Origin of the sequence: Edaphobacter sp., from assembly GCF_035763405.1 — a bacterium.
Classification (GTDB): domain Bacteria; phylum Acidobacteriota; class Terriglobia; order Terriglobales; family Acidobacteriaceae; genus Edaphobacter.
On sequence record NZ_DASUBE010000084.1, the window covers coordinates 1 to 42,160 of the forward strand.

30 protein-coding genes, 2 tRNA genes and 1 pseudogene are annotated in these 42,160 nt (G+C 60.7%); 15 read left to right on the plus strand and 18 right to left on the minus strand.

Annotated elements, in window-relative coordinates; translation table 11 throughout:
- From VFU66_RS08555 to VFU66_RS08565, 3 genes are all read left to right on the plus strand, one after another.
- Positions 1–3,139 (plus strand): outer membrane beta-barrel protein (locus VFU66_RS08555; RefSeq protein ID WP_326445823.1); only part of this gene is annotated, 3,139 nt, incomplete at its 5' end.
- A gap of 101 nt (positions 3,140–3,240) precedes the next feature.
- Positions 3,241–5,109 (plus strand): right-handed parallel beta-helix repeat-containing protein, encoded by a 1,869-nt coding sequence (locus VFU66_RS08560; protein WP_326445824.1) that lies wholly within the window; start codon positions 3,241–3,243, stop codon positions 5,107–5,109.
- Positions 5,110–5,156: 47 nt separating this feature from the next.
- The gene (locus tag VFU66_RS08565) at positions 5,157–7,025 is read left to right on the plus strand and encodes a heparinase II/III family protein (RefSeq protein WP_326445825.1); all 1,869 of its coding nucleotides are present in this window, start codon (positions 5,157–5,159) and stop codon (positions 7,023–7,025) included.
- A 12-nt stretch (positions 7,026–7,037) separates the two neighbouring features.
- Here the strand turns inward: VFU66_RS08565 and VFU66_RS08570 are convergent, their stop codons facing one another.
- The 6 genes from VFU66_RS08570 to VFU66_RS08595 form a co-directional block, all read right to left on the minus strand.
- Positions 7,038–8,072 carry a UDP-glucose--hexose-1-phosphate uridylyltransferase gene (locus VFU66_RS08570; RefSeq protein ID WP_326445826.1) on the minus strand — a complete coding sequence of 345 codons (1,035 nt, stop codon included), beginning with the start codon at positions 8,070–8,072 and terminating at the stop codon, positions 7,038–7,040.
- The gene (galK, locus tag VFU66_RS08575) at positions 8,069–9,238 is read right to left on the minus strand and encodes a galactokinase (RefSeq protein ID WP_326445827.1); all 1,170 of its coding nucleotides are present in this window, start codon (positions 9,236–9,238) and stop codon (positions 8,069–8,071) included. Before galK ends, VFU66_RS08570 begins: the two co-directional genes overlap by 4 nt.
- Before the next feature lie 43 nt (positions 9,239–9,281).
- Entirely contained in the window at positions 9,282–10,499 is a 1,218-nt protein-coding gene (locus VFU66_RS08580) for a glycoside hydrolase family 88/105 protein (RefSeq protein WP_326445828.1), read from the minus strand.
- 94 nt (positions 10,500–10,593) lie between these two features.
- Positions 10,594–14,505 (minus strand): outer membrane beta-barrel protein, encoded by a 3,912-nt coding sequence (locus tag VFU66_RS08585; RefSeq protein WP_326445829.1) that lies wholly within the window; start codon positions 14,503–14,505, stop codon positions 10,594–10,596.
- 283 nt (positions 14,506–14,788) lie between these two features.
- Entirely contained in the window at positions 14,789–17,371 is a 2,583-nt protein-coding gene (locus tag VFU66_RS08590; protein ID WP_326445830.1) for an ABC transporter permease, read from the minus strand.
- Between the two features lie 12 nt (positions 17,372–17,383).
- Positions 17,384–18,097, minus strand: coding sequence for an ABC transporter ATP-binding protein (locus VFU66_RS08595; RefSeq protein ID WP_326445852.1), 714 nt, complete (start codon positions 18,095–18,097; stop codon positions 17,384–17,386).
- 80 nt (positions 18,098–18,177) lie between these two features.
- Between VFU66_RS08595 and VFU66_RS08600 the strand changes: the two genes are divergently transcribed.
- Positions 18,178–18,936, plus strand: coding sequence for an arylesterase (locus VFU66_RS08600; protein ID WP_326445831.1), 759 nt, complete (start codon positions 18,178–18,180; stop codon positions 18,934–18,936).
- A gap of 170 nt (positions 18,937–19,106) precedes the next feature.
- Here the strand turns inward: VFU66_RS08600 and truB are convergent, their stop codons facing one another.
- The 5 genes from truB to VFU66_RS08625 all read right to left on the minus strand — a co-directional run bounded on the left by truB (position 19,107) and on the right by VFU66_RS08625 (position 22,845).
- A complete protein-coding gene (gene truB, locus VFU66_RS08605; protein WP_326445832.1) occupies positions 19,107–19,982 on the minus strand; it encodes a tRNA pseudouridine(55) synthase TruB in 876 nt (291 codons plus the stop codon).
- A 303-nt stretch (positions 19,983–20,285) separates the two neighbouring features.
- On the minus strand, positions 20,286–20,894 hold the full coding sequence (folE, locus tag VFU66_RS08610) for a GTP cyclohydrolase I FolE (RefSeq protein ID WP_326445833.1): 609 nt from the start codon (positions 20,892–20,894) through the stop codon (positions 20,286–20,288).
- A gap of 12 nt (positions 20,895–20,906) precedes the next feature.
- Positions 20,907–21,329 carry a 6-carboxytetrahydropterin synthase gene (locus VFU66_RS08615; RefSeq protein WP_326445834.1) on the minus strand — a complete coding sequence of 141 codons (423 nt, stop codon included), beginning with the start codon at positions 21,327–21,329 and terminating at the stop codon, positions 20,907–20,909.
- Positions 21,326–21,736 carry a 6-pyruvoyl trahydropterin synthase family protein gene (locus VFU66_RS08620; RefSeq protein WP_326445835.1) on the minus strand — a complete coding sequence of 137 codons (411 nt, stop codon included), beginning with the start codon at positions 21,734–21,736 and terminating at the stop codon, positions 21,326–21,328. The genes VFU66_RS08615 and VFU66_RS08620 overlap by 4 nt, the downstream gene beginning before the upstream one ends.
- Positions 21,737–21,792: 56 nt before the next feature.
- Positions 21,793–22,845: a glycosyltransferase family 2 protein gene (locus VFU66_RS08625; RefSeq protein ID WP_326445836.1), complete on the minus strand. Its 1,053-nt coding sequence runs from the start codon at positions 22,843–22,845 to the stop codon at positions 21,793–21,795.
- Positions 22,846–22,897: 52 nt separating this feature from the next.
- On the opposite strand from VFU66_RS08625, the gene VFU66_RS08630 reads away from it, so the two are divergent.
- Positions 22,898–23,389 carry a TlpA family protein disulfide reductase gene (locus VFU66_RS08630; protein ID WP_326445837.1) on the plus strand — a complete coding sequence of 164 codons (492 nt, stop codon included), beginning with the start codon at positions 22,898–22,900 and terminating at the stop codon, positions 23,387–23,389.
- A 234-nt stretch (positions 23,390–23,623) separates the two neighbouring features.
- Here VFU66_RS08630 and VFU66_RS08635 read toward each other — a convergent pair whose 3' ends face one another.
- The gene (locus tag VFU66_RS08635; RefSeq protein WP_326445838.1) at positions 23,624–24,223 is read right to left on the minus strand and encodes an HAD family hydrolase; all 600 of its coding nucleotides are present in this window, start codon (positions 24,221–24,223) and stop codon (positions 23,624–23,626) included.
- A gap of 55 nt (positions 24,224–24,278) precedes the next feature.
- On the opposite strand from VFU66_RS08635, the gene VFU66_RS08640 reads away from it, so the two are divergent.
- The 4 genes from VFU66_RS08640 (at position 24,279) to VFU66_RS08655 (ending at position 26,831) form a co-directional block, all read left to right on the plus strand.
- Positions 24,279–24,539, plus strand: coding sequence for a hypothetical protein (locus VFU66_RS08640; RefSeq protein ID WP_326445839.1), 261 nt, complete (start codon positions 24,279–24,281; stop codon positions 24,537–24,539).
- 410 nt (positions 24,540–24,949) lie between these two features.
- A tRNA-Arg gene (locus VFU66_RS08645) sits at positions 24,950–25,026 on the plus strand.
- Between the two features lie 37 nt (positions 25,027–25,063).
- Positions 25,064–26,674: a phytoene desaturase family protein gene (locus VFU66_RS08650; protein ID WP_326445840.1), complete on the plus strand. Its 1,611-nt coding sequence runs from the start codon at positions 25,064–25,066 to the stop codon at positions 26,672–26,674.
- Positions 26,675–26,754: 80 nt separating this feature from the next.
- Positions 26,755–26,831 (plus strand) — tRNA-Arg (locus tag VFU66_RS08655).
- 23 nt (positions 26,832–26,854) lie between these two features.
- Here VFU66_RS08655 and VFU66_RS08660 read toward each other — a convergent pair.
- From VFU66_RS08660 to VFU66_RS08680, 5 genes are all read right to left on the minus strand, one after another.
- Entirely contained in the window at positions 26,855–27,520 is a 666-nt protein-coding gene (locus VFU66_RS08660; protein WP_326445841.1) for a hypothetical protein, read from the minus strand.
- 548 nt (positions 27,521–28,068) lie between these two features.
- Positions 28,069–29,373, minus strand: a complete 1,305-nt coding sequence (locus tag VFU66_RS08665; RefSeq protein WP_326445842.1) for a TolC family protein — start codon at positions 29,371–29,373, stop codon at positions 28,069–28,071.
- A gap of 9 nt (positions 29,374–29,382) precedes the next feature.
- Positions 29,383–32,523, minus strand: a complete 3,141-nt coding sequence (locus VFU66_RS08670; RefSeq protein WP_326445843.1) for an efflux RND transporter permease subunit — start codon at positions 32,521–32,523, stop codon at positions 29,383–29,385.
- The gene (locus VFU66_RS08675; protein WP_326445844.1) at positions 32,524–33,771 is read right to left on the minus strand and encodes an efflux RND transporter periplasmic adaptor subunit; all 1,248 of its coding nucleotides are present in this window, start codon (positions 33,769–33,771) and stop codon (positions 32,524–32,526) included.
- A 91-nt stretch (positions 33,772–33,862) separates the two neighbouring features.
- Positions 33,863–34,198 (minus strand): hypothetical protein, encoded by a 336-nt coding sequence (locus tag VFU66_RS08680; protein WP_326445845.1) that lies wholly within the window; start codon positions 34,196–34,198, stop codon positions 33,863–33,865.
- 705 nt (positions 34,199–34,903) lie between these two features.
- Between VFU66_RS08680 and VFU66_RS08685 the strand changes: the two genes are divergently transcribed.
- Genes VFU66_RS08685 through VFU66_RS08700 form a run of 4 tightly spaced genes read left to right on the plus strand, consistent with a single transcriptional unit; the run spans position 34,904 to position 39,361 of the window.
- Positions 34,904–36,175, plus strand: a complete 1,272-nt coding sequence (locus tag VFU66_RS08685; RefSeq protein WP_326445846.1) for a Fe-S-containing protein — start codon at positions 34,904–34,906, stop codon at positions 36,173–36,175.
- A gap of 1 nt (position 36,176) precedes the next feature.
- Positions 36,177–37,469, plus strand: a complete 1,293-nt coding sequence (locus VFU66_RS08690; RefSeq protein WP_326445847.1) for an ABC transporter permease — start codon at positions 36,177–36,179, stop codon at positions 37,467–37,469.
- Positions 37,469–38,572, plus strand: a complete 1,104-nt coding sequence (locus VFU66_RS08695; protein ID WP_326445848.1) for an ABC transporter permease — start codon at positions 37,469–37,471, stop codon at positions 38,570–38,572. The genes VFU66_RS08690 and VFU66_RS08695 overlap by 1 nt, the downstream gene beginning before the upstream one ends.
- 12 nt (positions 38,573–38,584) lie before the next feature.
- Positions 38,585–39,361, plus strand: coding sequence for an ABC transporter ATP-binding protein (locus VFU66_RS08700; protein WP_326445849.1), 777 nt, complete (start codon positions 38,585–38,587; stop codon positions 39,359–39,361).
- 13 nt (positions 39,362–39,374) lie between these two features.
- Here VFU66_RS08700 and VFU66_RS08705 read toward each other — a convergent pair whose 3' ends face one another.
- The gene (locus VFU66_RS08705) at positions 39,375–40,232 is read right to left on the minus strand and encodes an NAD(+)/NADH kinase (RefSeq protein ID WP_326445850.1); all 858 of its coding nucleotides are present in this window, start codon (positions 40,230–40,232) and stop codon (positions 39,375–39,377) included.
- Positions 40,233–40,487: 255 nt separating this feature from the next.
- On the opposite strand from VFU66_RS08705, the gene VFU66_RS08710 reads away from it, so the two are divergent.
- Both VFU66_RS08710 and VFU66_RS08715 read left to right on the plus strand, forming a co-directional pair.
- Entirely contained in the window at positions 40,488–40,694 is a 207-nt protein-coding gene (locus tag VFU66_RS08710) for a hypothetical protein (RefSeq protein ID WP_326445851.1), read from the plus strand.
- 138 nt (positions 40,695–40,832) lie between these two features.
- Positions 40,833–42,160 (plus strand): annotated as a pseudogene (locus VFU66_RS08715) (alpha-L-rhamnosidase C-terminal domain-containing protein); the annotation flags it as partial.

Here is a 42,160-nt window from a genome sequence, read left to right on the forward strand (position 1 = left end):
CTTCGGCGGCGCCACCAACAAGATGCCCGACCCGGACTCCGTTCAGGAAGTGAAGGTCGAAACCTCGAACTCCTCGGCAAAATACAACCGCCCGGCCACGGCCATCCTCACCACCAAGGCGGGCACCAACGCATTTCACGGCTCGCTCTTCGAGACCATGCGCAACAACAGCCTTGGCGGCATTGCGCGCAAGCGGGAAGACCCCGTCGGCGTGCGCGCCCCCAAGCTCATCCGCAACGAGTTCGGCGGCAGCTTCGGCGGCCCCATCGTCCTGCCCTACTTCAACGGCCACCCGGCGATCTACAACGGCCGCAACAAATCCTTCTTCTTCGTCGCCTACGAGGGTCTCGAACTGCGCCAGGGCATCACCAGCCACTATTCCGTGCCCACCGACGCGATGCGCGGCGGCGACTTCAGCGGCCTGACCAACAGCAACGGCGTTCCCATCACGCTGTACGATCCCCTGACCACGGCGAACGACGCAACCGCCTCGCGGCAGCCATTCGCCAACAACCAGATTCCGATCAGCCGCATCTCGCCGCTCGCGCAGAAGCTCTACGCGCTTATGCCGCACGCCACGTTGCCCAACGTCAACCCTTCAAGCGGCAGCAACTGGTACGGCCCGGTCCCCAATAACAGCAGCGAGAAGAGCCTGACCGCCCGGCTGGACCACCACTTCAGCGACAACGACAACGCCTACATCCGTTACACGCACGGAAAAATCTATAAATACTATCTCGGTAGCGGCAGCTTCGGGCCTCCGGCAGCAGGCAATATCGCCAACGTCACCTTCACGCCGGTCTACACGGATAGCGGCTCACTTTCCTGGACACACGTCTTCTCGCCGACGTTCTTCAGCGAGACCGTGCTCTCGCACAACTACGAGAGCGACCTGGTCTACACCGGTCCCAATCCCAACATCGATTACGCCGATCAGTTCGGCCTGCCCAACAACTTCGGCAAGACCGGCTTCCCCAACATCTCTGGCATCGGCTTCTTGCCCTACGGCTTCGGACAGGCCGACACCGCTCGTAAAAACTCCCAGAACATCAGCAACCTCGATGAGAACCTGACACTCATTCGCGGTCGCCACACCCTCCAGTTCGGCGGACGCTACCGCCACGAACGCACCTGGATCATGCCCGACCAGAACCCCCCGGCCACCAGCGTCAGCTTCAGCGCGCTCGCCACAGGAGAGCTCGACCCCAGTAGCGGAAACGCCGAGAGCGCGCAGCCGCTCAAAGGACACAACGCGGCGGACTTCTTCCTGGGTTACGCCTCCGCCTACACCGCCACCAAGAGCCAGCAGTGGTATCGCTTCCGAAATCAGGAGATCGCCTTCTACTTCCAGGACGACTTCAAGGCAACCGACAGGCTCACGCTCAACCTTGGCGTCCGCTGGGAGATGCACCCTGCTCTACACGAGAAGTACGGCCTCTTCGGCGGCTACGACTTCAAGACCGGCGCCATGGTGATCGGCAAACCGCTCGACTATCTCTATCAGATCGGCGAGACCACACCAGCCATCGTCAACAACTTCACCAGTCTTGGCGCGGCCTTCGAGACGCCCGAGCAAGCCGGTCTTCCTCCGAGCCTCGTCTACGGCAACTATCACGACATCGGACCGCGACTCGGCATCGCCTACGTACTCCGCAACGGTGCGCTCCAGACCGTGCTCCGCGGCGGCTACGGCACCTATATCTACGCTCCGCCCACCCGCAACTTCTACGCCGAAACGCGCTTCAACCCTCCCTACACGGCGGGCTTCCCGAAGAGCTACACCTCCGCCGCACAGAGCCCTGACGGCAAAGCCAACTACCTGCTCCGCTCCGTACCCACGGTCATCGCAGGAAAAGACAGCGCCAACGTCGTCGATGTCAACAGCCCCGCACTGGTCAACCCAGGCGCATTTGGGCCGTCCGCGCTCGACCCGCACTATCCCTCAACCTTCGTGCAGCAGTGGAACTTCACCATCGAGCAGGCGTTGCCGAAGAACACGGTCTTCCGTGCCAGCTACATCGGCAACCATGGCTCCAACCTTGAACAGTATTGGGAATACGACGACGCGCCCAACAACTACGTCTGGTACATCCGCACCGGCCAGCCGCTACCCACGGGCAAGTACGCCAACGTGCTCACACGTCCTTATCCCAATCTTCCCTATGGACAGATTGAGGTCCAGCGAAAGACCGGCTACTCCAACGACAACTCCATCCAGCTTGAGTTCCAGCGCCTCCACAAAAACGGCTACGGCTTCCAGGTCTTCTATGTGCTCTCCAACGCCTTCCGCATGGGCGGCAACGGCTGGCGCGACGAGATCTACGAGCCTGCCAGCTACTTCGCCCCCGGCGCCGTCCCGGGTGATACAAACGCCTCCAACCGCTACCAGAACTACGCCCGCGACACAGCCATTCCACAGCATCAGATTCGCTGGAACTGGCTCGTCGATCTGCCCTTCGGCAAAGGCAAGACCTTCCTCGGCAACTCCAACAGCTTCCTCAATGCGCTCGTAGGCGGCTGGCAGTTGGTCAGCACCGGCGAGCTGCACAGCCAGTTCTGGCAGCCCACCACCAGCTACTATCAACCCACCACGCTGCACATCTACAAAAAGAAGTACAAGGAGATGGACTGCCGCAGCGGCCAGTGCCGTCCCGGCTACCTCTGGTACAACGGTTACATTCCAGCAAACAAGATTAACGTGGCCAACGGAGTCGAGGGCGTCCCCGCCGGTTACACGCCTTACAACACGCCGCTGATCACAACACCGGCCAATGGTGGGACCAAATGCACCAGTGCAGGCATTCCCGCAGGCTGCGACCCGAACTATCCGTACTACGACACCAACAGCGTTCTGCTTACGCTCGCCAACGGATCGACAGTACGCACCACCTACAATCCCGGCATCAATCCGCTCCTCCACCGGTATCAGCTCGGCCCATTCAACTGGACCATGGATGCCTCTGTCTTCAAGTCCATCAAGCTCACCGAACGGACGGCGCTCCAGTTCAACGCGGACTTCTTCAACGTCCTCAACGAGCCCGGCCTCAACAATCCCAACACAACTACCGGTATCCTCGACGCCGGTTACTCCTACAACACTCCGCGCCAGATGCAACTCTCACTCAGGGCACTGTTCTAGTAGCGGAACAAACGAAGCAGCCTCCCTTCCAACCTCCTGTCGAAGCTCCAGATGCGAGCTCCGACAGGAGACTTTTTTCAGCCGCTAAGAGTTCCTTCCGAATGCTGACAACCGCGCGACCCATCCTCTGCCTCACACTCCTCGCCGCAACACTCCAGGCGCACGCAGCAGCACAATCGACGCAGGTCTTCGCCGCGCCCAACGGACACGGCTCCATCTGCACCCAGCGCAAACCCTGCGCTCTACAATCGGCGCAACAGCGTGTCCGCGCGCTTGCACCGTCCATGCAGTCCGACATCGACGTTTCACTCAAGCCGGGAGATTATCGCCTCACGTCCCCACTCGCACTCGATGCACGCGACTCAGGCCGCAACGGCCACACCATCATCTGGCGCGCAGATCAGAAGCATCCCGTCATCCTCGACGGAGCTATCCGCATCCGCAAGTGGAAGCTGATTGACCGCGAGATGAATCTCTGGAGCGCGCCCGTCCCACCCCGCACAAAATCTCTGCAACTGTTCGTCAATGGTCAACGCGCCGTTCGCGCGCGCGGCAACGGCTGCAAAAGCCCTGCGCAATGCAAATACACTCCCGCAGGGCTCGCCATCACAGACCCCGCCCTCGCACAGCGGCTCAGCTCTCTTCGTCATCCAGAAGACCTCGTCGCCGTCTTCTCCGTTCGCTGGCGCGACTTTCATTGCTCCGTTGCCTCCGTCTCCGCGACGGCCATCACCATGGCAAGCCCCTGCTGGCACAACACGGTCATCGATTCGAAAAACGGATGGCGCAACGCCAGCCCCATGGGCCGTCCCTTCACCGGAATTGAATGGTTCGAAAACGCCTACGAGTTTCTCGGAACTCCGGGCCAGTTCTATCTCGACACCAACGCCAGCCGTATCTACTACGTGCCTCGCCCCGGCGAGCATCTTGCAAGTGCAGACGTCGAGCTGCCCATCGCGCCATCGCTCCTCACCCTCACAGCCATGCCTGCTGCGCCCATTCACGACATACGCATCGAAGGCATCCAGTTCATCCACACCACCTGGGCCGCACCCGATACTCCGGAAGGCTACGTTCCGCTCCAGGCTGGCTATCTCGTCACCGGAAACCGAGACCACCTGCCCGACAATGGAGAAGGCATGACGCGCATTCCCACCGCTGTAACTGTTCTCGGCGGTGCGGACATCATCTTCTTGCACGACACCTTCAACGCACTCGGCACGGCTGGCATCGCACTCGCAGGCGGCACACGCGACAGTGCAATCGCACGGAGCACCTTCACCGACATCTCCGGCGGAGCCATCTTTATCGGCGACACCATCGCGCATCCAGACGCGCCTCTCGCGAAATCCGCGCACAACACAGTCGAACGCAACACCATCTCCCGCATCGCACGCGAGTACCGCGATAACGTCGCCATCATGGGCGGATTCAACGACGGCCTCATCATCGACCGCAACACCATCGAAGACACCCCCTATACGGGCATCTCCGTCGGCTGGGGCTGGGACTACGAAGGCGAAGCGGATGCTCAACGCGACATACGTATTACGCGCAACCGCCTCCACGACTTCATGCTCGATCTCTACGACGGCGGCGCGATCTACACCCAGGCGCAGTCTCCCGGCTCAGTCGTCTGCGCCAACTTTATTGACTTCTCCGGAACTCACCACGCCAACGGCATCTATCTCGATGAGCGCAGCCGTGATTACAGCGTCCACAACAACGTCGTCTGGAACGTCACCCAAGGCGACAACTGGCTCTCCGCCTGGGCCTCGTGGAGCGGCAACCTCACCATGACCCACAACTGGACCGACGACACGCACCTGAAGCCGCACAATCCTGGCCCCACCAAAATTTTCGGCCCCAACTTTCTCGCACTCAAAACACTTCCACCTGGGGCCAGCGCCATCATCGCCAACTCTGGAGCCGATGCGCCCGACAATTCTTCCGACCCATGCGCCTATTAATCCATGCTTCGTAGTAAAACGTCAGTGGAGCAGTTCACGGAGATTTCATGACCCGAATATTCAAGACTCTCGCCGTATGCATCCTCGCCAGCGCAGGCATTACAACGGCATCCGCGCAGTATGCCGCGCTCTCTTCGGCCCGCATTCAGCAGATCGCAGCCATGCTTCCTGCCGCTCCCACCGGCGTCGGCGTTCCCTGCTCCGACCGCGCGGCGTGGGCTCCGCTTGCCGGTCAATTCAAAGCCGAGATCACGCGCGCCGAAACAATTCTCAAAACTCCCTTCCCCGCGTGGAGCGATGACGCCTATCTCACCTACACACGCACCGGCTCGCGCAAGGAAGGCGAGAAGATGCTACACGACCGACAGGATGAGCTTGAGCCGCTCGTGCTTGCCGAATGCGCCGAAGGACAAGGCCGCTTCATTGCACGCATCTCCACCGTCCTCGACGGTCTGGCTGAACAAAGATCCTGGACACTGCCCGCGCACGATCCCCGCCTCACCAGCTACAACGGCACGCGCTACTTCGTCGAGCTCAACTCTGCTGACCTCGCCCACACCATCGCCGAGACGCTCTACCTGCTCGGAGACAAGCTCCCCGAATCCACGCGTACGCATGCCATGGCCGCGCTCGATCAACGCATCTTTGCGCCCATGCGCGCGACCTATGTTACCGACAAGGGCCAGACATGGCTCCACAACACTGCCAACTGGAACGCAGTCTGCCTCAAGGGTGTTACCGGCGCGGCGCTCGCTGTGCTGCCCGGCCGCGAAGATCGCGCCCTCTTCGTTGCAGGTGCGGAGCACTACATCGGCTACTACCGCCAGGGATTCAACAACGACGGCTATGGCGCCGAAGGGCTCGGCTACTGGAACTACGGCTTCTCGCACTACGCCGAGCTACGCGAAATTCTCTGGCAGGCCACCGGCGGCAAACTTGATCTCTTCTCTTACCCGAAGATGCAGAAGGTCGCACTCTTCGGTGCACAGTTCGCCATGTTCCCCGGAAACTCGGCCGACTTCGGCGACGCGCACTACATGGTCCAGCCCGACGCAAACCTGATGGCCTACATCAACCGCATCTTCGGCCTCAGTCTCACCGGCATTCGGCCACCCGCAGCGCACGCACGTGGCTCGCTGACTTTAGCCGTCGAAGACGCCTTCCCCAACCCCGCCTCTGAGTTACACAAAGACAGTGCACTATCCGGCGCATCGCTCATAGGCCTCCGCACCTACTATCCCGACGAGGGCGTTCTAGTCTCACGCCCCGCGCCCAACGGACATCTTGCCGTCACCATCAAGACCAGCGGAAACACAGGCCACAGCCACAACGATGTCGGCTCGTTCGTCATCGGACTCGACGCAACCCAGCCCGTCGGAGACCCGGGCGGCCCATCGTACTACACCGCCGAGACCTTCTCATCGAAGCGCCTCACATCCAGGCTCATCAACTCCTACGGACACCCGGTACCCGTCATCGGCGGCCAGCAACAACTCGACGCAACCCATGTTCACGCATCTGTCCTCAAGACCGATTTCACGCCCGGGCAGGACACCATCACCATCGACATGACCCCGGCCTACCGCGTCCCCACACTGCGCCGCTTCGAGCGCACCATGCGCTACAGCCGTAAAGACACAGGCTCCGTCGAAATCGAAGACAGCTTCGATCTCTCAGCGCCAACCGACGTCGAAGAATCGCTTCCTACACACGGAACCTGGCAACAGCTTGATCCGCACACGCTTCTCTTCACCGCAGGCAGCGAGCGCCTGCGCGTTGCCATCAACGCCCCATCCTCGCTCACGGTCAGCCAGGAGAAAATCGACGACTACGCAAACCCCTTCACACGAGTCGCCGTTCGCCTGCACCTCCAAGGCTCCGGCAAAGTGACGATGCGCTTCACTCCTGAGAAGTAGGTATCGAAGAAGCTATCGCAACGCAGCCTGCCGCAGCGTCTCCGCAGCCGATTCCGCCGTAATGTCGCGCTGCGGACCGCCCAGCAGCTCAAACCCCACCATGAACTTGCGCACTGTTGCCGAACGCAGCAGCGGCGGATAGAAGTGCACATGGAAGTGCCACTCCGCATGGTCCTCCCCGTCGTAAGGACGAGGATGCAACCCCATCGAATACGGAAACGGCGTATCGAAGACCTTGTCGTAGGTTCGCGTCACGCCCTGAAGAATCGCGGCAAATCCTTCACGCTCCGCATCCGTCATCTCTTCCAAAGCAGCGATGTGGCGCGTAGAGAGAATCATCACCTCAAACGGCCAAACAGCCCAGAATGGCACCACCGCAACAAAGTGCTCGTTCGACGCAACCACGCGCTCCCCAAGACGGGACTCCATCTCGCGGTATGCGCACAGCAGACAGCATCCATGCTCCTTCAAATACTGCCGCTGCCCGGCAACCTCAGTCACAACTTCATTCGGCACAGAACGGCTCGCCCATATCTGCCCATGCGGATGCGGATTGCTCGCGCCCATCATCGCGCCGCGATTTTCAAACACCTGAACATAAGCAATATCGTCCCGCGCGCCCAGCTCCTCGTACTGCTCAGCCCAGACGTCCACGACCTTGCGAATGTCTTCAACCGCCATCTGCGCCAGCGTCAGGTCGTGCCGCGGCGAAAAGCAGATGACACGACACACGCCGCTCTCACCGTCAGCCACCAGTAGGCCCTTGCCCTCCTCGTCGCTCGAAAAACGTGGAGCATCCAGTTTCAGCGCCGCATAGTCATTCTCAAAAACATACGTGCTGGTGTACTTGTCCGTCCGCGCTCCGCCCGCACGCACATTGCCCGGGCACAGATAACACTGTGGGTCATACTTCAGCGCCGCCGGCGCCACCGTCTTCTCCACCTGCCCCTGCCATGGCCGCTGCGTCCTGTTCGGCGAGACCAGCACCCACTCCCGCTTCAGCGGATTGAATCTGCGATGAGGATTCTTCTGCGCCAACGGATTCATGCCGTACCGTCCTTCGCGAGCGCAAGCGCGCCGTCCGACGCCTCGCACACAAAGCAATCCGCCTCAATCCCGGTCGCGGCCCTATACTCGCTCCGCACCGCCGCCACAAACTCGCCCGTCTTCGTCACATCCACCAGGTTCACCGTGCAGCCCCCAAACCCGCCGCCAGTAATTCGCGCGCCGAAACATCCAGGCTGCCGTAAGGCGATTTCTACTATCATGTCCACCTCGGAACAGCTCGCCTCAAAGTCGTCACGCATACTCGCGTGTGCCGCCACCATCAGCTCGCCGAACCGCTTCACATCTCCCTGCAGCAAAGCCTCACGCGCCTCCAGCACGCGGCCATTCTCCGTGATGATATGGCGACAGCGCGCATAACTGACCGCGGGCATCTTCTCTCGACACGCCTCCAGGTCTGCAAGCGTTGCGTCGCGCAACAACTCAATGCCGCGCTCGCGCTGCAATACCGCCTGTCCTGTCTCCACTTCATCGCGGCGGTCGCCATACCCTCCCGTCGCGTGGTCGTGCCGCACCATGGAGTTGGCAATCACCACGCGCACGCCTGCCGGCAGAGGCAGCAGTTCAAACTCCAGCGAACGACAATCCAGCAGCATCGCGCGCTGCGCCACACCTCCTGCCACGACAAACTGGTCCATGATGCCGCTCTTCGCGCCGACATATTCGTTCTCGGCACGGCGGCACAAAGATGCAACCGCTTTCAAATCGAGCGCAAAATGAGCCCGTCCCAGCACCGCCATCGCGGTCGCCACTTCAACCGAAGCCGACGAGCTCAACCCCGCGCCCACAGGAACGTCGCCCGACAGCGTCATGTTGAATCCGTCGATGCGAACGCCCTCCTGCCTGAGACTCCACACCACGCCAGCCGGATAATCGCTCCACCGCCCCTCTGGCTTGCTGTCCAACGAGGCAATCTCGTAGGAAGCCTCCTCGTCAAAGTTCTCTGAATGGAAAACCGCCCTGCCGTCCTCACGCGGGCCAATGGTCGCAACCGTATGGAACCCAATCGCCATCGGCATCACCAGCCCACCCGTGTAGTCCGTATGCTCGCCGATCAGATTCACGCGCGCGGGCGCGGCAAACGCCAGCCCCGCCTGACCAAACCTCTGCTCATGCCGCCCTAAGGCTTCAGAGAAATCCTTCTTCATCCACTACACCTGTAAAACCGTAAGATAGATTTATCCTACAACGTTATCGCGCCTTACCGGCACGGTGCGGGTGCATCTCCATAGCGCGGATCTCGCTTCCAGCCAGCAAAAACGCGCCAACCCCGTATGTATAGCTTGAGGTCGCCTTGAACGGCGCAGGCTCCGCACCAGTCTGCTGAACACAGCCCAGCCGCCCATCAGCATACACATGATCCAGCATCCCCGACCACGCCCGCGCAATCACCGGCCGATACACCTTCCCGTCCAGCACACCGTGATTCACCCCCCACGCCAGGCCATACGTAATCAACGCCGACCCCGACATCTCCGGCAGATCGTAGTTCGCCGGATCCAGCAAGCCCGACCGCCACATCCCATCCTTGCCCTGCAACTCGGCCATCCGGGCCGCCATTTCCTTCAACTGCGTCTCATACATCGCTCGCGCCGGGTCATCCTTCGGCAGATACTCCAGCGTCCGTGCCAACCCGCCCATCACCCAGCCGTTACCGCGCGCCCAGAACATCTTCTTCCCGTTCGCCTCCGTCCGCGTCAGGTAGTCACGGTCGCGCGCGTAGAGATGCTCCTGCTTATCCCACAGCAGGTCCGACGTCTTCGCCCACTCTTCATCGAGATAGGTGATGTACTTCCTGTCACCCGTCACCGCATACATCCGCGCCCACACCGGCGGAGCCATGAACAGCGCATCGCACCACCACCACACCAGCGTCTTCCCCCGCCTGCGCGAGACATGCGGCCCGGCAATCAACGCATCCAGTTCCTCCTGCGTAGGCTTCATCATCGCCGGGTCCTTCTTCAGCAGATAAAGCTCCAGGTACGTCTGCCCAATGCTTTGGTCGTCCGCATCCGGCAGATGCGATCGCAACTGCCAGTCGAACTTCTTCCCCATCGCCAGCATCGCGTCGCGGTACGGAGGATAGTTCAGCGAATCGGCTGCCGCCATATAGCCGCTGTACAGCACGCTCCACGTCCAAATCCGGTCAAAGTATGGTTCCGACCGCGCCATCTGCCAGTCGCCCACCTTGCGCATCGCGGCCGCCACAGCCGCCGGCTTCAGCGAGTGCGAAAGGTCCTTGGCAAGCGGGCCGCCATCGTCAGGGTCGTCGCCGAAGTGCCGCGAATTGTCCTTAGCAATCCCCGCCAACTGCTGCGGTGTGGCATTCGCCATCGAAACCTGCTGCGCACTCACGCCCATCCCGCAGCACAACGCAACACTGAGACAGATTCCAACCGAACGCATCATCAAACCATCTCTCCCGTTCTATGTCGTAAAAATAAATCCGGCCCGGCCCGCAGTAAAGCGGCTACCGGACCGGAATCCTATCAATTGCAACGCATCAGAAGTTGATCCGTCCCGAGAGCTGGAAGGCACGGTTGCCCGAGGCGCTTCCCACCGTTCCGAAGCTTGCGCTGTTCACATTGGCGCCAATCCTGCCGAAGGACACCCTGTTCGGCACGTTCTGGCAATCCACTGCGAAGACAAATTTCACCCGCTCCGGAGTGATGTTGAAACTGCGCCGCAGACTTGCGTCCAGACTATAGCCGCTCGGGTTCCGCAGGCCAAAGGCAGCCATGCGTGGCGCGTCTCCGAACATAAACTGTCCCGGGTTGCAGAACGCCGTCACGGCGCTGCCGCAGGCAACAGCCTTGCCGGAAGCATCTCCGCCCGATCCCAGCGTCGAGTTGCCAATATATCCATTGGCATAAGAGATACCGCCTGCGGATGGTGTCGCTCCAAGCGTCTTCGCCGTAATGCCCTTCCCCCAGCTTCCATTCTGGCGAATCGTCTTCGCTGTGAACGACGGATTGAGATCAGGCATGCAAGTACCAGCAGTTGGCTGGTAGGTGCCCGTGCACGAAGAAGCCGTAATGGCCAGCGGCGTGCCCGACGAGTACCGGAAGATACTCGAGAAGGTCCACCCTCCGGCAAGCGTGCGGACGAAGAAGTTGTTCGAACCAATCTGTCCCTTGCCGAACGGCAGGTGATAAACCCCGTAGATGGAAAGATTCTGCGGAACGCTGTTTCCGCTCAAGGAACGATCAATCCGGTTCTGTTTCCATGCCTTCCCACTCAGGATGCGGTTAGCCGGGATGGCCCAGCCGCTGCGCTGCGTTCCGGCATCGTCGATGTTCTTCGAGTAGGTGTAATTCACATTCAGCGTCAGCCCGTGCGACAGGCGCTTGGCCAGCGACACCTGCAACGAGTGGTAGCTCGCATTGGCCGACTGGCTGCCCCATGTGTCCGAGGTGCCGGAGAACTGCGGCATCCACTTCAGGCTCTGCGCGATCGTCGCCTGTCCCTGACCGCTGCTGGTCGAGGCCGCCGCCTGGAACCCAGGATACGGCCCATTTGCCGGCAAGAGAGGAATGCCCTGCTGGGCAGCAATGACGTTCGCCGCGGCTACGTTCGCAGCCGTCGCCGGTGCAGAGAGCAGCGTGCCCAACCCCCAGTAAATGGGATTGATCTGCCCCGCATACAGGCCACGCATATTGCTCGCGCCAGCCAGGAAATGGCTCTCGGTACCCGCGTAGTTCACCGTAATGGTTACGTTCGGAGTCAGTTGACGCTGTACGCCGAAGTTCCAGAAATTGAACTCAGGCGAGCGGCCCGAGAGATACAGATCCGGAAAGCCCGGTGCTCCGCTCGCCTTAACAAACGCGCCATTGCCGTCCACCGTATTGCCGACGTTAAGCGCCTGGCTGTCAGGTCCCGGCGGCGTGATCGGAGGAACGGAGTAACCCGGCCCGCCAAAGTTCGCATTCGCGATCCCCAGACCTGTGAAGTACGAACTCGTATTCAGGTAGAACGCCGGACCTGCCGCCGGTCCGGCAGCACCATCCAAAAACGATGGCGAGCTGGTGAAGCCAAGCTGCGAGGGCCCGGTGCCCGCTCCGCCCGCTCCCCCTGTTCCTCCGCCATGCGAATAGACCGTCGCAAACGCTCCGCGAATGACCGTCTTGTCATTCATCGCATAAGCAAAGCCAACGCGCGGCCCCCAGTTCTTCATGTAGTTATGCACGGGCGTCGAGCAGCCGCAACTCACCGCCGATCCGCCATGATTCCCCGCGAACTCCAACGCGCCCTTGTTACCTGTAACCGGGTTCGTCAGGTTAGCGTTCAGGTACGAGAACCGGCCCTGGGCTTCCGTGTAGGACGGGAGATAGTCCCAGCGCAGACCAAGATTTAGCGTCAGCTTAGGCGTAATCTTCCAGTCATCCTGGAAGTAAGGTGCAAAGGGGCGGTACCGTCCGCCCAGCACGGAAAACGGCTGCAACGTGATGCCAGTGCTGCCCACTGCGCCCATCAGGAAGCTCGCATACGAATAGCCTGTGCTGCTGACGTAGGCAGACCCCTTCTCCTGCGCCGTCTCATTCGTGCCCCAGGCAAGGGTCAGTGAAGAGGTCGGCCCATCGTAGCGCGACGACTGATCCTGCAGCCGCTGCACCTGCACGCCAAACGTCATCGCGTGCTTGCCCTTGATCCAGAGCAGGTTGTCCACCACGGTAAACGTGTTGCCAACCGTAGTCGCTGTCACACCCGATCCGCCCTCTCCCCATTCGGAAGGAGCGTTGCTGCCGCCAAATGTGCTGGTCGGAAACTCTGTCACTGCCTGCCCGTTGGAGGGAACGCCGCTGAACTGGATGCCCATCAGCGTCGCGGCATACTGCGTGCCCTCGGTGATGTTCTTAATCGGCGGCCCGCCAAAGTTGCTGAAGCCGAACTTGAACTGGTTCACAAGATGTTCCGTGAACGAATACGAGTCCGACAGATCGACCCAGTGCCCGGCTACAGTAGAAAATGTCGTCCCCAGATAGGGCAGCGGAAGAATATTGCTGGTCCCGGTATAAGGCACCGCATGACGGTTGCCGCCCGTAATCGTGAACGCAATCGTCTGCTTGGGCGAAACCGTGTAATCGAGCCGTCCCGAATACAGCCAGTTGTCATAGCCGCTCGGAATGCCGCCAAGATAATTGTTCTGAATACCCGAGGTGGTCGGTGTCGGCAGATACGACTGCATCTTCTTCGCAATCGGCGAGATCGCATTCTCCGGAATGATGTTCGGTGTCGGTAAGCCATTCTTCATGCCCGTGAACGGCTTGCGTGTACAGGAGGTGCCAACGCAGGTCTGGGTGGTCGGATCGTAGATCAGGTAGCCCGGCCCGTTCTGCGCCCCCGCACCCGTACCCGTCGACTGCGAGGCGTTCAGCAACTCGGTAAAATCTCCCTGCTGCATGAGCGTAGTAGGGATAGTCTGCGTCGCATAGCTCGGGGCCGACCGCGTATGTGTCTTGTCATACGCCGCAAAGAAGAAGAGCTTGTCGTGACCGTCGAACACATGCGGAATCACAACCGGTCCTCCCAGAGAAGCAGTGAACTCATTCTGATGATCCTGAGGCTTGCCGACCGGTACATTCACAATGACACCGTTCACCAGTTGCTTCTTCGTGGCAATCGCAGCCGTAAATCCCCACGTATCGAAGATGGTGTTGCGAACAAAATCGGCGACCGTGCCGTGATACTGATTGCCACCGGACTTCATGTTGTAGTTCACCGAGCCTGCGCCCTGATACTCGACCGACTGCCCGCTGGTTAACGCTCCAATTTCCCCGATGCCCTCCAGCGGAACCACATTGAAGATCGGCCGGTTGTCGCCGATCTGGCTGATCGTCGTCAGCGGAATACCGTCGAGATAGACCTCTTGCACCCGGTTCGCCGTACCGGAGAACAAGGAAGACCGGCTGCCTGACTGTGCTCCCGGCAGCAGGTTCGAAAATGAAGTGACATCGCGCTGCTGATTGCCCGCAACCATCAGCGGCAGGTCCAGAAACTCCTGGCTGGTGATATTACCTCCCAGCGTCGCATTCGCCGTATCCAGCGCGGGCGGCGCTTCAGTCACCGTCACCGTCTGACTCTGGCTGCCGACCTTCAGCACCGGATTCAAACCAAAGATCTGGTTCTGGTGAATCTCAATCTTCTCCTGCTGATAGCCCTGAAAACCGGCAGCCGACACACTCACCGTATAGGTGCCCACAATCAACGGGCTGATCTGATAAACACCGGCCGAAGACGTCTGCCGCGACGTGGCCACGCCCGTCGCATCATTGGTGGCGGTCACAGTCGCATTGGGAATCACGGCGCCGGTCGGGTCGGCAACTGTTCCCGTGATGGCGCCTTCACCGGCGGTCTGCGCATAGGACGCCGATAGGGCCAACCCAAAACAGGCCGCCAGGACCAATAACAACCGCATCACTACACCGCTCTGCCTGTTCAGGGATCGCTTTGAAACTGGATTTACTCGCATCATGGCCTAACCTCGCAAAAGATGGTTTCCGAACGGCATTCGCCGTTTGGTTCAACCACACTGATCTCAATCTGGACTGATGGGAATCTACGCAACCGGATACATGAGTGTCAATAGAAAAATAATTTCACCCGTTTGACCCAAATGAAAACAATGCCCTCATCGCCGATGCCTGGTCCCCGAGCATCGGACGCGCAGTGTCCAATATGCTTTAAATAAAGCGCTTCGACTACTCTTCCCGCAGCACCTCAAGCGGCTTCTGGCCGAGCGTCCGGTGGCTGGCCAGCCAACCCGTCACCACCGTCAGCCCGCACACCGCCGCCAGCGCAATCAACGTCCAATCCCAGCGCAGGTGGTAGGACACCTTCATCCGCGTCAGCATCGCGCGGGCAACCAGATTCGCAAACGCAACCCCCACCACGCCCGCCACCAGACCCAGCGCAGCAAACTCAATCGAGAAGACCGTCGCAATCCGTGCCCGCGTCGCACCCAGCGTCTTCAGCACCACCACCTCGCGGATCCGGCGGTATCGCGTGCCTGCAATGCAGCTCGCCAGAATAATAATGCCCGCAAAGATGCTGAACGCCGCAAGGAACTGGACCACATACGTAATCTGAATTACCACGCCGCGTATCGTCTCCAGCGCCTGCGCCACGTTGATGACCGTAATAGTCGGATAGTTCTTGAACAGCGCCCGCTGCAATTCGCCCACGCGCGCCGGGTCTGCGTGGACGCCGCCGTACCAGACCACCGGCAGCCCCTTGAGCGCCGTCGGAGTCATGATGAACTCCGCGCGCGAGAAGGCGTGCTGCCCATCGGCCTTCGTCAACGCAACGACTGTGGCGACAATCTGCGCGTCCTGCGCCGCAAACGTAATCTTCGACCCGACCTTCACGCCCAGCCGACCCGCCATCCGTTGGTCAATCGCAATCTGCGGCTGCGTCTCATCAGCCGCCCACCACTTCCCTTCCACCGCCTTGGTTCCCGGGGGCGGCGCGTCTGCCCAGGTCAACGAGATCGACCTCAGCATCCGCTTCGGAAAATTCTTCAGCTTCAACTGGTCCTCGGGCACACCGTCAATCGCCAAAATGCGCGACGACACGACCGGCATCATCTCCGGCGTGGCCGTCACACTCGGCTGCGCCTTCAGCAACGCGCGCACACCGGCTACCTCATCGTTCGCAACGTCCAGCATGAAGACGTTCGGGAGATTCGGCGCCGCGGAAATATGCAGCTCCTTCACCACGGACTGCTGCACCAGATACACCGTCATCATCTGCATCACGCCCAGCCCCAGCGCAGCCAGCAGCGCAGCCGAAGGATTTCCCGGCCGATATAGATTCGCCAGCCCATGCCGCACCACCGACGGCAGGTGCAGCCGTGTCTTCGAGAGGAAAGCCCGCAGCGCCCACAGCACCAGAGCCGAAGCCGCCAGCAACACAACAAGCACCCCGGCCAGCCCAAGCGAAAACACCTTGCCAATCATCGCCGAGTCGGACAGCGTCGTCGCAATCGCCGCCAGCCCGCCCACAATCAGCAAAATCGCAGCAATCTGCGCAAAGCTCTTCGCTGCCTTGCGCCTGAGCGCCACAACAAACGGATCTTCGCTCTCCTCCACCGCTCGACGCAGAATCAGAATCGGACGTACGCTGCGAATGTCCAGCAGCGGAGGCAGCGTAAACAGCAGCGTAGTCAGCACGCCCACGGCAAGCCCCGTCAGAATCGCCTGCGGGCTCACATGCAGTACCGCGTGAACATTCACCAGCTTCGCCAGAAAATACGGAAACGCCCGCTCCACCCCCGCGCCCAGAGCCACGCCCAGCGCGCCGCCGCCCAACCCTAGCAGCAGCGTCTGTAGCAGATAGATCTTCATAATCTGCCCGGACCGCGCCCCAAGCGACTTCATAATCGCAATCGTGTCCAGCCGCTGCTGTAGGTGAGCCCGCATGGCCATTGCAACGCCAATCGCTCCAAGCACCAGTGCCACCAGGCTCATCAGCGAAAGCAATCCCGTCGCGCGATCCAGTCCCTGCGTTAGCGCAGGATTCGTCTCACGGTAGTCCGTCACCTGAGACTCAGGCAGCAGCTTTTCCAGTCGCGCCTTCAAATCAGAAACAGCCTTGTCTGGAATCGGTGCGTCATTCGCGGGCTTCGGCACCTTGAAGAGATACCGTTGCCCGGCATGGCTCCCCGGAGCCAGCAGCCCGCTCGCGTCCAGTCCCGCGCGAGAGATCAGCACACGCGGTCCCGCAGCGAAGCTGCCCGAAAGCCGGTCCGGCTCATTCACCACCACCGACGCAATGCGAAAGACCTTCGTGCCGATCTTCAGCTCATCGCCAACATTCATGTGCAGCCGCACCAGCAGATCATCGGCGACCGCCACCGTATCGGGCGTCAGTACGTCCTTCAACTGTGCCGTCGGAGCAAGCTGCACCTTCCCGTAAAACGGATACTTCGCCGGATCGACTGCCTTCAGCGAGATCAGCAGCGGGTCCAGCGTCTTCGCCGAAGAGGCCATCGAGAGCATCTCCGTCACCGGCGTCATCTCTACGCCGCTCGCCGCAATCTCATCCAGCCCCTTTTGCTGATCGGGCGTAGGCTGCTGAAACATGCGCGCCGAAAGGTCCGCCGCCATAATGCTGCGCGCCTGCTCCAGCAGCGCCGTGCGAAACGATGCCGAAAACCCGCGCACGCCCGTCAGCGCGGCAACCCCAATCGCCACCGACAAAATCACAAAGAAAAATTTTCCGCGCGAAGAATGCATCTCGCGCACCGCGATCCTGCTGGCCGACTTCCACGAGAGACTCGCCACCGCTGCCCCTTTCTACCGCGCCACCGATGCCTGCGCATCATCTGCCTGCTGCGCCAGTTCGTCCGACACGATCAGCCCATCGCTCAGCACAATGCGCCGCCCCGCATGACTCGCCAGCATCGGATCGTGCGTCACCAGCACCAGCGTCGTGCCCTCCACACGGTTCAAATTCAGCAGCAGGTCCAGCACATGTGCGCCATTCTTCGTGTCCAGATTCCCCGTCGGCTCATCGGCCAGCACAATCGGAGGCCGCAAAATAAACGCGCGCGCCAGCGCCACACGCTGCTGTTCGCCTCCCGAAAGCTGCACGGGATAATGCCCCATCCGATCACCCAGACCCACGCTCACCAGCAGCTCACGCGCCCGCGCCAGACCATTCTCCTTCCCATCCGCATTCAGCTCATGCGGAAGCAGCACATTCTCCAGCGCCGTCAAAGTAGGAATCAGTTGATACGACTGAAACACAAATCCAATCGTCCTGCCGCGCACCTGCGCCAACTGGTCCTCAGGCAGATAGCTGATAGCAGTGCCATTCAGTCGCACTTCACCTGCACTCGGGGTATCCAACCCGGCCAGCAAGCCCAGCAGCGTCGATTTCCCGCTGCCGCTTGCGCCCATAATGGCCACAAACTGCCCTTGTGGCACCGTAAAGTCGATACCTTTCAGAATGTCCACCGTGCGGCTGCCGTTGCGGATCGACCGCCTAAGCCCCTCCACGGCAATCATCGGAGCGATGTTTCGTCCAGCTTCAATCACCTGTACCGCCCCCTTTGGCTGCTCCATTCACTTTGGTAGATTGGTACCAGATGCAGCGACGCGGATTCCTTCTTATAGTAGCGGTTGTCGCGCTGGCCCTCAGCGGTTGCCATACAAAACACGTCCCTGCCTCTTCCACAGATGCAGATACGCAAGCCGGCGATACAAAGATCACGAATTCCGCACAAAATCTCGCCCCGCACCCCGAAGGTCCACCCGCGCCCGTAACCGCCCGCCCACAAATCTCCGACACGCGCCCCCTCGTCGTCTGCTTCGGCGACAGCCTCACCGCGGGCCACGGCACCGACCTCGGCCAGAGCTATCCCGACTACCTGCAAGCCGACCTCGACGCCCTCGGCTATCGCTACCGCGTCGTCAACGAAGGCATCAGTGGAAACACCACCAAGGATGGTGTAGACCGGCTCGGCCGTGTCCTTAGCATGAAACCCTCCGTCGTCGTCGTCGAGTTCGGCGGCAACGACGGACTGCGCGGCCTGCCCATTGCCGACACGCGCGCCAACCTCGACAAAATCATCGGCACGCTCAAATCCAACCGCATCAAAGTCGTGCTCGCCGGCATCACGCTGCCGCCCAACTACGGCCCGGACTATATACAGCAGTTCAACGCCACCTACACGCTGCTCGCCCGCAAATACCACGTCCCCATGCTGCCCTTCCTGCTCAAAGGCGTCTTCGGCGTCCCTGGCATGATGCAGGAAGACATGACCCACGCCACCGCCGCAGGCAACAAAATCGTAGCGAAAAACATCCTGCCGCTCGTCACGCCTCTGCTGAAGAGGGCGCGGTAAGTAAAAAACGAGCCCGGCTGTGACCTCTTTCAGCCCCCTTGTTTGTCATTCCCGAAGGCAATCTGCGTTCACCTTCGCCCCTTTTGTTTGTCATTTTTGTTTGTCATTCCCGAAGGGAATCTGCGTTTTGCTTCGGGTTGCGCCAAACTGTAGTTCTAGAAAAACATGCGCTAACCCATCACAATCATCGGCTGCATCAACGTCCCAGCAACGCGGCGCGCAATCGCCAGCATCTCCGTCGGCGAAGTAAACACCTTCACCAGTGGAGCCTGCGAGAACTCGGGCAGATTCACCTGCATCCCATTGCGCAACCGCCCGGCCAGTTGCTCGTCCACAGTCACCGAAGGCATCTCCGGCAGCAGCGTGCGCGGATGCGGCAACATCGCTTCGATCTCTATAGGCGAAGCCGCCTGTTTCAGTTGCTCCACCGTCACCGCCCCCGCCAGCGAGAACACTCCCGCGCGCGTCCGCCGCAGCGTCGCCAGATGCGCACCGCACCCTGCCATCTGTCCCAGTTCATGTGCAACCGAGCGCACATATCCACCAGCGGAAACCTCCATCGTAAACGCCGCCGTGTCCCCTTCCAACGAACGCAGTTCAAAATGATGAATCGTAATCCTCGCAGCCTTCACCGGAACCTCGGCCCCGGCACGTGCCAGCTTGTGCGCCGGGACGCCATTAATCTTCTTTGCGGAAAATACCGGAGGCACCTGGTCCATCTCGCCATGAAATACCATCGCCAGCTCACGCAACTCATCCAGCGACTTCGTCAGCGGCCGCGCCTCGCCAACAGGATCGCCTTCCGCATCGAACGTGTTCGTCGCAAACCCAAACCGGATATGCCCCTCATAATGCTTCTCCGCCTGGCCAAAAAACTGCGCCAGCCGCGTGTACTTGCCCAGCAACAGCGGCAGCACACCGGTAGCCATCGGGTCCAGCGTTCCCAGATGTCCAATCGATTTCTCGCCCGTGGCGCGGCGAACAATGGCAACCACGTCATGCGACGTGCAACCAGCAGGCTTATCGAGTACAAGTAGACCGTTCATGCAAGGTCTACTCAGTTTATAGCTGTTTTCCTGGAGGTATCGTCCCGGTGACGTCCATATCCCCAAGGCAGTCCCCACTTTTTTGTTGTCATTCCCGAAGGGAATCTACGTTTCGCATCGGACGGGTGCCCATCTTCGGCGCAGCTTCATCGCACCTAAGGCGGGGTCCAACATCCCCCACACCACATCATCTCAACTGAAATCGATGCTCTTTGCGCACCCACACCACGTCATCTCGACCGGAGGCGGCGCCCTTTGCCGCCGCAGTGGAGAGATCCCCGTATTTCTCACACCACAAACTGACTAAAGCGAACTGCCCTGCCGCCGAATCAGCGACAAAAACTCATTGCGCGTCTGCATCTGTGTCTTGAAGACACCTAGCATTGCCGAAGTCACCGTGCTCGACTCCTGTTTCTCCACCCCGCGCATCATCATGCAAAGATGCGCCGCCTCCATAATCACAGCCACACCCTGCGGGTGAATCGCCTCGGTAATGGCATCGCCAATCTGCCGCGTCAACCGCTCCTGCACCTGCAACCGTCGCGCAAACACATCCACCAGCCGCGGAATCTTACTCAGTCCGATCACCTTGCCATTGGGCACGTATGCCACATGCGCCTTGCCGAAGAACGGAAGCATATGGTGCTCGCACATCGAATAGAACTCAATGTCCTTCACAATCACCATCTCGTCGTAGTCCACGTCGAAGAGCGCATCATGCAACACTTCAGTCACATCCATGCTGTAGCCCTTGGTCAAAAAGGCCATCGCCTTTTCCATGCGCTCGGGGGTGCGCAGCAAACCGTCGCGGTTCGGATCTTCGCCAACGCGCACCAGCAATTCGCGGTAAAGCTCTCTGGTCGAAACCGTATCCAGCGCTGCTGGTTCAATCGTGGAAGCGTTGCGTGCCATAATCTCTCTCCCTCATTCCCGAACACTCGAAGCGTCGCCCGCATAGTCGAAGGAATTGTTGCTTGTCTCCTCCACATGAACGCGCTCCAGATGCGCAGCCGTAAAACCCTGAAAAATCCTGTAAATCTCCATCGACAAGTTCTCGGTCGTCGAAACCCGTCCCTGAAAACAATCCAGTGTATTCAGGTTCGCGTGGTCGAATCGCGTCAACACGTTCGCCCGTGCAAAGCGATCCAACTCACCAAGATCGCAGACCATTCCTGTCACCGGATCCACCTGCCCGCTCATCGTCACCTCGACGGTGTAGTTATGCCCGTGCCCATGCGGATTATTGCACTTGCCAAAGACCTCGCGGTTCTTCTCCCCATCGAACGCATCCGTGTGCAAACGGTGCGAGGCGCTGAATCGATACCGCCGAGAAAGATACGCCTTCATAATTCACCGTAGAAGTCAGCAAAAAGGTCGGGCATCTCGTACACCCGCACACGATGCAGTTTCGCGTTCGGAATCTTTCCATCCAGCCGCCGCCAAATGGCAATCGCAATATTCTCCGTCGTCGGAACCGCGTCCTTAAACTCCGGCACCTCAAGATTCAGATGCCGATGGTCATACACACCAACCACCTCGCGTTCCAGAATCTCCTTCAACTCCTTTAGATCGACGACAAATCCCGAAACCGGATCAACTTCGCCCGCAACCGTCACTTCGATCGTGTAGTTATGCCCATGTCCGTTGCGGTTCGCGCATTTGCCGAAAGCGCGCTCGTTCTCCTCCACGGACCAGGCATTGTTCCAGTAGTAGTGGGCCGACGAAAATTCAGCTTTGCGCGTAAGAAAAATCATAAGTTCCCTGATTTAGACGTAACTCGCCAACCACCGGATGCAAACATGCAGGCAAATCAACGCACCGGATTGTAACTGCGTCCCTTCCAGACTACCGATTTTTTGATACGTCGGTGAACTACGCTGCGCACCAGCAGATACACAAACAAAGGAACGCCCAGAATGGAAATGGTTACATCCACGGCAGGAAAATTCGACCGCGCCACCCGCGCATAAAACCGCCACACCGTCCGCGCCCAGATTAGCAAAATCGCAGCCCGCTGCCACGGCACCAGCCACCATATCCCAAACGCCAGCACCGGCAGCCCGAAGAACAGCAGCATATCGAGCATCCTCCACAGCGCCAGCGCAACCGGCTTGGGAAATAGCAGCGCCAGGTTTTTCGTCCAACCCTCCACCATCTCTCCCGTCGTACGATACATCCGCGTCGAGAGCGCCTCCGGTGCATAGCGAAACCTAATCAGCGCCGGCCTGCGTTTGATCCTGTACGCCAACTCGACGTCCTCCAGCACCGCGTCGCCCACCGCGCGATGCCCACCCGCTGCAAAATACACCTCGCGCTCCACCATCAGAAACTGCCCATTCGCCGCCGCCAGCTCGCTCTCCGGATCATTAATCACCTTCATCGAATACACCGAGGCCAGCTCAGAAAACACCAGCGGCATCACCGCTCTCTGCCAGAAACCGCTCACCTCCTGCCGCGGCGAATACGAGAGCAACGCCGCCTTGTGCCGCTCCGCCTCACGCAGCGCCCGCGACAGATCCCCCGCCTCATGCACCGTGTCGGCATCGGTAAACAGAAGATGCCCGCCGCGCGCAATCTGCGCTGCCGCCCAGCACGCATTCGTCTTACCGGTAAATCCTGTCACATCCAGCGGAGGCGCATCCATCACCGTCACGCCCGCGTGACTCGCAGCGATCTGCTCCGCAATCCTCCGCGTCGCGTCAGTCGAGGCATCATCGACAACAATTAGCTCCCACTCCACACCCAGCGCGAATCCTGGCTCCGACTGCCGCACCAGCGACTCCAGACATGCCCCCAGCGAACGCTCCTCATCGCGCGCCGGCACAATCACCGACAATTCCATCCCACCCGGATCCGCTCCCATACTCACGACTTCCTATTATAAAAACCCCGCAAAATCCGTATGATTAAAAGCAGTGAACCCCGTACCCAGAATTGCCACCGCCCTCACCCTGTCCCTGCTGCTCGTCACCGGCTGCGACCGCGGCAGCCATCCCCACAACATCGACAAGCCCGCACCCGAGTTCTCCATCACCGACGGCACCCACTCCGTCGATCTCTCCAAACTGCGCGGCCACGTCGTCGTGCTCAATCTCTGGGCCACCTGGTGCCCGCCCTGCATCGAAGAACTCCCCAGCCTGCTCGCGCTCCACCAGAAGATGCCCAACCTCGAAATCGTCGCCATCAGTATGGACCAGGACCCAGACGTTTACCACCAGTTCCTCGTCCAGCACCACGTCAATCTCGTCACCATCCGCGACGCCGACCAGCGCATCAACGCCCTCTACGGCACCGTCCAGATCCCCGAAACCTACATCATCGACCGCCAGGGCACCCTCCGCCGCAAGTTCATCGGCGCGCAGGACTGGACCGACCCGAACATCATGAACTACCTCGCCAAAATGTAGTCTCTTTCATCGCAAGCCCCTGCATTTCCATTCCGCAGCCTTTTGTATCTCCATTCCGTACCCTGAGCGAAGCCGAAGGGGAAGGAATCTGCTTTTCGTCAATCCCTCCCCCGACCCTGATTTGTCCGGTCATTCTGAGCGCAGCAGCCTGCCCCGAGCGAAGTCGAATGGGAAGAACCCCCGCATTTCATCGGCAGCCCAACAATCCCCTGGGACAGCCGTCCATAATCACAGTCACCGCGCCGGAGAAAGATATCCTCGAATATCCACCACCCTCATCCCCGCGGCCCGCGCAGCCGCCAACCCCTCATCCGAATCCTCAAACGCCACGCACTCCTCCGGCGCAACCCGCATCCGACACGCAGCCTTCATGTACACGTCCGGAGCGGGCTTGCCGCGCTCCACATCCTCCGCCCCCACAATCACGTCGAACAGCGAAAGCAAATTCGCCGCCCTCAACGTTGCCTCCACATTCTCGCGCCGCCCATTCGAAGCAACCGCCATCGGCACTCTCCCATGCCACTCCCGCGCGACTTCCGCAATCACCCGAACCTCTCGTATCAGCGGCAGACACTGCCGGAACGCCGCATCATATCGCCCCAGAATCTCGCCACGCGGCAACCCTTTCACCGCAACGTGCTCTTCAAACTGGTCCAGCAGCGCATCCGGCCCCAGCCCCACGCGCGGATAGTACCAGTCCGCCGTCATCGTCAGACCCAGCGGCTCCATTGCCTTCTGCAACGCCCCCAGGTGCGCAGGCGCAGAATCTACCAGCGTCCCATCACAATCAAATACCAGCCCGGCAAAACTTCCCTCAACCAACGCAATCGCCATCTCTGCATTCTACGAAAGCACAGCCCTCGCCCTGCACCGCTGGTATCATCAAAACATGACACAGCTTGACGTTTTGTATCGCTACGGAGCGCCTCCCACCGAAGCCGCCACGCTTGCCTTGGGCAAAGTCCGCGAGGTCTACGGCGTCCGCCGCCTGGTCGTCAACGAAGCCGAGAAGACCGTCCGCGTCGAGTACGACGCCAGCCGCCTCAACCAGTCCGTCATCCACCAGCTCCTGCGTCGCGCCGGCCTCGACACCCTCGAACCCGTCGCCCTGTTCACCACACCCGAACCCGCGCCTGCCCCAGCAGCCTAGTTGCGATCTGAAATCTCCAACGTGGCCTCGCCGTGAAAGCGCAGGACTTCAAAGTCTGCACGAGGACGGCGCAGAGCACCCAGCGCCAAAGGCGCGACATATACCAGCCTGGGCCGAAGGCCTGGGTATAAGTCAGACTGCACTCCCAGGGCTTTAGAGGGTGCTGAAAAAGTCAATTTTGCTTAGCGGCACGGCTTCAGCCGTGCCGCTAACGCTGCAAAATCAACGCGGCTTTAGCCGCTGAGGTACGCTTTCTTCCCGGCGAGACACTTTTTCATCACCCTCTGAAGGTCCAACTCATAATCCCGGTCTTCACACAGGCTCTTTAGCCCCGGGCCGTTCTCTACGATCCACCGATCAACCAACGCATTGCCGTCATCCGTAATTTCCGCTATGTTGAATCATCGCGTGCGCCCGTAGCTCAGCTGGATAGAGCATTTGGCTTCGAACCAAAGGGTCGGGAGTTCGAATCTCTCCGGGCGCACCATCTTCCCACCTGCCTCCACAAAATAGATACTGTCCGGATGGCTTCCCCTACCGCAGCTCTCCTTGGCAAAGTCGGCCTGCCCACCCCCATGCACGAACTGGCCTCACGCACCTGGGACGCGATCATCGTCGGTGCGGGCCACAACGGACTAGCCTGCGCAACCTATCTCGCCCGCGCAGGCAAGTGCGTCCTCGTGCTCGAAGCCCGCGACCGAGTAGGCGGAGCCTGCACCATCGAAGAGCCCTTTCCCGGAGTGCGGATGTCTCCCTGCGCCTATCTGGCGGGCCTGCTGCATCCGCTCGTCATCTCCGAACTGAATCTGCCCGCACGCGGCTTCCAGTGGACACCGGCCGTCAACGGCCTCTTCGTTCCCTTCCTCGACGGCTCCAGCATTCAGCTCTGGGACGACGACCAACGCTGCGAGGCCGAAGTCCGCACCTTTGCCCCGGCAGACATCGAAGGCTGGCGCTCGATGAACGAAGTCATCCGCAGACTGCGTGACGCCCTGCGCCCCGAAGGCGGGCGCGATCTGTGGGTCCGAGATCTATGGATCGGCGAGCCTCCCACGCGCGAACAGATCGAAGATCGCCTCGGCGCAGACGACGAAGCCAGGCATGTACTCTTCGACTGGTCGATGGCCGAGTTCGTCGAGCACTACCTCACCGACGAGCGGCTCCAAACCGCCTATCTCGGGCAAGGCGTTATCGGCACCAACGCCAGCCCATTCGACCCCGGCACCGCCTCCATTCGCTTTCATCACGCTTCAGGCCGCCTCGGCGGCATGCCCGGCATGTGGGGCTACGTCCAGGGCGGCATGGGCATGGTCTCGTTTTACTTCTGCGACGCTGCACGAGAAGCAGGAGCCACCATCGCCACCAGTGTGCCCGTCGCGCAGATTCTCCCCGGCGAAGGAGTCGTCCTCGAAGGCGGCGAGCGCATCGCCGCACCGGTCATCATCTCCAACGCCGACCCGCGACAAACCCGACGCCTGCTCAGTACGTCCGCAGACCCGGCGTGGAGCCAACGTGTCGAAGCAATCCCCATCCAAGGCTGCACCGTCAAGCTCAACCTCTTGCTCAGCGAGTTACCCGACTTCGCCGCCCGCCCTGGCCTCAACCAACCGCACCACTACGGTCAAATCAACACTCCCCTCACCAAAGCAGAGTGGAAATCGGCATTCGCAGCGGCCGGACGCCGCGAACTACCCGAACACCTCTGGTGCGAGATCTACTTCCAAAGCGTCCATGACCCCACCGTTGCTCCACCCGGCCGCCACACCATGAGCGTCTTCGCGCAATACGTTCCTTATCAATTTTCGCGCGGCACATGGGACGAGCGCCGCGATGAAGTCCGCCGGCTCGCCATGCGCTCGCTCGCCCGCTTCTGTTCCAATATCGAAAGCGCCGTGCTTGACGCGCAAGTACTCGGCCCTCCCGACATCGAGCAGAAAGTCGGCCTTACCGGCGGACACATCTTCCAGGGCGAATGTCTCCCCAATTTCATGTGGTCCAATCGCCTGTCCTCGCGCACTCCCATGCCAGGCGTCTATCTCTGCGGAGCCTGCACGCATCCCGGCGGCAGCGTCATCGGCATCAACGGCCGCAACGCCGCAATGGCCGTCCTCCAGGACATTGAAACCGCGCAATAAACGTTCAGCGCACCCTCATCCACAGGTTGCTCAGCGCAGCAAATTCCGTTATCTTTAAAGAGTTGCATGCAAAGCAATGTGCGCCCGTAGCTCAGCTGGATAGAGCAACTGGCTACGAACCAGTAGGTCGGGCGTTCGAATCGCTCCGGGCGCACCACTCCCCACACAATCCATCCCAAATCAATCTCTTGACCGAACCGACGGCGTCTCCGTCATGTTCCCGCTGAAGCACTTCGAGCAGACAATCGCATCGCGCGCCGGAGTCCGCTTCAGGTAAGCCCCATCCAGCGGCCCATGGCACTCCGCACAGCACTGCTCCGGAAACGGCTTCCGCCCCTGTTCCAGACTCTCCCGCGCTGCCCGCTCGCGCTCCTCCGCCGTCTTTTCCTCCCCATAGGCTTCGATTTTGATGTCGCCGCCCAGGAACAGATACGCCGGTCCATACTTCGCTCTTAGCTGGTCCGCTTCAACATCCGGCAGCCTTGTCAGCCGCTCTTCGCGCATGTTGTCAGCCAGATCGGCCAGCTTCACCTTCACTGCCAGCTTGTCCGTGCTCAGCCGTCGGATGTAGTCCATATAAGGTTCAAACTCGGTCCGCGTCAGCCGCAGCACGGTCTTGGAGACCACCTCTCCAAAGTGCAGCCGGATCTTCCGCACCAGATCAACCTGCGCCTCCAGCGTTGCCGAAGCCTCCACCGTATCGTGCAGCAGCGCCACCGCGCGCTCCTCATCCGTCTTCATCGACATGGCCACCCGGACCACGTGAAACAGGTAAGGCTCTCCGCTCCTGTCCCTCTGGTTTCCGTGAATGTCGAACGCGATTTTGAATGCTTCGGCGAGCTGCATAGTGACCTCGTGCGAACTCCGCGTGTCCGGGCCGTCATCGACACGGTCCCGGCTTGATGCACAGGTTGTTCCTGAACTCTAAAGCTGACTCCGATCACACCCACCCAGCCCGCCACAACAGGAAGGGTGTAAGCAAAATGTTGCAATACGACATATTTCACCAGTATTTACAGCATCTGAACTGCCATACCTTCAACGTCGCCCGGAAAACACCCACCCATCGGCCCTTTCCAGTCCTGCATAATTCCATCTTATTTCCTATGAATATGTTGACGGCAGCGCCATCCCATCTCCAGCCTGCCTCGGTCCCTTTCTCCGCCTGTCATCAAACATCTTTGTTGTAAACCTTCGTTTCGCCCTGCCCGCAATACTGAACACTGCGGTTTACACCTGCAAACCGGCAAATCGCTGCATCCCCACCCGCTCCCCGTCGATGCCGTGAGTCCCGTCTTCGCAGCGGCTTTATCGCCGCTAAGGGGGTTACTTCCCGGGGCCCATCCTTCGAGCTTTTGCGAAGGGTGGGAAACACAAAACCCAGCTCGCTACCTCTACTGCCCTGTCTGGAACCGAATCGCCGCCAGTGACCCCTCATACTCATAACGGGCGTTCGCATAAGCAATCTGCGCCTGCGTCTCGGCCAACTGCGCCTGACTCAGCTCCACAATCGACGAAAGTCCAATCTTGTACCGCGTCTGCGCCAGGTCAAATGCAGAGCTTGCCTCCTTCACCAGTTGCCCCGTCACGGCAATGCGTTCGAAGTTCGACTGCGCCGCCAGCACCGTCGCCCTCACGTCGCGCGCAATCGTCTGCCGCAACGCCTGCACCTGTTCGTTCGCCGCTCCCGCCCGCAGGTCGGCCTCCTTCGCCCGGGCCGTGTACAAAAACCCATTGAACAGCGGCACATTCATATTCACGCCTACGCCGCCATACCACGGCGTCGTAATCTGGTCCGCGCGCACCGGAGTATCTCCCACCACGCCCAGCGCCGTCACCGTCGGCCTCCACAGATCGTGCTCCGCCGCGCTGAACTTCTTCGCCGCCGCATACTGCTCATCAAGCGACTGCAAATCTGGCCTGCGCGCAAACGCCTCCGTCACCAGCGGCTCCGCATCCTCGGGAGCCACCGCAGGCGACTTCGGCGTCTCGTCCACCAGCGTGTACGCCACGTCACGCTCATTCCCAAGCAGCGCATTCAGTGTCGTCAGCGCGTCCTGATTTGCGTTCTCGGCATCCACCAGCAGCAGCTTCGCCTGCGCCAGATCCACATTCGCAAAGCTCAAATCGAGCGTCGATTTCAACTTCGCCGCCGTCAGCGCACTCACCTGGTCAGCCGTCGTCTGCCGAGCCTTCACCGTATCGGCTGCCACTTTCAACACCGCCTGCGTGCTCAGCGCGTGATAAAACGCCTCATCCACGGCATACGTCACGTCGTCCGCCGTCGCCATCTGCGCGCTCGCCGCAGCCTTCGCGCGCAGCTCGGCCGAACCCACCAGATTGCGTGTCCTGCCGAAGTCCGTAATCATCTGCCGCAACGTCACACCCGCCGCCGCGCGCTCATAGAGAACAGGATTATTCAACCCGCCCGCCGTCACGCGGCTTCCAGCCTTCGGTTCCACTGCCGTCAGGTTGCCCGCCAGCTCCGGCAGTTCAGACGACCGTGCCTCGCGCGTCACCTGCCCCTCGGCCAGCGCCTCCAGCCGCGCCACCGCAATCCGAGGATTATTCTTCAGCGCCAGTTGCTCCGCCTGCGAAATCGTCAACGTCTGGCTCGACGATTGAGCAGGCACAGTTGGAGCCACCTGCGCCCCCACTGAAAGCGTCCCCATCATCACAAAAAAACAAGCCGTAGCCATGGACCTCATCTAAGCTCCCTCTTCCACCGCAACCGCGGCCTCTTCATGCCGATGCACCCACAGATACGCCGCCGGCACCACATACACCGTCACAATCACCGAAACCAGCAGCCCGCCAATAATCGCCCGCGCCAGCGGAGCGTACTGCTCGCTGCCAGCCTCCAGCGCCAGAGCCATCGGAATCATCCCCAGGATCGTCGCAAACGAAGTCATCAGCACCGGCCTCAGCCGCAACCGGCACGCCGTCGCCACAGCCTCATCGATCGGCATCCCCTCGCCACGCAGAATCCGCGCCACGTCCACAATCAGGATCGAGTTCGACACCACAATTCCCGTCATCATAATCACGCCCATCAGCGACATCACATTCAGCGTCGTATGCGTCGCCAGCAGCGTCAGAATCACTCCCGTAATCCCCGGCGGAACCGCCAGCAGAATAATCATCGGGTCCGAGAACGAAGCAAACTGCGCCATCAGAATCAGGTACACCAGCACAATCGACAGAATCAGCCCAAGCCCGAAGCTCTTGAACGACCGCCGCATCCCCTCCACCGACCCGCGCATCGTCACGCGAATATCCGAAGGTGTATGCTCCTCGGCGATCAGCTTGTCCACCTTCGTAGCCAGCCCGCCCAGGTCCTCGCCCGACGGCGCAACATACACATCGATCACGCGCCGAAGCTGGTAGTGGTCCACCTCCGTCGGCGCATTCAGCCGCTTGATGTCCACCACCGCGCCAAGGTTCGTCACCTCCGCGCCGTCCTTCGAGTGCAACGGGATCTGCTTCAAGTCCGTCATCGACTGAATCTGCGCGCCCTTATACTGCACCGTCAGCAAATAATTATTCCCCGACTTAGGATCGACCCAGTAACTCGGCGCAATCATTCCATTCGAGGCCAGCGCCGTAATCACGTTGTCCACCACCTCGCGCGAATCAAGCCCCAGCCGCGCCGCCATCTCCCGCCTTACATTCAGCTCAAGCGACGGATAATCCATGTCCTGTGGAATCAGCACATCGCTCACGCCCTTCAGTCCGCGAATCTTCCGCGCCAGGTCAGCCGCCACCGCGTGCGCCTCTTCCATATTGTTCCCACCGACCTGAACATCAATCGGCGCAGGCAGTCCCTGATTCACCACCGCATCCACCAGCCCACCCGTCTCAAAGTACGTCGAAAGCTCCGGCAAGTCCTGCTGCACCTTCGCCCGCACGCGGTTCATGTAGTCAAAGCTGCTCAACTTGTGCCCTTCATTCAGACTCACCTGCACATACGCCGTATGCGGCCCCGAGTTACTCGTATAAATCGCCGAGAACCCAGATACTGTGCCAATGTTCGACACAATAATCCCGAGGTCTTTCTTCGGAACCACCGAGCGAATATCAGCCTCCACGCGCGCAATATACTGGTCCGTCACCTCCAGCCTTGTGCCCGTCGGAGCCTTCACGCGAATCGCAAACTGCCCTGGGTCCGTCCGCGGAAAGAACGCCTCCCCCATGAACGGAAACAGCATCAGGCTCACCACAAACACCGCCAGCACGCCCACCACCACCGCACGCGGCGACTGCAACGCCTTGCCCACGCTCCTGTCGTAGTGCATCAGCATCCGGTTGTAGCTGCGATTGAATCCGCGCACGAACCGCTGAAACGGAGTCTTCCCCGGCCTGTGCCCAGCCTCTCCATGCGCATTCTTAATGAACTTCGCGCAGAACAGCGGCACCACCGTCATCGCCACCAGATACGAAGCGAACATCGACAGCACCACCGAGAGCGCCAGCGCCGTAAACAAAAACCGGCTCACGCCATAAAGAAACACCACCGGAAAAAACACAATCGCCGTCGTGAACGTCGCCGCAAGCACCGGCAGCGCCACTTCCCTTCCACCCTCTTCAGCCGCAACTGCAGGCGACTTCCCCATCTCCATATGCCGGAAGATGTTCTCCAGCACCACCACCGAGTTGTCGATCAATCTTGAAAATGCCAGTGCCAACCCGCCCAGCACCATGCTGTTAATCGTGCCGCCGCCCAGATTCAGCGCCAGAAACGCCGCCAGCGCCGACAGTGGAATCGACAGCATCACCGCCAGCGTCGCGCGAAAGTTCCCCAGAAAGATCAGAATCATAAACGCAGTCAGAATCAACCCGATCCCGCCCTCGTTCCCCAGGTTCCGAATCGCCGTCTTCACAAACGCCGACTGGTCGAAGACCACCTTCGCCACCAGCGCCTTCGGCACATCCACCAGCCCCTTAATCCCCGCGCGAATCCCATTCACAATCGAGATCGTGTTGCTATCGCCACCCTGCTTCAAAATCGGCAGGTACACCGAGTGCTGCCCATCCACGCGAACGATGTTCGTCTGGATCGCATTCGCATCCTTCGCCTCGCCAATGTCCGAGATCAGCAACTGCCCATTGCCCACCGTCTTCAGCGGCAGATCGTCAATGTCCTTCATATCGGGCAACTGCGAGTTCGTATAAATATTGAAGTCCTTCGGCCCGATCTTCACATCGCCCGACGGCAGAATCGAGTTCGAATCATTCACCGTCCTGACCACGTCCATCAGGCTCAACTGGTGCGCCTCCAGCTTCACCGGATCCACATACACCTGAATCTGCCTGTACTTCCCGCCAAACGGCACCGGCACCGAAGCGCCCGGCACGTTCGCCAACTGGTTCCTCACGTCGTACTGGCCAATGTCGTGCAACTGCGTCTCGCTCAGCCCCTGTCCCTTCAGCGTGATCAAACACACCGGCAGACTCGACGCATCGAACTTCAGCACCACCGGCGGCAGCGTCCCCGGCGGCAACCGTCGCAACTGCGCCATCGCCAGGTTCGAGATCGTCGTCACCGCCGCATTCGGATCAACTCCCGGCTGAAAATAAACCTTGATCAAGCTCACGCCCGGCAGCGACCGCGACTCGATGTGGTCAATCCCGCTGCCCAACGTAAAGAACCGCTCAAACGGGTCCGTGATGTGCGACTCAATCGCCTCCGGCGGCATCCCGTTATAAAACGTCGCCACCACGACCACAGGAATATCAATCTGCGGAAACAGATCCACCGGCATCCGCGCTACCGTCACCGAGCCCACCACCCCGATGATCAGACAAAGCATAATGATGAAGAACGGGTAACGAAGCGCAAAGCTCGACATCTATTTGCCCTCCCCGTCAGGCGAAAAGCCCACGCTCACACTCTGCTGCGGTGTCACCTTCTCGCCCGTCTCAAAGTTCGCAAGCTGCGCCACAATCACCTGGTCGCCATCCTTCACGCCGTTCAAAATCTGCGCCTCGGTCGCGGTCGTCACACCCAACTCGACGGTGCGCTTCTCCACCACGCCGTCGCGGTTCACAATCTTCACAAACGGCTCAACACCCGTCTGGTCCACCGCCTGCACCGGCACCACCAGCGCGTCGCCCGCCGACTCAATCGCCAGCGAAACATCCGCATACATCCCCGGAGCCAGCTTGCCGTCCTTGTTCGGCACATCAATCTCCACCTGCATCGTGCGCGTCGAAGGATCCAGCGCCGCCGTCGTCCGCGCCACCTTGCCGGTGAACGTCAACCCCAGCGCCTTCACCCGCACCGTCGCCGGATCGCCAATTCGCACATACCCCACCAGCGACGCAGGCACCGGCAGCCGCAACCGCAGCATGTCCACCTGCGCCAGCTTCACCACCGGCATCGAGCTTGCATTCGACGTGCCCGCCTGAATCAGCGCGCCCGTGTCCGCATACCGCCACGTCACCACACCGCTGAACGGTGCCACAATCCGCGAGTAATCCACCATCGCCGAATATCGCTGCTGGTCCGCCTGCGAAACCCCAAGCTGCTGCTGCATCGCCGAAAGCGTTGACTTCGCCGCATCCAGCGCCGCCTCCGCCTCGCGGTCCTTCGCATTCGCATCGTCCAGTTCCTGCTGCGCAATCAACCCAGGCTGCGCAGCCGAAGCCTGCTGCAATCGCTTAGCCGCCGCATGAAGCGCGTCATGGTTCGCCTGCGCGCGCAGAATGTCGCTCTTCGCCCGCGCAATCTGGTCCCGCGTCTGCGCCACGCCCGCATTCGCGCCCGCAGCCTGCGCCGTCAACTCCGGCACATCCAGCGTCGCCAGCACCTCACCCGCCCGCACCCGGTCGCCAATGTCCACGTTGATGTGCCGGATGTAGCCCGCAACCTTCGCATGAAGCTCGACCTCCTGATACGGGAAGAACTCTCCCGCCACATCCAGCGACTTGCTCAGCGGAGCATGCTTCACCACCGCAATCGGAGCAATCACCTCAGCCGATGGCGGATCCGTCTGGACCGCCGCCGAACGATTGCAACCCAGTCCCGCGACAAACAACAAAGACAGAGACAGAAGGCCAACTGACACCTTGGCCTGCAATGCAGAAACACGATTCATCGTCATCACTCACTTGGCATGGGCAAAAAGCCGTGCCTGTAAAAGGGCACAAAGCCGGGGCCGGAACGGCTCCGGCAGGGAGCGAAACGTCTTAAACAGCAGGAGGGGGACGTACAGAAAGATGCGGCGAAAATCCGTGGGCTACAGCCATCACCGGCTTGTCTTCCGCAACGTACCACACAGCAACAAAAACCAGGCTCAGCAGCGCCGCAACAGCTTCCATCACCGACGGCGTCGCCAGCACAGGCGCAATCTCAGCTTCAACCGAAGGGATCGCCTGGTCCTGCCACGCCTTGGTCGCAGCTACCGACCGCGCGCCCGGCTGTCCCGTATGGTACAGCGCCAGCTTCGCGCCCAGCGCGTAGACCAGCAACAGCCCGCACAGCATCGCGCCAACCAGATAGCGCAACACTCTACTGCTGTTCATTTGTGAAATTGATTCCACGTCCTCAGTGTAGCTCATGGGCTTTCAGGATTGACGGACTCTACCTGATAAGACGCCCCAAAGCCGCAAACGTATCAACCCGGTTCCATTCCGTCGCTCATTTCCATTCCGTAACTTTTTTGCATTTCGATTTCACAGCCTTTTTACATTTCCATTCCGTAGCCCCTTTGCATTTCCATTCCGTACCCTGAGCGAAGCCGAAGGGGAAGGAATCTGCTTTTGCCTTCTTCCAAACCGCCACAAACGCTCGGCTGCCCCATCCTTGGCAGCTTCATCGCCCAGGGTGGGAACGCACACACTCCACCAGCCACTTTTCAGTTGCCATCCTTCCGCACAGTGGGAGGACCCGCTTTTGCCGCTCCCAACACCCTGTCAACCCCCCACCCCACCCATCGCCTTGAAAACAGAAAGCAAACCCTTGGCGGTCGAGTTACCTCCATCCGCTATCATAGAAATAGAGGCTCAAGTGCCCTCAGACAATCTCCATCCCAACCGGACCTCCAAACCGAAGTCCGGACCTAAGTCCAATGTTTGAAGGACTTTGAGTACTTAACCGGGGGGAGGAGGTACCTGCGGAGCAGCCGCAGTAAATTGACGACCAATTTAGTCCGCAATAGACTGAATAAGGAGCGAGCGAGTCCGATTTCCCCCGCTCGAACCAACTCCTGACCGGAAGAGAAAGACCTCATGTTGCAGGCGTTTATCATCACCCTCCGAGAGGGTGTGGAAGCATCGCTGATCGTAGGCATCGTCTTTGCCTACCTCACCAAGATCGGCCGGAACGAACTCAAGCGGACCGTCTTCTGGGCCCTCGGCGCGGCCATCGCCGCCAGCGTCGCCGGAGCCATCATCATGGCCCGCGCCCAGTTCAATACCGACATCTTCGAAGGCTGGGTCATGCTCGCCGCCGCCGTCTTCGTCGTCTCCATGATCTGGTTCATGCACCACGCCGCCCGCACCATGAAGGGAGACATCGAAGCCAAAGTCGCAAAGTTCACCGGAGACAACGTCTCCCAGTTCGGCCTCTTCTTCTTCGTCTTCCTGCTCGTCCTGCGCGAAGGCGCCGAGACCGTCCTGATTCTCTCCGCCGTCACCCTCAACTCCACCGAGCTACTCAGCTTCACCGGCACGCTCCTCGGCATCGCCGTCGCCGTCGTCTTTGGAGTCCTGTTCGTCCGCGGAAGCGTCAAGATCAACCTGAAGCGGTTCTTCCGCATCACCACCGTCATCCTCTACTTCGTGGCCTTCCAGCTCGTCGTCAGCGGCCTGCACGAGTTGAGCGAGAATGGCGTTCTCCCCTCCAGCACCACCGAGATGCGGCTCATCGGTCCCATCGTCCGCAACGACCTCTTCTTCTTCGTCACCATGCTTGCACTCGCCGGCCTCATGGTCCTGCTCGAATACAAGCGCCGCGCCCCGGTCACGCTGCCATCGAACGCCACCCCCGCCGACCGGCGCCGTGCCGAGTGGTCCGAGCGCCGCGAGAAGCTCTGGATGAACGCCGTCGTCGTCACCAGCTTCGTCTTCATCTTCCTCTCCACCGCCGAGTTCATCTACGCCAAAAGCTCCACCGCCCTCAGCCCCACCACCGCCGTCACGCTCGTCGGCACGCAGGTCACGCTGCCCACCTCCTCCATCAACGACGATCAGCTCCACCGCTACGGCGTCCACGTGGACGACGCCAAAGGCAAGAGCGTCGAGGTCCGCTTCCTGCTCTACAAAAAGCCCAACGGTGAGATCGTCTCGGTAGCCGACGCCTGCCAGATCTGCGGCCCGGTAGGCTTTTACATCGGCAGCCAGGGCATCACCTGCAAGATGTGCGCCTCGCCGCTCAACCCGGCATCAATGGGCCAGCGCGGAGGCTGCAACCCTATCCCGCTCAAGTCCGAGATCGGCGGCGGCCAGGTCGTCATCCAGGCAGCGGACCTCCGCGCCCTCACCCAGATCTTCGAGCGCTGAAATGTTCTTCCGCCTGCTCATGGAGAGCTTCCGCCGCCAGCGTCGCCGCAAGATGCTGGCCGGTATCGCCATCCTCCTCGGCACGACGGCCGTCACCGCCATGCTCGCCCTCGCCACCACCATCGGCGACCGCATCCACAAAGAGCTGGCCGTCTACGGTGCGAACATCGTCGTCTATCCCAAGACCGACCTGCTCGACGTAAAAATCGGCGGAGCCGACATCAAGCCTGCGACCGGCGGCTCCTACCTGCACGAGAGCGACCTGAAGAAGCTCCACACGATCTTCTGGGCCAACAACATCACCGGCATCAGCCCGCAGCTTCCTGTCCGTCTCGATGTAAAAACTCCTTCCGGCGACGACACCAGCGTCAGCGCGCTCGGCCTCTGGTTCCATCATGCACTGACGAACGACCCCGGCTCGCTGGTCACAGGAGCGCCCGCGCTCCATCCCTGGTGGAAGCTCATCGGTGCGTGGCCGAAAGAAGCTGACAGCACGACGAACAACACCGAAGCAGCCGTCGGAAGCACGCTCGCATCGAGCCTGCATCTGAAGACTGGCGACACGCTGACCGCGAATGGCCGAACGCTGCGCATCACCGGCATCGTCTCCACGGGAGACGCGACCGACAAGCAGATATTGCTTCCGCTCAGCACCGCACAGAGCATCGCCAACCTACCCGATGCAGTGAGCCGCGTCGAGGTCAGCGCACGCACCAAGCCCGAGGACGCCTTCGCCCGCAAGGACCCCGACACGCTCTCGCCCCAGCAGCACGAGATCTGGTACTGCCGCCCGTATGCCAACTCCATCGCGTATCAGATCCGCGAGGCAATTCCCGGCGCGCAGGCTGAGCAGGTGCGCCGCGTCGAGCAGAGCGAAGGCACCGTGCTGAAGCGCATCAGCGGACTGATGTGGCTGGTCAGCCTCGCCGCGCTGCTCGCTGCCGGCTTCGCAGTCAGCGCAGCGATGGCGGCCGCGGTGCTCGAACGCCGTACAGAGATTGGCCTGATGCGTTCGCTCGGCGCAAGCAAGGGCTCCATCGCCCTGCTCTTCTACTCTGAGACCGGCTTGCTCGCCGTGCTTAGCGGCGCACTCGGCTATCTTTTCGGCTCCGGCCTCGCGGCCTGGCTCGGCGCGCGCATCTTCTCAGGCGACGGCAGCGCAGATGTGCTGAATCCCGTGCTGTTGCCCGTCATCGTCGCACTGGCACTGATCGTCGCTATCGCCGGAAGCACACCGTCGATTCGCGCCGCGCTCGCCGTGAATCCCTCGACTATCCTGCGGGAGGACGTCTGATGCCGCGTCTCAGCTTCACCGGAATGCTGCGCCGCTCGTTGGTGCATCGTCGCTCGCGGAGCCTGTCGGCGCTGGTTGCCCTGACGGTCTCGGCAGCCATCGCCACCGCACTGCTGACCCTCTACGCCGACCTGAACGCGAAGCTGCACAAAGAATTTCGCAGCTTCGGCGCGAACGTTGTCATCACCGCCCCTGCCTCGAAGCCGCTGCCTCCCCATGCGCTTCTGCGCGTCCAGCAGGCAGCAGGCAAAGACGCTCTGGCCGCAGAGTTCGGCTACGCCGTAGCAACGACCGACCGAGGAACATCCGTCGTCGTCGCCGGAACCGACTTCGCAGCGGTGCGGAAACTGGATTCGTGGTGGCAGGTAGCCACGTGGCCAGCGCCCGAAGACGCGAATGCAGCATTGATTGGCCAGCGCGCGGCCAACTTCATCTCCGATAAGACAAACCTGAAGCTCACCTTCAGCGGCCATTCCATCACGGTGCACAGTGCCGGTGAACTACGCACTGGCGGCGACGAGGACAGTCGCATCTACCTGCCGCTCGCCGCCTTCACACAGTGGACCGGCATACAGCCCAGCGTCATCGAGGTGCAGATTCCCGGCGGTGCAAAAGCAGTCGAGGCTGCAATGACGCGACTGCGCGAGGCGCTGCCCGAGGTCCAGGTGCAGCCTGTCCGCGAGCTGGTCGAAGGCGAGTCGCGCATCGTAGACCGCACGCACGCGCTGATGTACGGCGCGGTCCTGCTGATCGCCCTCACGGTCGCAGTCTCGGTCCTGGCCACACTCTCGGCCAGCGTGCTCGAACGCCGCCGTGACTTCGCCCTGATGAAAGCGCTGGGCGGTTCGCAGACCCAGTTGATGGCGCTGTTTTTGCTGGAGGCGCTTGCGCTCGCGCTCGCGGGCGTCATCCTCGGATTCATCATCGGCTCAGCCGCAGCCTGGGTCATTAGCGAGACGAACTTCCACACGGCCACGCTCCCGCATCTGTCCGTGCTTCCGCTGGTGGTCTTGCTGAACGTCATCATCGCCGCGATGGCGGCATTATTTCCCATGCGCGTTCTGCGCGGCCTGCAACCTGCTGCATTGTTAAAGGGCGAGTGAGAGGATGGAACTGTGAACGAAGGTCATCTATTACATTCGGACGAACCCGGCCCCGCAGTGGACCTGCCCGAGATCACGCGGCCAGGCTGCGCCGTCATCTCGCTCAACCACGTCACGCGCGAGTACAGCGGCCACGCGGGAGTGGTGCGCGCGCTCGACTCCGCCTCGTTTTCGATTGTCGCAGGCGAATGGGTCGCTATCACCGGGCCCTCAGGCTCGGGCAAGAGCACGCTGGTGAACCTCATCGGTTGTCTCGACCGTCCCACGTCCGGCGAACTGAAGATCGACAACGTCGATGTGACGACCATGTCCGCCGTCGAGATGGACCGCTTCCGCGCCGACAAGATCGGCTTCATCTTCCAGCAGTTTCATCTGATTCCCTACCTCACCGCAGTCGAAAACGTGATGTTGGCGCAGTACTTCCACTCGATGACCGATGAAGCGGAAGCACGCCGCGCGCTCGAAAAAGTCGGTCTCGGCCATCGCACCGACCATCTCCCCAGCGAACTCTCCGGCGGCGAGCAGCAACGGGTCTGCATCGCCCGCGCGCTCATCAACGACCCACCGATTCTGCTCGCCGACGAGCCTACAGGCAATCTCGATGCCGCCAATCAGGAGATCGTCGCCGAGCTGCTCGAAGACCTGCACAGGAACGGCCACACCATCGTGATGGTGACGCACGACCCCGAGATGGCCAGCCTTGCCCAACGCAAGATCGCCCTCAGCCACGGCAAAGTCTTCTGCTACCCCGTCGGCGGCCCAATGGTCACGCTGCGCGGCAAACCCTGAACTGCACTAGAAGCTACCGCTCGCCCCATTTCAGTTTGGTGCGCAACACGCTGAACAGGCCGTTTGGACGTGGACGCAGCAGCCGCACGCTGGCCTTGGACCGCTGACAGGTGATGACGTCATCCAACTGAAGCTTCACCGATTGCTGACCATCAACGGTGAGATAAATCTGGTTTGGCACGCCGACGACATGCACGCTGACCGTCGATTCACCCGGTACAACGATAGGCCGGATGGTCAGCAGGTGCGGACAAATCGGATTGACAACGATAGCGTCCACCGAGGGCATGATGATGGGGCCGTTTGCCGCAAGATTGTAGGCCGTTGACCCGGTAGGCGTAGCGATAATTACGCCATCGGCGCGGAACGTCGCCACAAACTGGCGGTCGATCTCGACGGTGAAGTCGCCCATGCGTGCGATGGTGCCCTTGGTGACAACGACATCGTTGAGCGCGTCCCACTGCTGTACCGCCTTGCCGTCGCGAATGAGTTCGGCGTGGATCATGCTGCGGACTTCGATGTCGGCGCGGTTGGCGCACCAGGCATCGAGCGCGGTGTAAACCTCGCCCAGCGGCACCTCCGTAAGGAAACCGAGAGCGCCAAGGTTGACGCCGAGGATCGGCGTGGTGGTGTGGGCAAAGGCGCGCGCCGCTGCAAGCAAGGTGCCGTCGCCGCCAAGCACGATGACGATGTTCGGTTTGTGGGCGGGTAACTCGGCGCGCTCGATCGCATTGGGCGCGTTGAGGTAAGCGGCGCTCTCCGGGTCGAGCAGCGCGGCATAACCGTGGTCTTTGAGCCACGTAAGCAGATCGCCGAGAATGCCGGCGAGTTCCGGCTTCTGCGGCTTGGAGATGATGGCGGCCTGAAGCATGGCTCAAGTGTAAAACAGCACGCAAGCTGACGGTCCCGGCTGCGTAACATCAGCAAAAACAAGGAGAAATGCTCGGCGCAAACGCACAAAAGAATGCTGTCAAATGTGCCCCGCTGGGCATAAAATGGCGCACGGAGCGGTGTTGGATGCCTTGAGTCGACCCAAGGCGCAATCGAGCACAGTATCTTCCGGCACGTTGCTGCGTTAAAGAGATAGGAGCAACCGCGCTGGCGACCCCAGCGAAGTGAGGACGGTATGAAGCAAGTGATGCGTATCGTGCTGACGATCTTGATGTACGCGGGCGTGGTCATCTTCATCTTCCCTTACCTGACGGGCAGAATTACGACCGGCATCCTGTACATGATTGTGGGTGCGGCAACGACCGTGGTGTGTGGACTCCTCCGCTGCTATCTGACCGAGGGAGACTGTGGCCCGCTCTCGCGCATTGGCCGCGACTGGTAGCACTACCCCACTCCCTCCGGAGCACGTCTCGCATCCCCCTTCGCCCGTTTGCAGAAAACAATCCAACGTTATTGCCAACCGTCCGCTGGAACGGTATAAGGAGGAAACTTTTTCAATCTGGAAGGTGAGGTTTTCTGCATGAGGCGACAAATCGGTGCGTGTTTAGGATGCTGGGCCATGGTGGCCGCAATGACCTCGGTCAATGTCTACGCGCAAAGCAAACGAGCGACCGCACCGGAACCGCTTGACCCTACTCGCAGCGCGACTCCCGTGCTGGAGTCGAGCATTCACACGCCCCTGCCGGAGCAATACATCTGGACGGCGGACACCTCTCATCAAGATACGCGACTGACCTATCGGCTTCCGGGCATGATGAAGCAGATCGAGCCGCACTACTTCCGCCACATGTTTCACGTGGAGCGTGTCCCGCGCGCGGCGACGCTGTACATCGCTGGCCCGCGCAGCATAAAGGTGTGGCTCAATGGACAGTTGGCCGACTCGGTGAATAGCGACACCTCTTCGCCGCTGGGCATTCATGTCTTCATCACGCCGGTGGCGAAGTTTCTGCACGCCGGCAAAAACACCATCGCCATCGAAGCAGTGCGCGGGCGCGGCGTGACCGGCTTCGCAAACAGCGCGCTGGTACAGCAACAGACCTCCGGACGAGTGCTGGTGGCGAAGATTGTGCCGGAATTCCCCGGCGTCAACGGAACTGCGCTCACCATGAGCGACCCTACATGGAAGAGCACCACTACCGCTGCCAGCGGATGGGAGAAGCCCGCATTTGACGATTCCACATGGGCCAAAGTGCAGAGTATCGGTGGCATCGAAAGCTCGGTCGATCTGTTCCAGTGGAACGCCGACGCCGGCATGTACAACTGGCCGGGGTACGATGGCATCTCCTCTTACCTGGCCCACCTGAAGATTCCGATGAGCGGAATTCTGGAGAGCTACACCGGCCGTGGCTCCTTCACCAATACAGATGCGCTCAAGGAAGGCACAGGCGAGTTCGGCGTGCGTCTGCCTTCAACCGTGCTGACAGACGCCGAGGCGCCAAGTCTGTTTCTGGACTTTGGCCGCGAGCTGACCGGCCGCGTCGAGATCGCCAACGACAGTGACACGCCCGCCACCGTGACCCTCCAGATGGGCGAGTCCGAGGACGAGGCGCTCAAGTCGCCATACCTCGGCGTGAACCAGTTGACGATTCCGCCCCATGGAACGGGCTACGGGCCAAAATCGGCCTTCCGCTATGCGAAGGTCCGCTTCGTCGGCGGAGGCCCCGAGCTTCACTTCAAAACCATCCGTGTCGATGACATCTTTTATCCAGTGAAGTACGAAGGCGCGTTCGAGTCCTCCGACCCTCTGCTGAACCGCATCTGGGAGACCGGCGCGTACACCGCGCATCTCTGCATGCAGGACGGTATCTGGGACGCTCCAAAGCGCGACCGCGGACGCTGGATGGGCGA

What these genes read in the sequence shown, in the direction of transcription:
- VFU66_RS08615 (WP_326445834.1), bottom strand. Translation starts at nt 21,329, where the DNA reads ATGAAGGCGTATCTTTCTCGGCGGTATCGATTCAGCGCCTCGCACCGT.
- VFU66_RS08705 (WP_326445850.1), bottom strand. Translation starts at nt 40,232, where the DNA reads ATGCTTCAGGCCGCCATCATCTCCAAGCCGCAGAAGCCGGAACTCGCC.
- VFU66_RS08695 (WP_326445848.1), top strand. Translation starts at nt 37,469, where the DNA reads ATGCCGCGTCTCAGCTTCACCGGAATGCTGCGCCGCTCGTTGGTGCAT.
- VFU66_RS08570 (WP_326445826.1), bottom strand. Translation starts at nt 8,072, where the DNA reads ATGAATCCGTTGGCGCAGAAGAATCCTCATCGCAGATTCAATCCGCTG.
- VFU66_RS08565 (WP_326445825.1), top strand. Translation starts at nt 5,157, where the DNA reads ATGACCCGAATATTCAAGACTCTCGCCGTATGCATCCTCGCCAGCGCA.
- VFU66_RS08710 (WP_326445851.1), top strand. Translation starts at nt 40,488, where the DNA reads ATGAAGCAAGTGATGCGTATCGTGCTGACGATCTTGATGTACGCGGGC.
- VFU66_RS08685 (WP_326445846.1), top strand. Translation starts at nt 34,904, where the DNA reads ATGTTGCAGGCGTTTATCATCACCCTCCGAGAGGGTGTGGAAGCATCG.
- VFU66_RS08600 (WP_326445831.1), top strand. Translation starts at nt 18,178, where the DNA reads ATGCAGCGACGCGGATTCCTTCTTATAGTAGCGGTTGTCGCGCTGGCC.
- VFU66_RS08580 (WP_326445828.1), bottom strand. Translation starts at nt 10,499, where the DNA reads ATGATGCGTTCGGTTGGAATCTGTCTCAGTGTTGCGTTGTGCTGCGGG.
- VFU66_RS08670 (WP_326445843.1), bottom strand. Translation starts at nt 32,523, where the DNA reads ATGTCGAGCTTTGCGCTTCGTTACCCGTTCTTCATCATTATGCTTTGT.
- VFU66_RS08660 (WP_326445841.1), bottom strand. Translation starts at nt 27,520, where the DNA reads ATGCAGCTCGCCGAAGCATTCAAAATCGCGTTCGACATTCACGGAAAC.
- VFU66_RS08650 (WP_326445840.1), top strand. Translation starts at nt 25,064, where the DNA reads ATGGCTTCCCCTACCGCAGCTCTCCTTGGCAAAGTCGGCCTGCCCACC.
- VFU66_RS08680 (WP_326445845.1), bottom strand. Translation starts at nt 34,198, where the DNA reads ATGAACAGCAGTAGAGTGTTGCGCTATCTGGTTGGCGCGATGCTGTGC.
- galK (WP_326445827.1), bottom strand. Translation starts at nt 9,238, where the DNA reads ATGAAGAAGGATTTCTCTGAAGCCTTAGGGCGGCATGAGCAGAGGTTT.
- VFU66_RS08560 (WP_326445824.1), top strand. Translation starts at nt 3,241, where the DNA reads ATGCTGACAACCGCGCGACCCATCCTCTGCCTCACACTCCTCGCCGCA.
- VFU66_RS08620 (WP_326445835.1), bottom strand. Translation starts at nt 21,736, where the DNA reads ATGATTTTTCTTACGCGCAAAGCTGAATTTTCGTCGGCCCACTACTAC.
- VFU66_RS08595 (WP_326445852.1), bottom strand. Translation starts at nt 18,097, where the DNA reads ATGATTGCCGTGGAGGGGCTTAGGCGGTCGATCCGCAACGGCAGCCGC.
- VFU66_RS08640 (WP_326445839.1), top strand. Translation starts at nt 24,279, where the DNA reads ATGACACAGCTTGACGTTTTGTATCGCTACGGAGCGCCTCCCACCGAA.
- VFU66_RS08585 (WP_326445829.1), bottom strand. Translation starts at nt 14,505, where the DNA reads ATGCGGTTGTTATTGGTCCTGGCGGCCTGTTTTGGGTTGGCCCTATCG.
- VFU66_RS08690 (WP_326445847.1), top strand. Translation starts at nt 36,177, where the DNA reads ATGTTCTTCCGCCTGCTCATGGAGAGCTTCCGCCGCCAGCGTCGCCGC.
- VFU66_RS08675 (WP_326445844.1), bottom strand. Translation starts at nt 33,771, where the DNA reads ATGAATCGTGTTTCTGCATTGCAGGCCAAGGTGTCAGTTGGCCTTCTG.
- VFU66_RS08635 (WP_326445838.1), bottom strand. Translation starts at nt 24,223, where the DNA reads ATGGCGATTGCGTTGGTTGAGGGAAGTTTTGCCGGGCTGGTATTTGAT.
- folE (WP_326445833.1), bottom strand. Translation starts at nt 20,894, where the DNA reads ATGGCACGCAACGCTTCCACGATTGAACCAGCAGCGCTGGATACGGTT.
- VFU66_RS08625 (WP_326445836.1), bottom strand. Translation starts at nt 22,845, where the DNA reads ATGGGAGCGGATCCGGGTGGGATGGAATTGTCGGTGATTGTGCCGGCG.
- truB (WP_326445832.1), bottom strand. Translation starts at nt 19,982, where the DNA reads ATGAACGGTCTACTTGTACTCGATAAGCCTGCTGGTTGCACGTCGCAT.
- VFU66_RS08665 (WP_326445842.1), bottom strand. Translation starts at nt 29,373, where the DNA reads ATGGCTACGGCTTGTTTTTTTGTGATGATGGGGACGCTTTCAGTGGGG.